Source organism: Halomonas sp. A11-A (assembly GCF_003182195.1).
Lineage (GTDB): Bacteria > Pseudomonadota > Gammaproteobacteria > Pseudomonadales > Halomonadaceae > Halomonas > Halomonas alkalicola.
In genome coordinates, this window is record NZ_QGTM01000023.1 from 1 (window position 1) to 44,314 (window position 44,314).

At 67.5% G+C, this 44,314-nt stretch carries 46 protein-coding genes and 3 tRNA genes; 17 read left to right on the top strand and 32 right to left on the bottom strand.

Translation table 11 applies throughout. From position 1 onward, the window contains the following. Positions 1-61 precede the first annotated feature (61 nt). From DER72_RS12895 to DER72_RS12920, 6 genes are all read right to left on the bottom strand, one after another. The gene (locus tag DER72_RS12895; RefSeq protein WP_110070398.1) at positions 62-982 is read right to left on the bottom strand and encodes a hydroxymethylglutaryl-CoA lyase; all 921 of its coding nucleotides are present in this window, start codon (positions 980-982) and stop codon (positions 62-64) included. Positions 983-986: 4 nt separating this feature from the next. Beyond that, complete coding sequence (locus DER72_RS12900) at positions 987-3,038, bottom strand: acetyl/propionyl/methylcrotonyl-CoA carboxylase subunit alpha (protein WP_110070399.1); 2,052 nt, start codon at positions 3,036-3,038, stop codon at positions 987-989. Further along, a complete protein-coding gene (locus DER72_RS12905) occupies positions 3,035-3,901 on the bottom strand; it encodes an enoyl-CoA hydratase/isomerase family protein (RefSeq protein ID WP_110070400.1) in 867 nt (288 codons plus the stop codon). Before DER72_RS12905 ends, DER72_RS12900 begins: the two co-directional genes overlap by 4 nt. Positions 3,902-3,916: 15 nt before the next feature. Then, positions 3,917-5,524 (bottom strand): carboxyl transferase domain-containing protein, encoded by a 1,608-nt coding sequence (locus tag DER72_RS12910; protein WP_110070401.1) that lies wholly within the window; start codon positions 5,522-5,524, stop codon positions 3,917-3,919. Between the two features lie 142 nt (positions 5,525-5,666). After that, entirely contained in the window at positions 5,667-6,836 is a 1,170-nt protein-coding gene (locus DER72_RS12915) for an isovaleryl-CoA dehydrogenase (protein ID WP_110070402.1), read from the bottom strand. A gap of 252 nt (positions 6,837-7,088) precedes the next feature. Further along, on the bottom strand, positions 7,089-8,030 hold the full coding sequence (locus DER72_RS12920) for a sodium-dependent bicarbonate transport family permease (RefSeq protein ID WP_110070403.1): 942 nt from the start codon (positions 8,028-8,030) through the stop codon (positions 7,089-7,091). A gap of 123 nt (positions 8,031-8,153) precedes the next feature. On the opposite strand from DER72_RS12920, the gene DER72_RS12925 reads away from it, so the two are divergent. Further along, positions 8,154-9,116, top strand: a complete 963-nt coding sequence (locus DER72_RS12925) for a LysR family transcriptional regulator (RefSeq protein ID WP_110070404.1) — start codon at positions 8,154-8,156, stop codon at positions 9,114-9,116. On the opposite strand, the gene DER72_RS12930 is transcribed toward DER72_RS12925, so the two are convergent. The 5 genes from DER72_RS12930 to DER72_RS12945 form a co-directional block, all read right to left on the bottom strand. Further along, positions 9,113-9,931, bottom strand: coding sequence for a substrate-binding domain-containing protein (locus DER72_RS12930; protein WP_110070405.1), 819 nt, complete (start codon positions 9,929-9,931; stop codon positions 9,113-9,115). The genes DER72_RS12925 and DER72_RS12930 overlap by 4 nt on opposite strands. A gap of 13 nt (positions 9,932-9,944) precedes the next feature. Further along, a complete protein-coding gene (locus tag DER72_RS12935; RefSeq protein WP_258306302.1) occupies positions 9,945-10,703 on the bottom strand; it encodes an ATP-binding cassette domain-containing protein in 759 nt (252 codons plus the stop codon). Then, entirely contained in the window at positions 10,700-11,404 is a 705-nt protein-coding gene (locus tag DER72_RS12940) for an ABC transporter permease (protein ID WP_110070406.1), read from the bottom strand. Before DER72_RS12940 ends, DER72_RS12935 begins: the two co-directional genes overlap by 4 nt. A gap of 268 nt (positions 11,405-11,672) precedes the next feature. Then, a complete protein-coding gene (locus DER72_RS16485) occupies positions 11,673-11,798 on the bottom strand; it encodes a hypothetical protein (protein ID WP_258306303.1) in 126 nt (41 codons plus the stop codon). Next, positions 11,795-13,003: an MFS transporter gene (locus DER72_RS12945; RefSeq protein WP_110070407.1), complete on the bottom strand. Its 1,209-nt coding sequence runs from the start codon at positions 13,001-13,003 to the stop codon at positions 11,795-11,797. Before DER72_RS12945 ends, DER72_RS16485 begins: the two co-directional genes overlap by 4 nt. A 182-nt stretch (positions 13,004-13,185) precedes the next feature. On the opposite strand from DER72_RS12945, the gene DER72_RS12950 reads away from it, so the two are divergent. After that, complete coding sequence (locus tag DER72_RS12950) at positions 13,186-13,368, top strand: hypothetical protein (protein WP_110070408.1); 183 nt, start codon at positions 13,186-13,188, stop codon at positions 13,366-13,368. A 193-nt stretch (positions 13,369-13,561) separates the two neighbouring features. Next, the gene (locus DER72_RS12955; protein WP_110070409.1) at positions 13,562-13,834 is read left to right on the top strand and encodes a hypothetical protein; all 273 of its coding nucleotides are present in this window, start codon (positions 13,562-13,564) and stop codon (positions 13,832-13,834) included. Positions 13,835-13,856: 22 nt separating this feature from the next. Here DER72_RS12955 and DER72_RS12960 read toward each other — a convergent pair whose 3' ends face one another. Beyond that, complete coding sequence (locus DER72_RS12960) at positions 13,857-15,842, bottom strand: sigma-54-dependent Fis family transcriptional regulator (RefSeq protein ID WP_110070410.1); 1,986 nt, start codon at positions 15,840-15,842, stop codon at positions 13,857-13,859. 299 nt (positions 15,843-16,141) lie between these two features. Between DER72_RS12960 and DER72_RS12965 the strand changes: the two genes are divergently transcribed. The 7 genes from DER72_RS12965 (at position 16,142) to DER72_RS12995 (ending at position 22,114) form a co-directional block, all read left to right on the top strand. Beyond that, entirely contained in the window at positions 16,142-16,645 is a 504-nt protein-coding gene (locus DER72_RS12965; RefSeq protein WP_110070411.1) for a transcriptional initiation protein Tat, read from the top strand. An 88-nt stretch (positions 16,646-16,733) separates the two neighbouring features. Next, positions 16,734-18,317 carry a GMC family oxidoreductase gene (locus DER72_RS12970; RefSeq protein ID WP_110070412.1) on the top strand — a complete coding sequence of 528 codons (1,584 nt, stop codon included), beginning with the start codon at positions 16,734-16,736 and terminating at the stop codon, positions 18,315-18,317. A 14-nt stretch (positions 18,318-18,331) separates the two neighbouring features. Then, complete coding sequence (locus tag DER72_RS12975) at positions 18,332-19,312, top strand: thiamine pyrophosphate-dependent dehydrogenase E1 component subunit alpha (protein WP_110070413.1); 981 nt, start codon at positions 18,332-18,334, stop codon at positions 19,310-19,312. A gap of 14 nt (positions 19,313-19,326) precedes the next feature. Next, a complete protein-coding gene (locus DER72_RS12980) occupies positions 19,327-20,358 on the top strand; it encodes an alpha-ketoacid dehydrogenase subunit beta (RefSeq protein WP_110070414.1) in 1,032 nt (343 codons plus the stop codon). 11 nt (positions 20,359-20,369) lie between these two features. Next, positions 20,370-20,606, top strand: a complete 237-nt coding sequence (locus DER72_RS12985) for a biotin/lipoyl-containing protein (RefSeq protein WP_110070415.1) — start codon at positions 20,370-20,372, stop codon at positions 20,604-20,606. 11 nt (positions 20,607-20,617) lie between these two features. Then, entirely contained in the window at positions 20,618-21,364 is a 747-nt protein-coding gene (locus tag DER72_RS12990) for a 2-oxo acid dehydrogenase subunit E2 (RefSeq protein WP_110070416.1), read from the top strand. Between the two features lie 15 nt (positions 21,365-21,379). Continuing rightward, a complete protein-coding gene (locus DER72_RS12995) occupies positions 21,380-22,114 on the top strand; it encodes a lipoate--protein ligase family protein (RefSeq protein WP_110070417.1) in 735 nt (244 codons plus the stop codon). Positions 22,115-22,186: 72 nt separating this feature from the next. Here DER72_RS12995 and DER72_RS13000 read toward each other — a convergent pair whose 3' ends face one another. The 4 genes from DER72_RS13000 to DER72_RS16210 form a co-directional block, all read right to left on the bottom strand. Continuing rightward, the gene (locus DER72_RS13000; protein ID WP_110070418.1) at positions 22,187-23,236 is read right to left on the bottom strand and encodes a 2,3-butanediol dehydrogenase; all 1,050 of its coding nucleotides are present in this window, start codon (positions 23,234-23,236) and stop codon (positions 22,187-22,189) included. Positions 23,237-23,426: 190 nt separating this feature from the next. Next, a complete protein-coding gene (locus DER72_RS13005; protein ID WP_110070419.1) occupies positions 23,427-24,026 on the bottom strand; it encodes a VOC family protein in 600 nt (199 codons plus the stop codon). Between the two features lie 253 nt (positions 24,027-24,279). Then, on the bottom strand, positions 24,280-25,386 hold the full coding sequence (locus DER72_RS13010; RefSeq protein WP_110070420.1) for a histidinol-phosphate transaminase: 1,107 nt from the start codon (positions 25,384-25,386) through the stop codon (positions 24,280-24,282). A gap of 33 nt (positions 25,387-25,419) precedes the next feature. Continuing rightward, positions 25,420-25,575: a hypothetical protein gene (locus DER72_RS16210; RefSeq protein ID WP_181395673.1), complete on the bottom strand. Its 156-nt coding sequence runs from the start codon at positions 25,573-25,575 to the stop codon at positions 25,420-25,422. Between the two features lie 270 nt (positions 25,576-25,845). On the opposite strand from DER72_RS16210, the gene DER72_RS13020 reads away from it, so the two are divergent. The 3 genes from DER72_RS13020 to DER72_RS13030 all read left to right on the top strand — a co-directional run bounded on the left by DER72_RS13020 (position 25,846) and on the right by DER72_RS13030 (position 28,985). Beyond that, on the top strand, positions 25,846-26,202 hold the full coding sequence (locus tag DER72_RS13020; protein WP_110070422.1) for a RidA family protein: 357 nt from the start codon (positions 25,846-25,848) through the stop codon (positions 26,200-26,202). A gap of 105 nt (positions 26,203-26,307) precedes the next feature. Then, positions 26,308-27,312: a DUF4105 domain-containing protein gene (locus DER72_RS13025; protein ID WP_110070423.1), complete on the top strand. Its 1,005-nt coding sequence runs from the start codon at positions 26,308-26,310 to the stop codon at positions 27,310-27,312. A 323-nt stretch (positions 27,313-27,635) separates the two neighbouring features. Further along, positions 27,636-28,985: a Na+/H+ antiporter family protein gene (locus DER72_RS13030; RefSeq protein ID WP_110070424.1), complete on the top strand. Its 1,350-nt coding sequence runs from the start codon at positions 27,636-27,638 to the stop codon at positions 28,983-28,985. A 51-nt stretch (positions 28,986-29,036) separates the two neighbouring features. On the opposite strand, the gene DER72_RS13035 is transcribed toward DER72_RS13030, so the two are convergent. The 4 genes from DER72_RS13035 to DER72_RS13050 form a co-directional block, all read right to left on the bottom strand. Then, positions 29,037-29,777 (bottom strand): RNA methyltransferase, encoded by a 741-nt coding sequence (locus tag DER72_RS13035; protein WP_110070425.1) that lies wholly within the window; start codon positions 29,775-29,777, stop codon positions 29,037-29,039. A 218-nt stretch (positions 29,778-29,995) separates the two neighbouring features. After that, positions 29,996-31,636, bottom strand: coding sequence for a chaperonin GroEL (gene groL / locus DER72_RS13040; protein WP_110070426.1), 1,641 nt, complete (start codon positions 31,634-31,636; stop codon positions 29,996-29,998). Positions 31,637-31,692: 56 nt separating this feature from the next. After that, the gene (locus DER72_RS13045; protein ID WP_110070427.1) at positions 31,693-31,986 is read right to left on the bottom strand and encodes a co-chaperone GroES; all 294 of its coding nucleotides are present in this window, start codon (positions 31,984-31,986) and stop codon (positions 31,693-31,695) included. Between the two features lie 199 nt (positions 31,987-32,185). After that, a complete protein-coding gene (locus DER72_RS13050; RefSeq protein ID WP_110070428.1) occupies positions 32,186-32,719 on the bottom strand; it encodes an FxsA family protein in 534 nt (177 codons plus the stop codon). A 229-nt stretch (positions 32,720-32,948) separates the two neighbouring features. Here DER72_RS13050 and DER72_RS13055 point away from each other — a divergent pair, with 229 nt between their 5' ends. Then, a complete protein-coding gene (locus DER72_RS13055) occupies positions 32,949-33,710 on the top strand; it encodes an SDR family oxidoreductase (RefSeq protein WP_110070429.1) in 762 nt (253 codons plus the stop codon). Between the two features lie 94 nt (positions 33,711-33,804). On the opposite strand, the gene DER72_RS13060 is transcribed toward DER72_RS13055, so the two are convergent. Next, positions 33,805-34,086 carry a ComEA family DNA-binding protein gene (locus DER72_RS13060; protein WP_110070430.1) on the bottom strand — a complete coding sequence of 94 codons (282 nt, stop codon included), beginning with the start codon at positions 34,084-34,086 and terminating at the stop codon, positions 33,805-33,807. Between the two features lie 323 nt (positions 34,087-34,409). Between DER72_RS13060 and pyrF the strand changes: the two genes are divergently transcribed. Continuing rightward, positions 34,410-35,111, top strand: a complete 702-nt coding sequence (pyrF, locus tag DER72_RS13065) for an orotidine-5'-phosphate decarboxylase (protein ID WP_146209063.1) — start codon at positions 34,410-34,412, stop codon at positions 35,109-35,111. A 7-nt stretch (positions 35,112-35,118) separates the two neighbouring features. On the opposite strand, the gene lapB is transcribed toward pyrF, so the two are convergent. Genes lapB through DER72_RS13080 form a run of 3 tightly spaced genes read right to left on the bottom strand, consistent with a single transcriptional unit; the run spans position 35,119 to position 36,962 of the window. Continuing rightward, positions 35,119-36,300 carry a lipopolysaccharide assembly protein LapB gene (lapB, locus tag DER72_RS13070; RefSeq protein ID WP_110070432.1) on the bottom strand — a complete coding sequence of 394 codons (1,182 nt, stop codon included), beginning with the start codon at positions 36,298-36,300 and terminating at the stop codon, positions 35,119-35,121. Further along, a complete protein-coding gene (locus DER72_RS13075) occupies positions 36,301-36,606 on the bottom strand; it encodes a lipopolysaccharide assembly protein LapA domain-containing protein (RefSeq protein ID WP_110070433.1) in 306 nt (101 codons plus the stop codon). A 59-nt stretch (positions 36,607-36,665) separates the two neighbouring features. After that, positions 36,666-36,962, bottom strand: coding sequence for an integration host factor subunit beta (locus DER72_RS13080; protein ID WP_110070434.1), 297 nt, complete (start codon positions 36,960-36,962; stop codon positions 36,666-36,668). A 191-nt stretch (positions 36,963-37,153) separates the two neighbouring features. Here DER72_RS13080 and DER72_RS13085 point away from each other — a divergent pair, with 191 nt between their 5' ends. Next, positions 37,154-37,447 (top strand): succinate dehydrogenase assembly factor 2, encoded by a 294-nt coding sequence (locus DER72_RS13085; protein ID WP_110070435.1) that lies wholly within the window; start codon positions 37,154-37,156, stop codon positions 37,445-37,447. 46 nt (positions 37,448-37,493) lie between these two features. After that, positions 37,494-37,805, top strand: a complete 312-nt coding sequence (locus DER72_RS13090; RefSeq protein WP_110070436.1) for a hypothetical protein — start codon at positions 37,494-37,496, stop codon at positions 37,803-37,805. A gap of 11 nt (positions 37,806-37,816) precedes the next feature. On the opposite strand, the gene nadB is transcribed toward DER72_RS13090, so the two are convergent. From nadB to DER72_RS13130, 8 genes are all read right to left on the bottom strand, one after another. Next, the gene (gene nadB / locus DER72_RS13095; RefSeq protein WP_110070437.1) at positions 37,817-39,406 is read right to left on the bottom strand and encodes an L-aspartate oxidase; all 1,590 of its coding nucleotides are present in this window, start codon (positions 39,404-39,406) and stop codon (positions 37,817-37,819) included. Next, on the bottom strand, positions 39,387-40,532 hold the full coding sequence (locus DER72_RS13100) for an FUSC family protein (protein ID WP_110070438.1): 1,146 nt from the start codon (positions 40,530-40,532) through the stop codon (positions 39,387-39,389). The genes nadB and DER72_RS13100 overlap by 20 nt, the downstream gene beginning before the upstream one ends. 59 nt (positions 40,533-40,591) lie before the next feature. Then, positions 40,592-40,678, bottom strand: a tRNA-Leu gene (locus DER72_RS13105). A gap of 31 nt (positions 40,679-40,709) precedes the next feature. After that, positions 40,710-40,783: transfer RNA gene (locus DER72_RS13110), tRNA-Cys, on the bottom strand. Between the two features lie 34 nt (positions 40,784-40,817). Then, a tRNA-Gly gene (locus tag DER72_RS13115) sits at positions 40,818-40,892 on the bottom strand. Positions 40,893-40,951: 59 nt separating this feature from the next. Beyond that, entirely contained in the window at positions 40,952-41,500 is a 549-nt protein-coding gene (pgsA, locus tag DER72_RS13120) for a CDP-diacylglycerol--glycerol-3-phosphate 3-phosphatidyltransferase (protein ID WP_110070439.1), read from the bottom strand. A gap of 67 nt (positions 41,501-41,567) precedes the next feature. Then, positions 41,568-43,382, bottom strand: a complete 1,815-nt coding sequence (gene uvrC / locus DER72_RS13125; protein ID WP_110070440.1) for an excinuclease ABC subunit UvrC — start codon at positions 43,380-43,382, stop codon at positions 41,568-41,570. Between the two features lie 68 nt (positions 43,383-43,450). Next, positions 43,451-44,098, bottom strand: a complete 648-nt coding sequence (locus DER72_RS13130; protein WP_110070441.1) for a response regulator — start codon at positions 44,096-44,098, stop codon at positions 43,451-43,453. Between the last annotated feature and the right edge of the window lie 216 nt (positions 44,099-44,314).

Below are 44,314 nucleotides of genomic sequence, written 5' to 3' on the forward strand. Positions count from 1 at the left end.
CTACCGGCACCGACTGCATCTCGCTTGTAGTGCCAATTTTGAAAACACGTTTTCAGGTTAATCAGTGGCTTACGCTTCTATCTGTCGAACTCGGGAACGCCACCCCTACCTTGGAGCGGTTGGGCCGACCGATGGCCTGGGTGATCCAGGTGCCGGTGGCGGCCAGGGCGTCGAGGTCGATGCCGGTCTTGATGCCGAGGCCGTTGAGCAGGTAGACCACGTCTTCGCTGGCCACGTTGCCCGAGGCGCCCTTGGCGTAGGGGCAGCCGCCGAGGCCGGCGACGGAGCTGTCCACCACCGCGATGCCTTCCTCCAGCACCGCGTAGAGGTTGGCCAGCGCCTGGCCGTAGGTATCGTGGAAGTGGGCGGCGAGCTGGGCCATGGGCACCTCGCGGCTCACCGCCTCGAGCATGCGCTTGGCCTTGAGCGGGGTGCCGACGCCGATGGTGTCGCCCAGCGAGATCTCGTAGCAGCCCATCTCATAGAGCGCCTTGGACACCTCGGCCACCTTGGCGGGGGCGATCTCGCCCTCGTAGGGGCAGCCCAGCACGGTGGAGACATAGCCGCGCACCCGCACGCCGGCCTCGCGCGCGCGCTCCAGCACCGGCTCGAAGCGGGCCAGGGATTCGGCCACGGAGCAGTTGATGTTCTTCTGGGAGAAGGCCTCGGAGGCGGCGCCGAACACCGCCACCTCCTCGACGCCGCACTCCAGCGCCGCCTCCAGCCCCTTGAGGTTGGGGGTCAGCGCCGCATAGGTCACGCCATCCAGCCGGGCGAGGTTCTGCATCACCTCGCGGTGGTCGGCCATCTGCGGCACCCACTTGGGCGAGACGAAGCTGGCCGCCTCGATGTAGGAGAGGCCGGCCGCGCCCAGGCGGTCGATCAGCTCCAGCTTGGTGGCGGTGCTGATCGGCTCGGGCTCGTTCTGCAGGCCGTCGCGGGGGCCGACCTCGACCAGGCGTACCTGTTTCGGGAATGCCATTGGCTTACTCCTCCGCGGCGAATTCGAGCAGCACGTCGCCCTGGCTCACGGTGTCGCCGGCGGCGAAGTGGAAGCTCTCCACGTGGCCATCGGCGGGGGCGACCATGGTGTGTTCCATCTTCATGGCTTCCATGACCATCAGCGGCATGCCTTTCTCCACCTTCTGGCCCGGCTTCACCAGCAGCGCCACCACGGTGCCGTGCATAGGGGCGGTAAGGGTGGATTCCGCCTCGTGCTGGCCGTGGTCGATGGCGTCGATGCGGCGCCAGAACAGGCGGGTCTCGCCGCTCGGGTCAGCCATCACCACCACGCCGTTCTCGCCCAGGCGCGCCTGCAGGCGGCGGCGGTGGCCGTCGAGGGTCACCGCCACGGCGTCGCCTTCCAGATGCTGCAGGCGCGCGGTGAGGGTCTCGTCGCCGATCACCAGCTGCCAGGGGTCGGCATCGGTCTCCCGGGTGCCTTCCACGATCACCACGCCTTCGGCGTCCGGCGCCTGGGCGCGGGTCAGGTCGTGGCCGGTGGCGCACAGAGCCAGGCGGATGGTGTGCGGGGCATTGATACGGAAGCCGTCGTGGCGATCCCAGGGGGAGTCGCTCTCGCACTCGCGGGAGAGCTGCTTGAGGCCGATCAGCGCCGCGGCGGCGTAGGCCTCGGTGGTGAGCTCGCGCGGGGCGAAGAGGCTCTCCTCGTGCTTCTCGATGAAGCGGGTGTCGAGCTCGCAGCCCTTGAAGGCGGGGTGGGTGGCCAGGCGCTGCAGGAAGGCGCGGTTGGTGACCACGCCCTGCACGTCCAGCGCCGCCAGGGCCCGATTGAGGGTGGCCAGCGCCTGGTCGCGGTCGTCACCGTGGACGATCAGCTTGGCGAGCATCGGGTCGTAGTGCATGGAGACGACGTCGCCGCTCTCCACGCCGCTGTCCAGGCGCACCTTGTCGGCATCCAGGCCGGCGCCTTCCAGGTCCAGGGCGAAGCGGGTCAGGGTGCCGGTGGCGGGCAGGAAGTCCTGCTCCGGGTCCTCGGCGTAGAGGCGCGCCTCGAAGCTGTGGCCGGTGATGGTCAGCTCATCCTGGGCCAGCGGCAGCCGCTCGCCCATGGCCACGCGTAGCTGCCACTCGACCAGGTCCTGGCCGGTGATCATCTCGGTGACCGGGTGCTCCACCTGCAGGCGGGTGTTCATCTCCATAAAGTAGAAAGAGCCATCCGCATCGAGGAGAAATTCGACCGTGCCCGCGCCCACATAGCCGATCTCGCGGGCGGCGCGCACGGCGGCCTCGCCCATCTCGCGGCGCAGTTCGGCGCTCATGCCCGGGGCCGGGGCCTCTTCCAGCACCTTTTGGTGGCGGCGCTGCACGGAGCAGTCGCGCTCAAAGAGGTAGACGCCGTTGCCGTGGCGGTCGCAGAACACCTGGACCTCCACGTGGCGCGGCTGGGTCAGGTACTTCTCGATCAGCATGCGCTGGTCGCCGAAGGCGGCCTGGGACTCGCGGCGGCAGCCGTCGAGAGCGGCCTGGAAGCCGTCACCGGACTCCACCACGCGCATGCCCTTGCCGCCGCCGCCGGCGCTGGCCTTGAGCAGCACCGGGTAGCCGATCTTGTCGGCCTCGCTCTTGAGCAGGGCATCATCCTGGTCGTCGCCGTGGTAGCCCGGCACCAGGGGCACGCCGGCGTGGGACATGCGCGCCTTGGCGGCGGACTTGTCGCCCATGGCGGCGATGGCCGAGGCGGGCGGGCCGACGAAGGTGATGCCGGCCTTCTCCAGGGCCTCCACGAAGGGGCCGTTCTCGGAGAGGAAGCCGTAGCCGGGGTGGATGGCGCCGGCGCCGGTGCGTCGCGCCGCTTCGATCACCGCCTCGATGTTGAGGTAGCTCTCGCGGGCGGCGGCGGGGCCGAGGCGCACGGCCTCGTCGGCCTCGCGCACGTGGCGGGCATTGGCGTCGGCGTCGGAGTAGACGGCCACGGTGCGCAGGCCCATGGCGCGCGCGGTGCGCATCACCCGGCAGGCGATCTCGCCGCGGTTGGCGACCAGCAGGGTATCGAATTTCTTCACTTCAAGGGTCATGAGCGGGGCTCCGCGGCATTGTTTTCTGCGACACGGTTCTTGGCGACACCGTTGTCGCTGTCGTTTGCCCAGGCGGGGCGGCGCTTCTCGAAGAAGCTGGCCAGGCCCTCCTGGCCCTCCTGGCTGACGCGCAGCTTGGCGATCACCCGGCAGGTGTGCTCGCGGGTGGCATCAGAGTCGGGAGCCCGGGCGACCTCGGCCAGCAGTGCCTTGGTGGCGCGCTGGGCCTGGGGCGAGCCGGCCAGCAGGATGTCGAGCATGGCTTCCACGGCGGCGTCGAGCTCGTCGTGGGGGGCGAGGCGATGAACGAGGCCGAGCGCCAGGGCGGTGGTGGCGTCCATCACCTCGGCGGTCAGGGCGTAGCGGCGCATCTGGCGCGGGCCCAGGGCACGCTGCACGTAGGGGCTGATCACCGCGGGCGACAGGCCGATCTTCACTTCGGAGAGGCAGAACTTGGCCTTCTCGGAGGCGACGACGACGTCGCAGCAGGCGGCCAGGCCCACGGCACCGCCGAAGGCGGCTCCCTGCACGCGACAGAGGGTGGGGCAGGGCAGGGTGTCGAGCCCGTGCATCAGGGCGGCGAGCTTGCGCGAGTCGGCCAGGTTGCCGTCGAAGTCGTACTCCACCATGCGCTTCATCCAGCCGAGGTCGGCTCCGGCGGAGAAGCTCTTGCCCTCGGAGCCCAGCACCACCACGCGCACCTCGCCGGAGGTGGCGGCGGCATGCAGTCGCTCCAGGTGGCCATTGAGCTCGGCGATCAGGCTGTCGTCGAAGGCGTTATGGACCTCGGGGCGCTCCAGCGTCAGCCAGGCCACGCCGCGGTCGTCGAGCTCCAGTCGGGAGTAGGTCTGTTGCGTTGCCATGGGTGCCATCCTTCCTTACATCCGGAACACGCCGAACTTGGTCTCTTCGATCTCGGCATTCATGGCCGCGGCGAGCGACAGGCCCAGCACGTCGCGGGTCTGGGCCGGGTCGATCACGCCGTCGTCCCACAGGCGGGCGCTGGCGTAGTAGGGGTGGCCCTGGCGCTCGTACTGTTCGCGGGTGGGCTGCTTGAAGGCCTCTTCCTCCTCCTTGCTCCACTCGCGGCCCTCGCGCTCGATCTGCTCGCGCTTGACCTGGGCCAGTACACCGGCGGCTTGTTCACCCCCCATGACGGAAATTCTGGCATTCGGCCACATAAAGAGCAGGTTGGGCTCAAAGGCGCGGCCGCACATGCCGTAGTTGCCGGCGCCGAAGCTGCCGCCGATCAGCACGGTGAATTTGGGCACCTTGGCGCAGGCCACCGCGGTGACGAGCTTGGCGCCGTGCTTGGCGATACCTTCGTGCTCGTACTTGGAGCCGACCATGAAGCCGGTGATGTTCTGCAGGAACACCAGCGGGATCTTGCGCTGGGCGCACAGCTCGATGAAATGGGCACCTTTCACGGCGGATTCGGAGAACAGCACGCCATTGTTGGCGACGATGCCCACCGGGTAGCCGTGAATATGGGCGAAGCCGGTGACCAGGGTGTCGCCGTAGTAGCGCTTGAACTCGTCGAAGTCGGAGTCGTCGACGATGCGGCCGATCACCTCGCGCACGTCGAACGGCTTCTTGAGGTCGGTGCCGACGATGCCGTAGATCTCGCTGGGGTCCAGCCGCGGGGGCTTGGGCGCCTGCATCTTGAGCTGGCCGCACTTCTGCCAGTTCAGCCGCGACACGCAGGCGCGGGCGAGCTGCAGGGCGTGGGCGTCGTTCTCGGCGTAGTGGTCGGCCACGCCGCTCCTCTTGGCGTGCACGTCGGCGCCGCCCAGGTCCTCGGCGCTGATGGTCTCGCCGGTGGCGGCCTTCACCAGCGGCGGGCCGCCGAGGAAGATGGTGCCCTGCTGCTTGACGATGATCGACTCGTCGGCCATGGCCGGTACGTAGGCGCCGCCGGCGGTGCAGGAGCCCATCACCACGGCGATCTGCGGGATGCCTTCGGCGGAGAGGGTGGCCTGGTTGTAGAAGATGCGCCCGAAATGGTCGCGGTCGGGGAAGACCTCGTCCTGGCGGGGCAGGAAGGCGCCGCCGGAGTCGACCAGGTAGATGCACGGCAGGCGATGCTTGCGGGCGATCTCCTGGGCGCGGATGTGCTTCTTCACCGTCAGCGGGTAGTAGGTGCCGCCCTTGACGGTGGCGTCGTTGGCGACGATCACGCACTCCACGCCACTCACACGGCCGATGCCGGTGACCACGCCGGCGGCGGGTACGTCGCTCTCGTAGACCTCATGGGCGGCCAGCGCCGAGAACTCGAGAAAAGGTGAGCCCTCGTCGATCAGGTGATCGATGCGGTCGCGCACGAACAGCTTGCCGCGGCTCTCGTGGCGGGCGCGGGCCTTTTCGCCGCCGCCCTGGCTGATCGCCGCGGTCAGCTCACGCAGCTTCATCACCTCGTGGCGCATGGCCTTGTCGTTGGCCTGGAAGCCCTCGCTGCGCGGGTTGATCTGAGTATTCAGGATGGCCATCTATCGGCTCCTCAATTCTGAAGGGTAAGAATGTGCGAGCGATACTCAGACAAGGCGAAAATCGGCGAAAGCGCGGAGTTTACTTTAGTAAATGAGCAGCTTGAGCCGATTTTCAACGCCGTATGAGTGAGCGCAGCCATTCTTACTTGGACTCGTTGAACAGCTCGCGGCCGATCAGCATGCGGCGGATCTCGCTGGTGCCGGCGCCGATTTCGTAGAGCTTGGCGTCGCGCAGCAGGCGTCCGGTGGGGTACTCGTTGATGTAGCCGTTGCCGCCGAGCAGTTGGATGGCGTCCAGCGCCACCTGGGTGGCCTTTTCCGCGCAGTAGAGGATCACGCCGGCGGCGTCCTTGCGGGAAGTCTGGCCGCGATCGCAGGCCGCCGCCACCGCGTAGAGGTAGGCGCGGCAGGCATTCAGCGTGGTGACCATGTCGGCGATCTTGCCCTGTACCAGTTGGAACTCGCCGATGGACTGGTTGAACTGCTTGCGCTCGTGAACGTAGGGCACGACGACGTCCATGGCCGCCTGCATGATGCCGATGGGGCCGGCGGCGAGCACGGTGCGCTCGTAGTCCAGGCCGCTCATCAGTACGCGCACACCCTTGCCCTCATCGCCCAGCACGTTCTCGGCCGGCACCTCGCAGTCCTGGAACACCAGCTCGCAGGTGTTGGAGCCGCGCATGCCGAGCTTGTCGAGCTTCTGGGCGGTGGAGAAGCCGGGCATGCCCTTCTCGATGATGAAGGCGGTGATGCCCTTGGAGCCCGCCTCGGGGTCGGTCTTGGCGTAGACCACCAGCACGTCGGCATCGGGGCCATTGGTGATCCACATCTTGTTGCCGTTGAGCACGTAGCGGTCGCCGCGCTTCTCGGCGCGCAGCTTCATGGAGACCACGTCGGAACCGGCGCCCGGCTCGGACATGGCCAGTGCCCCGACGTGCTCGCCGCTGATCAGCTTGGGCAGGTACTTGGCCTTCTGCTCGGCGTTGGCGTTGATCTTGAGCTGGTTGACGCAGAGGTTGGAGTGGGCGCCGTAGGAGAGGCCCACGGAGGCGCTGGCCCGGGAGATCTCCTCCATGGCGATGCAGTGCGCCAGGTAGCCCATGCCGGTGCCGCCGTCCTCTTCCGGCACGGTGATGCCGAGCAGGCCCATGTCGCCGAACTTCTGCCACAGGTCGTTGGGGAACTCGTTCTTCTCGTCGATCTCGGCGGCGCGCGGGGCGATCTCGTCGCGGGCGAAGGCGTTGACCTGGTCGCGCAGCATGTTCAGTTCGTCGTCAAGGCCGAAGTCGAGGGGCTTGAAGGGCGTATGCATGAGCGGGGCTCCGTTCTTGTCGGTGGTCGCGGCGCCCTGGCTTCTCGCTGGAATTCGGGCGGGCACGACGGGTCGTGTCGGGTGGTAAAACCGTGATGGCACAAGACTAGGTCAGGTTGACGTTAACGTAAAGTGCAGCTTTTCACGCCTTAGACGAATGTCGGGCGGCGGCTGTGAAATGACGACCGTTTTGAAACGACAAGGCAGCCCGGTGGGCTGCCTTGTCGTTTTTGGTGGCTCGGCTTGGTTCGCTCAGCCGGCCAGCCACTGGATCAGCTGGTGGTAGAGGGGGATGCCGAGGATCACGTTGAGCGGGAAGGTGAAGCCCAGGGCGGCGAGCATCGCCAGGCCGATGTTGGCCTCGGGAATGGCGGTGCGCATGGCGGCCGGGGCGGCGATATAGGAGGCGCTAGCGGCCAGGGCAGTGAGGATCAAGAGCGAGCCGGTGGGCAGGCCCAGCGCCAGGCCCACGGCCAGGCCGGCCAGCGAGAGCAGCGGCGGGGCGACCAGGGCGAAGGTGAGTAGCCGCCAGTGGAACCAGGGGATGGGGCGCAGGGTATCGGCGGCGGTGAGGCCCATCTGCAGCAGGAAGAGGGCGAGCACGGCGTGGAAGGCGTTGGTGAAGAGCTCGGTGACGTTGGCGCCCTCCTGAGGCCCGTACATGGCGCCGATCACCGCGCCGCCGGCCAGCAGGATCACCCCGCGGTTGGTCAGCGTCTCATGCCAGATGCCCTGCATCGCTTCCCCGGCAGCCTTGCCCGCATGGCGACGATAGAGGGCGATGGCGACCATGATCGCCGGCAGCTCCATCATCACCAGATAGAGGGTGACCTCGGCGCCGATGGGCAGGTGGCGCCCCTCGGCGAAGGCCAGGGCCACGGCGAAGGTGCCGGCGCTGACCGAGCCGTAGTGGGCGGCGATGCTGGCGCTGTCGGCAGGAGAGAGCCGAATCAGCCGGCGCAGTATCGGCATCAGGGCCAGCGGTATCAGCGCCCCCAGGGCGGCCACGGCGACCAGTTCCGGCACGAGCGACCAGCCGAGGTTGCCGTAGAGCGCCATGCCCCCCTTGAGGCCGATGGTCAGCATCAGCAGCAGGCTCAGGGTGTCGTAGGCGGCCTTGGGGATGGTCAGGTCGGACTTCACCACCCCGGCGAGCAGGCCGAGCAGGAAGAACATCACCACGATATCAGGCATCAGGGGACTCTCGGTCAGCGGGTTGAATGACGCCGCGCATTGTCAGAAATTCGTTCTATTGATACCAATAAAGTTCTCGACAATGCACTATAGGTGATTATCTATAGGTGTGCGAGGAAGGCCGTGAACATACGACATCTCACCTTCCGGCTGCTGCAGGTGCATGTGGCGGTGGTCGGGGCCGGTTCCATCAGCGAGGCTGCGCGGCGCCTGCATCTCACCCAGCCCACCGTCTCCCAGCAGCTCAAGCGGCTGGCCGAGGCGGTGGGGGAGCCGCTGCTCGAGAACCGCCAGGGGCGGCTTGTGCCCACCGAGGCGGGCCTGGAGCTCTACCGCGCCAGCCGCGAGGTGCTGGGGCGCTTCGCCGACTTCGACGACTACCTGGCCGCCCTGCGCGGCGGCGAACGGGGGCGCTTCTCCATCGCCCTGGTCAACACCGCCCAGTACGTGCTGCCGCGCCTGCTCGGTCCCTACAGCCGCGCCTTTCCCGAAGTGGACGTCACCGTGCACATCGGCAACCGCCGCCAGATGCTGACCCGCTTCGAGCGCCAGGAGGATGACCTCTACGTGTTCAGCCACCCGCCGTCCCTGGCCCACGCCCTGGCCGGGCGCTTCCTGCGCAACCCCCTGGTGGCGGTGGCGCCCCAGGGACATCCCCTGACGGAGCGCGAGCGTATCGCCATGGGGGAGCTGCTCGAGGAGCGCTTCTTGCTGCGCGAGCCGGGCTCGGCCACCCGCATGCTCTTCGAGAGCTGGCTGCAGGAGCAGGGGCTGACCCTGGGGCCGACCCTGCAGATGGCCAGCAACGAGGCGATCCGGGTCGGCGTGGCCGCCGGCATGGGCCTCGCCGTGCTCTCCGAGCACGTGCTGCCGCCGGAGCATCCCGATATCACCATCCTGCCGGTGACGGGCCTGCCCATTGAGAGCCACTGGCAGTTCATCGTGCGCCGCGACCGGCGCCTCTCCCACGCGGCGCTGGGTTTCCTGCGCTTCGCCGAGGGGCACCTGGGCGAATGCGTGGAGCCGCGCTTCCTGAGCAATGAGCTCGAGGGGTTGCTGGGGCGGTTGACGGAGTCAGGCCCTTAAGGGGAGTTGGCATTGGGGAAGAACAGCTGCTGGCCGTCGACGCTGAAGTCGGCGATCGCCTGCTGGCCCTCGTCGGAGAGCAGCCAGGCGTGCCACTGGGCGGCCAGCTCATGCTTGAGGTGGGGGTGGCGCTCGGCGTCGATCACCACGCTGCCGTACTGGTTGAAGAGGCGCTCGTCGCCCTCGAAGAGCAGGGTCAGGTCCTGGGGGTTGGCGAAGGCCACCCAGGTGGCGCGGTCGCTCATCGCGTAGGCGTCCATGCCGGCGGCGGTGTTGAGGGTCGGGCCCATGCCGCTGCCCAGTTCGCGGTACCAGGGGGCGGCCGGGGTGATCTCGGCGGCCTCCCAGAGGCGTTGCTCGGCGCGGTGAGTGCCGCTGTCGTCGCCACGGGAGGCGAAGGGCGCCTCGGCCTCGGCGATTCGCACCAGGGCATCGGTGACGCTCTCGGCCGCCGCGACCCCGGCGGGGTCGGCGCTGGGGCCGATCAGCACGAAGTCGTTATACATCACATCGGCCCGCTCGGTGCCGTAGCCCTCGTCCACGAAGCGAGTTTCGCCTGCGGTGTCGTGCACCAGCAGGGCGTCCGCATCGCCGCGGCGGGCCAGCTCGAAGGCCTGGCCGGTGCCCACGGCGACGACCCGCACCTCGATGCCGGAGGCCTCGGTGAACCGCGGCAGGAGGGCGTCGAAGAGCCCCGAGTTCTCGGTGGAGGTGGTGGAGGCCAGGGTGATATAGGGGGCCTCCTCCTGGGCGAACAGGGCGGAGGAGAGGCCGAGCAGGCCGATACCGGCGAGTGTCGCTGCGATCTTGTTCATGGCGCTTCCTTTCTCAGTGGCCAGGAGGGTGGGCGTTGGCGGGGATGACCACCAGTTCGCCGCGGATAAAGGCCCGGGCCTCGGGAGAGGCCGGTGCCGTGAAGAATCGCTCGGCGGGGGTGTGCTCCAGCAGTCGCCCGCCGCACAGGAAGAGGACGTCGTCGGCCAGGCGCCGGGCCTGGTGCAGGTCGTGGCTGCTCATCACGATGCGCGTGCCGGCAGCGTGGAACTCCAGGACCGCATCCTCCACCGCCTTGATGGCCGCTGGGTCCAGTGCCGAGGTGGGCTCGTCGAGGAACAGCACCTCGGGGCGCGTCAGCCAGGCGCGGGCCAGGGCGAGGCGCTGCTGCTCGCCGCCAGAGAGTACCCGGGCCGGTCGCTTCTCGAGGGCGGCGAGGCCGAAGCGTTCCAGGGCCTCGCGAGCCAGTAGCCGACGCCGGGACCGGGGGGTGTCGTTGACCGCCAGCGCGTAGGTCAGGTTGGCAAGTGCCGAGCGCTTGAGCATCACCGGCCGCTGGAAGACCATCGCCTGGCGGGGCGTTGGCCCTTCCCACCGTAGCCGTCCCGAGCTGCTGGTCAGCAGGCCATGGGCCAGGCGCATGAGCAGGCTCTTGCCGGCACCGTTGGGCCCCATCACCAGGGTGCGGCGACAGCCGCTGAGGCGAAGGTCGAGCGGCTGCAGCAGCGGCTGGCCGCGGTGGTTGACGGTCACCCCCTCGAAGGCCTGCGGGGTGATGCCGGCGGTGGTGGCGTGACGGAGCATGTCGTTCATCCCAGCCGCCTCCGCGCCGTCTCGCCGACCAGGTAGGCGGCGCCGTTGATCAGGGTCACCAGCACCAGCAGCACCAGGCCGAGCCCCAGGGCCAGGGCCAGGTTGCCCTTGCTGGTCTCCAGCACGATGGCGGTGGTCATCACCCGGGTCACGCCATCGATATTGCCGCCGACGATCATCACCGCCCCCACCTCGGCGCTGGCGCGGCCGAAGCCGGCCAGTACCACGGTGATCAGCCCCAGGCGGGCGTCCCATAGCAGGGTGGGAATGCGCCGCAGCCGCGTCAGCCCCAGGGAGGTCAACTGCTCGGCATACTCGCCGTGGAGCTCCTCGATCTGCTGTCGGGTCAGGGCGGCGATGATCGGCAGGATCAGGATCACCTGGGCGATGACCATGGCGGTGGGGGTGAAGAGCAGGCCGAACTGGCCCAGGGGGCCCGCTCGGGAGAGCAGCAGGTAGACGGTGAGCCCGGCCACCACCGGTGGCAGGCCCATCAGCGCATTCAGCGCCACGATCACGGCGCTGCGTCCGGGAAAGCGCCACAGCGCCAGGGCCGCGCCCAGGGGCAGGGCGAGCAGGGCGGCGATCAGCACCGCGCTGATCGAGACCTGCAGCGAGAGCGCGACGATGCCGAGTAGCACCGGGTCCATGCCCAGGATCAGGGCGAGGGCGGTCTGGAAGGCGTTGGCGTCGGTAGGCATCGCGTTCTCCTGTTGCGTCGCCTGCATCATAGCAGCGCCTTCGCCGCCGCGAACGTTGATCCACGATAGGGGGTCGGCCGACCCCGCCCCGCCAGCCAGTCGACGAGATGGGCGCTGAGCTCGCAGGCGTCGTCATCGGCGCCGTGGATGGCCCCCGACTTGCGCCGACGCATGCGCGTGGCCAGGCCGGAGGATGTGGAGGATGTCGAGACGCTGTTCGCGATCCGCTGCTCGGTCGTAGAGAACCACCCGTAGGATCGGGTCCCGATCAGCAGAGCCGGCTGCCCAGCAGCAGCTGGGCGGCGTCGAGGTGGTGCCAGCCCCACCACACCAGGGCGAGGGCCATGGCGGTCAGCAGGGCGGCGGCGATCGGCAGCAGGAGCGAGCGGCTCATGCCTCGGCCTCCGTGGGAGTGGGGCGGCTGACCGGCCGCTCGCTGATGAACCAGTGCAGGGCGGCGGCCACCACCGAGAGCAGGATGGCGATGTTCCACACCACAGCGTAGTCGCCCTGCAGGTCGTAGAAGAAGCCCCCCAGCCAGACGCCCATGAAGGAGCCGAGCTGGTGGAAGAGGAAGACGATGCCGCCCAGCATGGAGAGGTGCTGGACGCCGAACACCGAGGCGACGATGCCGTTGGTCAGCGGCACGGTGGAGAGCCACAGCAGGCCCATGGCGATGCCGAAGAGGTAGGCACTGCCGGGGCTGAGCGGCGCGACCAGGAAGAGGGTGATGACCACGCCGCGGATCAGGTAGAGCCAGGTGAGCAGGCGCGGCTTGGAGTAGTGTCCCCCGAGCCAGCCGGCGGCGTAGGTGCCGAAGATATTGAACAGGCCGACCAGGGCCAGCACGGTGCTGCCCACCTGCACGGCGATGCCGCTGTCGAACAGGTAGCCGGGCAGGTGCACGCCGATGAACACCACCTGGAAGCCGCACACGAAGAAGCCGAGGCAGAGCAGCCAGAAGCCGCGATGGTTGGCGGCCTCGTTGAGCGCCGCGCCCAGGCTGATGTCGCTGGCGGCCTTGGCCGAGGGGCGGTCACGCAACATGGCACCCAGCGGCAGCATCAGCGCGGCGATGGCACCCATTGCCAGCAGCGCCGCCGACCAGCCGAGCCACCCAATCAGGCCCAGGGTGCCGGGCAGCATGGCGAACTGGCCGAAGGAGCCGGCGGCGCTGACGATGCCCATGGCCATGCTGCGCTTCTCCGGGGCCACCGCTCGGCCCACGGCGCCGAGGATCACCGTGAAGGTGGTGCCTGAGAGTCCCAGGCCGATCAGGAGGCCGGCGGAGAGGGTCATGCCCAACGCCGATTCCGAGAGGCCCATGAACAGCAGGCCCAGGGCATAGAGGGCGCCGCCGACGACCACCACGCGGGCCGCGCCGAAGCGGTCGGCCAGGGCCCCGGCGAAGGGCTGGGAGAGCCCCCACAGCAGGTTCTGCAGGGCGAGGGCGAAGGCGAAGACGCCGCGGCCCCAGCCCAACTCGGTGCTCATGGGCTCGAGGAACAGGCCGAAACCATGACGCAGGCCCATGGCCAGGGTGACGACCAGGCTGCCCAGCACGATAAGCAGCAGGGAATGACGGCGCACGCTCTCCATGGGAGGTCCCGTTCGCAGACTAATGATAGGCCTACTATGCGACGAGCGTCGCCGCTTGACCACTGTCTCCGTCTGGCGACGCGCATGTCGCCGATGCGCCACATGGGTGTTTGCCGCGGGTTTGGATAGAATGAGCGCCGATGAAGCTCCCCTGATCCCCTGATAGAGAACAAGGAGGGCGTATGTCACGGCGCCTGTATTTGCCCCTCATGCTGGTGGCGGCCAGCCTGGTCATGGCCGGCTGCAGCTATACCCCTGCTCGCATCAAGTCCGAACCGCTGATCGTCATCGATGACGACCGGGGCGGCCACTCGCGCGGCGGCAGTTTCTGCCCGCCGGGCCAGGCCAAGAAGGGGCGCTGCTGAAGACGCCGCAACCAGGTTGCACGTTTTTTCCCCGCTCCGGCCTGGCGATTGGGCGGCGGTTGGTACAAGGTTATAGAACACTGTTTGCGTATCGCCGGCCCCTAGAGGCCACCGTCATCCGCGATGATGGGTAGCGACACCGAACCGGGAACGAAGGGAGCCCCTTTTCTCGACTGCCTTGCGAGGTAACCCCATGAGGACTCCCGTGCGCTTGCTGATGCTGGCCATGGTGGCATCTACCCTGACCCTGGCGGGCTGCAGCTATACCCCTGCCCGAGTCGAGACGCGTCCGCTGATCGAGGTGGACGGCTACAGCGGCCATCGCCATTACCGCGGGGATGATCGTCGCTACTATCGCGATCGCCACCGGCGGGTGGAGCGGCACTACTACTATGACGACCGTCGCCACGACCGCCGCGGCAGGGGCTTCTGTCCGCCCGGGCTGAGGATGCAGGGGCGCTGCTGAGTGCCCCGGCGTTCTGGCACCGTCAAGCCGTGGTGCTGAGGTGGGGAGGCACAATGCCCAGTCGTTTCATGCGGCGATAGATAGTGGGGCGCGACAGGCCGAGTTCCCGTGCCACGGCGCTGATGTTCCACTGATGGCGGCACAGTGCCCGATAGAGCAGGTCCTGCTCTAGCGGACGCGGTGCTGGTGCGTTGGTGCCATCCGTGACGGCTGCTGTCGGGCGCCTGGCACCGGGGTGGGCGAGCTGTCCGTGGAGGCACTCTTCCGGCAGGTCGCTCACGACAATTTCTTCACCAGTGCAGGTGGCCAGGGCATAGCGCAGGGCGTTGTGCAGCTCACGGATATTGCCGGGCCATGCGTAGGCGAGCAGGGCGCTCATGGCATCGCCGCGCAGCCTGGCCCGACCGTCGCGTTCGCGATTGAGATCGCTGAAAATCCTGCGAATCAAGTAGCCCTTGTCGGTACGCTCGCGCAGCGGAGGCAGGCGTAGGCTTGCGCCGTTGAGGCGGTAAAAGAGGTCTTCGCGGAAGCGCCCTGCGGCGATCAGCTCGCGCAGGTCGCGGTGGGTAGCGGCGACGACCCGCAGGTCGACCTTGATGGGGCGGTTGGCGCCGATGGGCAGCACCTCCTGCTCGGCCAGCACCCGCAGCAGGCGAGTCTGAAGCTGCAGCGGCATGTCGCCGATCTCATCGAGGAAAAGGGTGCCGCCATCGGCTTGGGCGATCAGTCCCTTCATGCCCTGGCTGCGCGCACCGGTAAAGCTGCCGGCCTCGTGGCCGAAGAGTTCGCTCTCGATCAGCGATTCCGGTACCGCGGCGCAGTTGATGGCCACGAAGGGCCTGTCGTGACGTCGGCTCGACTCATGCAGGGCCCGAGCCATGCGCTCCTTCCCGGTGCCCGTCTCTCCTATCACCAGGATATTGATCGGCTCGTTGCGCAGCCTGACGGCTCGGGTCAGGGTGTCGCGCATGCTGGGGTCATCGTCGGCCAGGGCTTCCAGAGGTGCCAGGCTGTTGTCCCGGGTTGCAGCCTGGGCCTCAGGGGTGCGGCGTGGCGGCTCGATCAGAGTGGCGAAGTGGATCTCCCGGTGGCGGCGTGTATGGAAGGCCTGGACCCGGTCGTCGCTATGGCGGGGGATCGCCAGCACCTCGTCCACCTGGGCATCGAGCAGGTCCTGAATATTCCAGGCCTTGAAGGGACGGGCCTCGCCTCCCTCGGGCAGCGGCAGCTCGTGATGGCGCAGCAGCTTGCGCCCGGCGGTGTTGGCCGCCACCAGGCTGCCGTCTTCCTCGATGGCCAGCAGGTAGCGGCGATTGATCTGCACGAATTCCCGGGAGCGGTCCAGGCAGACGATAGGGTGGTCGCCGTAGCGCTGAAGGAAGTAGGCATCCTCGATCATCTTGGCGGTGTATTTCACCAGCTGCAGGGCGAAGGTCTGGGAGTCCTTGGTGGCCGGTGACTGATAGGCGGAGATATCGAGTACCGCCAGCAGTCGACCATGGGGGTCGAAGATCGGCGCCGCCGTGCAGGTCAGGCGGATATGGTGGGCGCTGAAATGATCGCTGTGGTGGCAGGTCAGCGCCGTGCGCTCGTGGATGCAGGTGCCCACCGCGCAGGTGCCGGCATGGGACTCGCTCCAGTCGGCCCCCAGGTAGAGGCCGGTGCGCTGGTGTTCGCGCTGGTCGGCCTTGGCGCCGAGAAATTGCACGGCTATACCACGGGCATCGGTAAGCAGTACCACGTAGCGCAGTGGTGCCACCTGGCGGTATAGCTGTTCGACCCCGGCGCGGGCCACCTGGAGCAGGTCGTCGGCCTGGCCCTGATGCTCGCGCAGGGTGGCGCCGGGCACGTAACGGGCCGGAGTGGGGCGGGCCGGGTCCAGGCCGTAGCGGTCGATGCAGCGTCGCCAGGAGCGCTCGATGATGGCGTCCTCCCCCTGGGCCCCGGGACGATTCAGGGAGTCGAGGATGGTCTCGACATGCTGGCGTTGGCTCGGGCTGGCGTTCATGACGTGCCTCTGGGGTGCCGTTGTTATCTCTTCAAGGTAAAAGGCGGTCACTCTGGTCGAGATACGACCTTGGTCGATGGTCGTTACACCTGTAATGGGCGGCACCGGGACAGTTGTCACGCCCGTTCGCCCTGGCGTTACGCTTTGAACACCCCTTGAAATTGCTGCTCTTCTTATATTTCTGATTATCTATCAGATGGTTACTTCTCGTCTTGGCCGGGTTGGCACGAAAGCTGCGATGGCATGGGCGTGGTCGCCGATGCGGTGGACCTGCCAATAACAAGATGAGGAGTCACGCCATGACCGCTTCTCCCCGGGCGACGCTCAGCCGTCGCCGTTTCCTCTCCCTGACCGGGGCCATGGCCGCTGGCGGCCTGGCGCTGAGTGCCACCGGGCTGTGGCCGCGCTGGGCCCTGGCCGAGCCCGACCTGGCGGGGCGCCTGCTGCGCCTGGGTCGGGATATCTATCCCCATGAGGCGATCGAGGATCGCTACTACCTGGCATCACTGACGCCGCTCCTCGAGAAGCAGCGCGATGAGGTTGCCGCCGGCCTCGATGACCTGGATCGCCGCGCCCGGGCAGCCCATGGCAGCGATTATGCCGGGATCGAGGATGACGCCGAACGTGAAACCTTGTTGCAGGAGATTCAGCACACGCCGTTCTTCGCGCAGGTCAAGGGCAACCTCTTGATGGGGATCTACAACAACCCGGACCTGTGGCCCCTGTTCGGTTATGGAGGCTCCTCCTGGGAACAGGGGGGTTACCGCCATCGCGGCTTTGATACCACGCCGGATTGGCTCTGAGTGGGCGCGGATAACGATGAGTCGCCGTCCATGACTCGATAACGACGCGACGATAGAACGTCGCGATAACAACAGAGGGCACAAGCGTATGAGCAGGCAATTCGATCTGAATGATGACGGCCTCGTGGTGATCATCGGTTCCGGTGCCGGGGGGGGTACCCTCGCCAATGAGCTGGCACAAAAGGGTATTCGCTCGGTGGTTCTGGAAGCTGGCAAGCGCTTCACCATGGAGGATATCGAGAATGACGAGTGGGGGATGTTTAACAAGATCAGCTGGCTAGACCAACGTAATCTAGTGGGGCCTTCTCGTCTGGCCGAGGACTTTCCCAATCTGCCCGCCTGGATCGTCAAGGGCGTCGGTGGTTCCACCATCCACTGGGCTGGAGTCGCCATGCGTTTTCAGGAACACGAATTCAAGATGAAAACGCTCAACGGCGCCATTCCCGGAGCAAATGTGGAGGATTGGCCGCTATCGCTGCAGGATCTCGAGCCCTATTACGCCCTGGCGGAGAAAAAAATGGGCGTGTGTGGTACCGAGGCGACCGGCATGCCTTTTCACGGCAAGAGCACCCACTATCAAGTCATCGAAGCCGGTGCCAACAAAATCGGTGCCCGCTGCGAGCAGGCACACCTGGCCATCAATACCGTGCCATTCGACGGGCGGGCGCCCTGTCAGGTCACCGGCTTTTGCATGCAGGGCTGCCGCTTCGGCGCAAAGTGGTCGACTATGTATACGGAGATTCCCAAGGCCGAAGCCACCGGTAATGTGGAAGTCAGACCCAACTGCATGGCCCTGAGAATCGAGCATGACCGTAACGGGAAGGCGACCGGTGTGCTCTATGTCGATGCCGATGGGGTGGAGCAGTTTCAGAAGGCGCGCATCGTCGCCGTGGCGGCCAATTCCATCGAGTCGCCGCGTCTCCTGCTCAACTCCGCCTCCAGTCTGTTCCCCGATGGGCTGGCCAATTCCTCGGGCCAGGTAGGCAAGAACTACATGACCCATGTCACCGGAGGCTCCTATGCGGAGTTCGATCATCCGGTGCATATGGAGCGCAGCACCGTGGTGCCCGGCATCGTCAAGGAGTGGGAAGACAACGACCCCTCCCGCGGTCATGTTGGTGGCTACGAGCTGGAGGCCCTGCATCTGGGGCTGCCCTTCATGGCGGCGTTCCTGGACCCGGGGGCAGCCAATGGATGGGGGCGGCAGTTTGCCCAGTCCATGGAGAATTACAGCCGGATGGCGGGGTTCTGGATCTGCGGGGAAGACCTCGCCCTGGAGTCCAATCGCATCACTCTGCATCCCACCGAGAAGGACCCGTACGGCTTGCCGGTGCCGGTGGTGCACAAGGCGGATCACGACAATGATACGCGCATGCGCAACCACGCCTACCGGATGTCCAAGGAGCTGTTTACGGCCATCGGTGCGTACCATGTGAATGACCTGCCGCCCTATCCGGCCAGCCACAACATGGGCACCAATCGCATGCATGCCAATGCCCGCGATGGTGTCGTCAATCAGTGGGGCCAGTCCCACGATATCGATAACTTGTTCATTTCCGACGGCAGCCAATTCACCAGCAGTGCCACGGAAAACCCCACCCTGACCATTGTTGCCTTGACGATTCGTCAAGCCGAATACATCGCCGAGCGCATGACGCGCGGCGAGCTCTAAGAGGAGTGATATCCATGCAACCGACAGCCGAACAGCGGCGCTGGATGTACCGGAACATGGTACTGAGCCGCTATCTCGAGGAGCGCATCGAGGCGCTCTATATGGAAGGCAAGACCCCGGTCTTCAACATGGCCAAGGGCCCCATCCCCGGAGAGATGCATCTCTCCAATGGCCAGGAGCCTTGTGCGGTGGGGGTCTGCGCCCACCTGACGGCGGACGACATCGTCACCGCCACCCATCGTCCCCACCATATCGCCGTGGCCAAGGGGGTCGACCTGGACGCCATGGTCGCCGAGATCTTCGGCAAGGCCACCGGGCTTGCCGGCGGACGCGGCGGCCATATGCACCTCTTCGATGGCGACGTGAACTTCTCCTGCTCGGGGATCATCGGTGAGGGCCTGGGCCCGGCGGTGGGGGCGGCGCTCTCCCGCCAGATGCAGGGCAAGCCCGGCGTGGCGGTGGCCTTTATGGGGGAGGGGGCGGCCAACCAGGGCGCCTTCCACGAGGCGATGAACCTGGCCGCGGTGTGGCAGCTGCCAGTGGTCTTCGTCATTGAGGACAACGCCTGGGGAATCTCGGTGGCCAAGCAGGCCTCTACCGCCGTGCCGCGAAATGCTACCCGAGCCGCCGCCTACGGCATGCCGGGCCACCATGTGGCCGACAACGACGTGGAGGGCGTCTATGCCGCGGCGGGCGAGGCCATCGCCCGGGCCCGCGAGGGGCTGGGGCCGAGCCTGATCGAGATAGAGACGGTGCGTCTGGCCGGCCACTTCATGGGCGACGGCGAGGACTACCGACCCAAGGGCGAGAAGGAAGGGCTCGCCGATCCCATTCCCCGCTACCGCGCGGCCCTGCTCGAGGCTGGGGTGCTCGACGAGACAGCCGATGCCGCCCTGGTGGCCGAGGCCCACGAGCGGGTCGAGGCGGCCATCCGCTTCGCCCAGCAGAGCGACTTCCTGCCGCCCGAGGCGGCGCTGGAAACCGTCTTCGTCTAACCGGGAGCACGACCATGACTACTGTAACCAAGAGCGCCAGCCGCAAGCTGACCATGGCCCGGGCCATGGCCGAGGCCACCGCCCAGGAGATGCGCGTGGACCCACGGGTCTTCGTGATGGGAGAGGACGTGGGACCCCTCGGCGGGGTCTTCGGTAATACCCGGGGCCTCTTCGATGAGTTCGGCCCGGAGCGCATCCGGGACACGCCGATCTCCGAGACCGCCTTTATCGGTGCTGCGGTGGGCGCCGCCTCCGACGGCATGCGGCCCATTGTCGAGCTGATGTTCGTCGACTTCTTCGGGGTGTGCATGGACGCCATCTACAACCTGATGGCCAAGAACACCTACTTCTCCGGCGGCAAGATCCCGGTGCCCATGGTGCTGATGACTTCTACCGGTGGTGGTTACTCCGATGCCGGACAGCACTCCCAGTGCCTCTACGGCACCTTCGCCCACCTACCGGGCATGAAGGTGGTGGTGCCGAGCAATGCCTATGACGCCAAGGGCTTGATGACCGCGGCGATCCGCGACGATAACCCGGTGGTCTTCATGTACCACAAGGCGCTGCAGGGCATGGGCTGGCTGGGGACCGAGAAGGGCGCCACCGTGGCGGTGCCGGAGGAGGCCTACACCGTGGAGATCGGCAAGGCCGCGGTGACACGGGAAGGCAGCGACCTGACCCTGGTCAGCCTCGGCGCCGGCGTGCATCACTGCCTGCGCGCCGCCCAGGCGCTCGAGGCCGAGGGCTTCTCCGCCGAGGTAATCGACCTGCGCAGCCTGGTGCCGCTGGATCGCGAGACGGTGCGCGAGTCGGTCGCCAAGACCGGACGCCTGATCGTGGTCGACGAGGACTACCACAGCTATGGGGTCAGCGGCGAGATCATCGCCAGCGTGGCCGAGCACTCGAGTTGTCGCCTGCGCGCCGCTCCCAAGCGGGTGGCCTACCCGGACATTCCCATTCCCTTCGCGCCGACCATGGAGCAGTGGGCCCTGCCCAATGCCGACAAGATCGTCGCCGCCTTCCATCAAATGCTGAGTGAGAGTTGAGGAGAGACCCTATGACGACCGAAATCACCGTACCCGCGGACCTCTGGGAGGGCGAGACCGAAGGCGTGATCACCGCCTGGCTCGTCAATGACGGGGCCGAGGTCGCCCAGGGCGACCTGGTCGCCGAAGTGATGGTGGAGAAGGCCCAGTACGAGATCGAGGCGCCGGTCTCTGGGCGACTCAGCATCGCCAAGGAAGAGGACGAGGTGGTGAGCAAGGGGACCCTGATCGCCACCCTGGAAGCATAAGGAGGCTGGAGATGAGACTGGAGACTCCAGAAACCCAGGTGCCCGCCCCCGAGGGGGCGGATGGCGCCACGGCGCAGATCAAGCTGCGCGGCATGCGCGGCATGATCGCCGCCAAGATGCTGCAGAGCCTGCAGCAGTCGGCCCAGCTGACCCACCACGCCAGCGCCCGCCTGGATGCCCTCCAGGCGCTGCGCGAGCACTGCCGGCGACGCGGGCTCGCCGTGCCCTCGCTGCAGGACCTGATGCTGCGCTTGCTTGTCCAGACCCTGGGCGATTTCCCTGCACTCAATGCCACCCTGGAGGAGAACTGCATCACCCGGCATGCCGCGGTGCACCTGGGGCTGGCGATTCCATTGCCCGACGACCTGCTGGTGGCCCCGGCACTCTTCGATGCCCAGACCCTGCGCCTGGGCGAGCTGCCCGAGGCACGCCGGAAACTCACCGAGCAGGCGCGCAGCGGCAAGCTCGGCGTCAAGGCGCTGACCGGCGCGACCTTTACGGTATCGAACCTGGGGCGCTCCCGGGTGCATCACTTCACGCCGCTGCTCAACCTGCCCCAGGTGGCGATCCTCGGCATCGGAGGTGTGGAAATACGGGCCGTGCCAGACTCGGAGGGTTGGCGCGCCGTGGAGGTGATCGGCCTGTCGCTGACCTTCGACCATCGCGCCGTCAATGGGGCGCCGGCGGCCGCCTTCCTCGATGCCCTATGCGAGCGTATCGAGGGGCTGGCCAGCGATGCCTTCGACCATGAACTGTGACGCGGAGCTCGCGCCATGATGCCTGCCTGTATCCTGCACAGCGACGACATGACCCTGCGCCGGCCCAGCGTGGCGGAGGGGCTGGCCATGGAGGAGGCGCTGCTGGAGTCGATCTGCCACGGTGAGAGCGACGTTGGTCTGGTGGCCTGGTCGCCCTGCGACCGCGCCCTGGTGATGCCGCGTCGCCATGAGCGCCTGGTGGGTTTTCCCGAGGCCCGGGAGGCACTCGAGGCGCGGGGCTGGCCGATCCAGTTTCGCTCCACCGGTGGCACCCCGGTGCCTCAGAGTACGGCGGTGATCAACGTGGCCCTGGCACGGCGTTGCCGAATAGGCAGCTCTGCTGCTCATATGGAGTGGGGCTATCGCCGGCTCGGAGAGCCCTGGTGCGACTGGCTCCGCGAGCTCGGTATCGCGGACTCCAACCTCGGCGAGGCGCCGGGCGCCTACTGCGACGGGCGCTTCAATGTGCGCATTGGCGAGCGCAAGCTGGTGGGGACCGCCCAGCGCTGGCGGCGGGTGCGGGGCTGTCGAGATATGGCAATGCTGGTCCACGGTGCCATGCAGGTGGGGGGAAGCCCCGAGGTCCTGGTGGAGGTGGTCAATGCCTTCCAGGCCGCCATCGGCGACTCTCAGCGCTTTTCGCCGGCGAGCCATGTAGCTCTCGGCCAGTTGCTGCCGGAGGCAAGGGTCGAGGCGGCCCTGCCCGAGCTGCTGGGGCGACTGGCCAAGGCTGTCACGAACGGCTTCTGATTCGACTATCCCAGCCAACGTGAACGGGGCCCATAATGGCCCCGTTGTGGCTTGTTTGCCGAGCCGTTGTCGTCAAGGCTCAACCATGATCTTGATGTGCGATTTGTCGTTGAGCAGAACCTCGAAACCCCGGTCGACTATGTCTTTCAGGGCGATGCGCGCGGTGACCAGATCCTCGGCGCGGAAGTAGCCCTGCTCCATGAGGGCGATCACGGCAGGGTAGATATGCCGGTAGGCAATGATGCCCTTCATGGTGCGCTCCTTGATCACCAGGTCGTTGGGCTGGAAGGCCGCTTCCGTTTCCCAGATGCTGACGATCACCGTCTCTCCGCCAGCGTGGGTGGCGTTGATGGCCTGGTTCAGCACGGCGGGAATGCCGGTGACCTCGAAGGCAAAGTCGGCTCCGCCATGGGTCAGAGCATGCACCTGTTCCACTGCGTCCTGCTCCCGGGGATCCACTACCCAGGCGCCCAGGTCGGCGGCTTTGTGCCGGCGTGCGGCTGAGGGTTCCACAGCCACGATCCTGGACGCGCCGGCGGCCTTGAGGGCCTCGATGATCACCAGCCCGATCGGGCCGGCGCCGAAGACCACGGCGTTGTCGCCGGCCTTCAGAGAGCTCTGGCGCACCGCGTGCAAGCCCACCGCGGCTGGCTCGACCAGGGCGCCCTGTTCATAGGAGAGGGAGTCGGGCAGGGGGTGGACCATGTGCTCACCGACCACGGTGTATTCCGCAAAGCCGCCTCCGCCACCCGAGAGCCCGTGGAAGCCCAGCAGGGGCGTCAGGTTGTAGCGCTCCATGAGGTATTGCCCATCCTTGTTGGGGGAGAGGATAGGTTCGATGGCCACCCTGTCCCCGGGCTTGACCCGGGTGACGCGCTCTCCCACCTCCACGACCTCGCCGGCGAACTCGTGGCCCATGATGATGGGCGCACGCTGCTGACTGAGGGGGTGCGGTTCCTCGACCGGAATGAAGATGGGTCCGGCACTGTACTCGTGCAGGTCGCTGCCGCAGATGCCGCATGCGGCGACCTTCACCTTGACCTGGTGAGGGTCCTTGAGGGTCGGGATCTCGACCGCTTCTACGCGAAGGTCCCTGGCCTTGTACCAGATTGCAGCTTTCATGGTGTTTGTCATCGGTCCACCTCGTCATGTCACTGTGCCGATGAAATCAGGCGCATGCATCGAGCCGTTCTGCCCGTACTGCTCGGCTATCCTGCCTGGGCCTGCTGTCGGCATGCGCCTTGTGATATCGGCATCCTTGTATTGGGGAAGCAGAAGCGGCATCACAGGATGCCGCCGTAGGTGGATAGGTTCAGAAGCGCGGGTCCCAGAGCCGGCTTCCGGTTTCGGCCTCGTAGCCCATGCCGTAGGGTGAACTGACCAGTTCCAGCTGCATGCCCCATGGCGCCATGAAATAGACCCAGCTCAGCCCCTCCATGGGCCCTTCGGTAAAGGTCTTGGGTTCGCCCAGTACCTCCACGTCGTTCTCCTTGAGGTAGGCAACGGCGCTCGCCATGTCGTCCACGTAGAAGGCGATATGGTGGCCGCCGATGTCGCTGTTGCGTGGCTGTTCGGTGCGTTGATCCGGGGCTGTGTACTCGAAGATCTCCAGGTTGGTGCCATTGCCACAGCGCACCAGGTGGGCGGCTGGGATAGTGGCTTCTGCATGAACGTCGAGGTTCACGTCCATCCAATCGTCATCGAAGGGGCCGAAGGGCCCGATAGTGAAGAAGGCCTCGCAGCCGATCACATCGACGAAGAAATCCACCGCTGCCTGGCGGTCGGGAACGGTGAAGCCGAAGTGCTGGGTGCCTCGCATACCGGGGATTTCTGCCTGGGCCAGTTGGCTGGCCATCAGCAGGGCCAGGGAGAGAGGAGCCGCCGCGGGGGCATGCTTTAGCGTAGCGAACATGACATATCTCCTTTGTTGTGCATTGTTGTCAGTGACAGATGCCACCTGAATGCAGGAGCAATGGCCATGCCAGTAGAAGGGTGGGTATAAAAGGTTTCTTAATCAGTGTGTTGTCACGAATGTTTCGGGTTGCCAGGAGCTGGAAGGTGTCAAGGTCGCTACAGTCGTTTAACGGCTGTAACGTGACAGGTGTATATGGGGAACTGGTCTGTGCGCTTGGATTCAGCACCGCCCTCGGGCGGTGCCTGTGTTTTCAGCGCTCGGAAAGTGCCGCCTCCAGGGTGGCGAGCCGCCCCGGCACCAGGGCGTCTTCCACGGCGGTGATGCGCAGCACATGGCCCAGTGCCGGGTCGGCCGGGCGGGCGATCAGCTTGCCCTCGTCGAGCAGGGCGCCGTGCAGCTGGCCGGCCAGCTCGGCGCTGGCCAGGCGGATGCCGACGAAGTTGGTGGCGCTGGGCAGCACCTCGGCTCCCAGCTCGCGCAGGTGGGCCGCCAGCCGCTCGCGGCGCTCCCTCACCGCGGCCACGTGGGCAGTGACCTCGGCGGGGGCGTCCAGCACCACCTCGGCAGCGGCCTGGCTCAGGGTCGACACCGCATAGTGGATGCGCACCTTCATCATCATCGCCAGCGTCTCGGGCTCGGCGATGGCGTAGCCGACCCTGAGCCCGGCCAGGCCATGGGCCTTGGAAAGGGTGCGCAGCCGGATCACCCCGGGCAGCACCCGCCGCCCGAACTCGCCGTCGGCATCCTCGCGAAAGTCGTGATAGGCCTCGTCCAGCAGCAGCCAGCAGTCGTCGGGTAGCGCGTCACGCAGCGCCAGCACGTCGGCATCACGATGCAGGTGGCCGCCGGGGTTGTCGGGATTGGCCAGGTAGACCAGCCGAGCCCCCTGCTCGCGGACGGCCGCGGCCAGGGCGTCGAGATCCGGTGCCAGGCGGCCGGGCCCCTCGTCGTAGGGCACCTCCACCAGCCGGCAGCCATGGCCCCGGGCGAAGTAGGCGAAGGTGGGGTAGGTGCCGGTGGTGCTCACCACCACATCGCCCGCAGCGGTGGCGGCGCGCAGCGACAGCGCGATCAGGCTGTCGGCGCCGGCGTCCACCAGCATCGCCTCCAGGGGAATGCCCTTCTGCTCGGCCAGGCGCCGCCGGATGCCCAGCGCCTCGGCGTCGCCGTAGCTGTAGACGTGGGCCGCCATGGCATCGCCGAAGTGCTCGCGCAGGGCGCGGTGGGGCATGTCGAGCCCCTCGTTGGAGCCGAGCTGGTGGGGGATCTCGCGGCCCAGGCGGCGTTCCAGCACGCGCACCCCGGGGAAGGGGTTGTGGGGGCCGTCACCGGTCAGGTGGTCGGGAAAGCGGGGCATGCAGAACTCCCAGTCAGTCGTCGTGTATGGGTGTCAGGGTTCGAGCTGATAGGTCAGCCAATCGGTGCGGGTGGCGTGACGGTCATAGACGCCGCGGGCACGGTAGTTGTGCTCGCGGGTGATCCAGCGCACGAAGGGCCAGCCCTGGCGGCGAGCCTCCTCGCGCAGCTCGTCCAGCATCTCGTCCACGGCGCCGCTGCCGCGACGCGCCCGACGCCTGGAGCCATCCCCATACGGTATCAAGGATCGTGGCGTCCCTCAGCCGATTCACGTTCATGAACCACAGCATCTGGGCCAGGGTGATCGAGAGCAGCAGGTGATAGCCCAGGGCCAGCCAGGTGCCTTCGGCACTCGCCTGGCGGGGCCGGGAGCGCTACCCTGTCGGCCTTCCCGGTGCCTGCCTGGCCGGGGAGGCCGACCCACTTCCGGGCCCCGCCCGACGAGACGAGAGAGAGCCACATGAGCGTTACCTATCACGACAGCAACACCCGCATGAGCCAGGCCGCCGTCCACAACGGCACCGTCTACCTGGCCGGCCAGGTGCCGGACGACGCCAGCGCCGACATGCGCGGTCAGACCGAGCAGGTGCTGGCCAAGATCGACCGCCTGCTGGCCGCCGCCGGCACTTCCAAGGAGCACCTGATCAGCGCCCAGGTCTGGGTGACCAGCATGGCCGAGTTTGACCAAATGAACGCGGCCTGGGATGCCTGGGTGGTGCCGGGCCGCCCGCCGGTGCGCGCCGCCACCGAGGCCAAGCTGGCCCGTCCGGACTGGAAGGTGGAGATCATGATCACCGCGGCCCTGCCGGACGCCTGATCCCCTCTGCGGCGGCGGCCTGCGCCGCCGCATCCCGGCAGAAGCGTTGAGGCCGCCTCGGGGCGGTCATGCTAGCCTCGCGCCATTCCGCTCTGGAGACTTTCGATGCTGCTGATCGTCGATCTCGGCCTGAGGTTGGTCATGGCGCTGTGTGCCCTGTGGGGTGGGCTGGCGCTCGGGTATCGCCTGCCGCTGGCGCGCCCCGGCCGGCTGCTGGCGGTGGCCCTGTGGCTGCTGGCGAGCGGGCTCTGGCTCTGGCTCTACGGCAAGGACGCGCGGGTAGGACCAATCGCCGGGCTGGCGGTGCAGATGCTGGCGCTGCTGGCCTGGTGGCGCCGCCTCGAGCCGGCGGCGGATCTCGACTGGGCCGATGATGTGGCCCACCTGGCGACCGGCCGCCAGGAAGGCGAGTGGCTGACCCTGGACTGGGTGCGCTGCTTCGATTGGCAGACGCGCGATCGGGCCCGGGTGGCCTGGGAGTCGCGCCGCTATCCGCTGGACCGGCTCGCCTCGCTGGATCTGATCGTCTCCGGCTGGGGACGTCCCGGCATCGCCCATGTGCTGCTGTCGTTCGGCTTCGCGGGTGAAGAGGGCGAGATCGACGACTTCCTGGCCTTCTCGGTGGAGGTGCGTCGCGAGCGCCACGAGACCTTCTCGGAGATCGGCGGCTTCTTCAAGCAGTATGAGCTTGCGATCATCGCCGCCGACGAGCGGGATGCCGTGCGCCTGCGCAGCAACGTGCGCGAGGAGTCTGTCACCCTCTATCGCGTCACGCTGGGCGAACGAGAGCGCCGCGACCTGCTGCTGGCCCTGGTGGAGGAGGCCAATCGCCTGGAGGAAGCGCCGCGCTTCTACCACACCATCACCGCGAACTGCACCACCCTGGTCTTCGCCATGATGCGGCGGATCATCAAGGGGTTGCCGCTGGACCATCGGCTGCTGCTCACCGGCCTGCTGCCCGGCTATGTCCACGACCACGGCGGCCTGGTACCGGGCTATCGGCTCGCCGAGCTCAGAAGGCTTGGCGACATCACCGACCGTGCCCGCAAGGCCCACGACGCCCCCGACTTCTCGCGGCGCATACGCGAGGGCGTGCCGGGCTGGTCGTGACGCCCCGCCTGCGACCCACAAGAACGCCACGGCAGATGCCGTGGCGTGATGCCATGCCTCCCTGGGCACCCTCCCGGTGCCTGACCGGCCCTCGGCCGCTCCTCCTGAGGTGCATCCTGCACCGGCGCATCCCTGCGGGGCGGGGCAGTCTCCCTTGCCGAGCCGTGCTGCATCGACCCATCGATATCCTCGCCCAGGCAGATGACAGATCGATCACGCCGGCATGGCCGGCAGATGACAGATGGGGGTCGGTTGTGCGGGGCGTCTCTGGTAGAATTCGCCGCTTTGTCATCCAACCCCTTTCTCCTGTTCGGATACATGACATGAATGCAGTGATTCTTGCGGTGCTGGTGATGGTGGGCCTGTCGCTGGCGCGGGTCTCGGTGGTCTTTGCCCTGGTGGTCGGGGCCCTGGTCGGCGGCCTGGTGGGCGGGCTCTCCATCGAGGAGACCCTCTCCGCCTTCAACGACGGCGTCGGCGGCGGTGCCCAGGTTGCCCTGGCCTATGCCACCCTGGGGGCCTTCGCGGTGGCGATCTCGCGCTCGGGTCTGCCCGACCTGCTGGCGCGCAAGCTGATCGGCCTGCTGGGCCAGGAGGCCAGCGAGGCGCGCCAGGCTACGGTCAAGGCGTTGCTGCTGACCGCGGTGCTGCTGGTGTCGATCTCCTCCCAGAACCTGATCCCGGTGCATATCGCCTTCATTCCGATCCTGATCCCGCCGCTGCTCAAGGTGATGAACCAGCTGCGCCTGGATCGCCGGGCGGTGGCCTGCGCGCTGACCTTCGGCCTGACCGCCCCCTACATGCTGCTGCCGGTGGGCTTCGGAGCGATCTTCCTCAACGATATCCTGCTGGCCAATATCAACCGCGCCGGCGAGCTGCTGGGGCTCGAGATCACCCGGGGCATGGTGCCCATGGCCATGGCGGTGCCGGTGGGCGGCATGGCGCTGGGGCTCGCGGTGGCGCTCTTTTTCAGCTACCGCCGCCCGCGGGAGTACCAGGCGCTGGAGGTGGCCACCACCAATGTGCCGCACCATCACCCTGAGCCGCGTGAGTCCCATGCCCTGGGGCTGGTGATGTCGGGGCTGGCCATCGTGGCGGCGTTGGGCATCCAGCTGTGGACCGGCTCCATGGTGCTGGGTGGCCTGATGGGCTTTGCGCTGCTCTCCCTGGGGGGTATCGTCAAGTGGCGCGAGGCCGACGATCTCTTCACCAGCGGCATGCGCATGATGGCGCTGATCGGCTTCATCATGATCTCCGCGTCGGGCTTCGCCGCGGTGATGAACGCCACCGGCGAGATCGACAGCCTGGTGCAGTCGAGCTTCGCGATCATCGGCGACAACCGCGGCCTGGCCGCGCTGATCATGCTGCTGGTGGGGCTCTTCATCACCCTGGGGATCGGCTCGTCGTTCTCCACCATCCCGATCATCGCGGTGATCTTCGTGCCCCTGGCGGTGCAGTTCGGCTTCTCGCCCCTGGCCACCGTGGCCCTGGTGGGCACCGCGGCGGCGCTGGGCGATGCTGGCTCCCCGGCCTCGGACTCCACCCTGGGCCCGACCTCGGGCCTCAACGTCGACCGTCAGCACGACCATATCTGGGACAGCGTGGTGCCTACCTTCCTGCACTACAACATCCCGCTGATCGCCTTCGGCTGGGCGGCGGCGATGCTGTTCTGAGCGCGACGGCGTCCGTGAAACTGAACGGCGGCCCCTGTGGCCGCCGTTCTTCTATTCCTTTCTGTCTGGCAGGTGCTGCTCCACCGAGGCAAGCAGCCCCCGCAGCAGCGAGAGTTCCTTCCGGCTGGGCTGGGCCCGGGCGAAGAGCGCCTGCAGCTGGGCCTCGGTCCGGGCGTGGGGCTGGGTGAGAAAGCCGCTCTCCCGCATCACCCGCGACAGATGGTGGTGGAAGTGGCCGAGCTGCTCGCGGCTGGGCGCGCGCTCCTCCTCGGGGCGCTGGGGCAGGTAGCCGCTCTCCGGGCGCCGGCGCCACGCCTTGAATACCTCGTAGGCCAGCACCTGTACCGCCTGGGAGAGGTTGAGGATGCCGTACTCGGGGTTGGCCGGGATGCTCACCTGGTGGCTGCAGAGACGGATCTCGTCGTTGGTGAGGCCAGAGCGCTCGCGGCCGAACACCAGCGCCACCGGGTCCGTGGCGGCGTGCTCCACCAGCGCCCGGGCCATGGCGTCGGGCTCATCGAAATGGGGCAGCGGCAGGCTGCGTAGCCGCGCGCTGGCGCCCACCACCTGCACGCAATCACTCAGCGCCTCGCCGAGCGTACCCACCACCCGGGCGTTCTCCACCAGATCCTCGGCGCCGGCGGCGAGCCGCGTCGCCTCTTGGTCGGGGAACTGGTGCGGGTTGACCAGCACCAGGTCGCTGAGCCCCATGGTCTTCATGGCCCGCGCCGAGGCGCCGATGTTGCCGGGGTGGAAGGTCTGGACGAGAACGACGCGGATATTCGAGAGCATGGGCAGGCGGCCGGCGTAAGGTGATAAGCGGAGGTTGGGTATCTTACCGGGCCTTCGGCCAGCTACAAGCTGCAAGGGGCAAGCTGGAGTCAACTCCTTGCCACCCGTATTACCGGTACCACGCTGCCTTTCTCCTTATGTAAAAAACCCCGCCGGCTTGCGCCGGCGGGGTCTGTCTCAGGCCTTGCGTGATGCAGCGCCTGGGGCAGGGGGCGTGATTACATCATGCCCATGCCACCCATGCCACCCATGCCGCCCATGTCCGGACCGGCGCCCTTCTCTTCCGGATCGTCGGCGATCATGCACTCGGTGGTGATCATCAGGCCAGCCACGGAGCCGGCGGACTGCAGCGCGGTGCGGGTCACCTTGGCCGGGTCCAGCACGCCCATCTCGAACATGTCGCCGAACTCGTCGGTCTGGGCGTTGTAGCCGAAGTTGCCTTCGCCGCTCTTCACCTTATTGAGGATGACGGAGGCTTCCTGACCGGCGTTGGTGACGATCTGGCGCAGCGGGGCCTCCATGGCACGCAGCGCGATGGCGATGCCGTGGGTCTGGTCCTCGTTCTCACCCTTGAGGTCCTTGATCTTGGTCAGCACGCGCACCAGGGCGGTACCGCCGCCGGGCACCACGCCTTCCTCGACCGCGGCGCGGGTGGAGTGCAGGGCGTCCTCGACGCGGGCCTTCTTCTCCTTCATCTCGACCTCGGTGGCGGCACCGACGCGGATGACGGCCACGCCGCCGGCCAGCTTGGCCACGCGCTCCTGGAGCTTCTCGCGATCGTAGTCGGAGGAGGTCTCCTCGATCTGGGCGCGGATCTGGTTGACGCGGGCCTCGATGTCGCCCTCGTTACCGGCGCCGTCGATGATGGTGGTGTTCTCCTTGGACATGGTCACGCGCTTGGCGGTGCCCAGGTGGTCCAGGGTAGCCTGCTCGAGGGTCAGGCCCACTTCCTCGGAGATCACGGTGCCGTTGGTCAGGATGGCGATGTCCTGCAGCATGGCCTTGCGACGGTCGCCGAAGCCCGGGGCCTTGGCGGCCGCGACCTTGACGATACCGCGCATGGTGTTGACCACCAGGGTGGCCAGGGCCTCGCCCTCGATGTCCTCGGCGATGATCACCAGCGGCTTGCCCGCCTTGGCGACGGCTTCCAGCACCGGCAGCAGCTCGCGGATGTTGGAGATCTTCTTGTCGACCAGCAGGATGTAGGGGTCTTCCAGCTCGACCTGCATGGTGTCCTGGTTGGTCACGAAGTAGGGCGACAGGTAGCCGCGGTCGAACTGCATGCCTTCCACGACTTCCAGCTCGTCCTCGAAGCCACGGCCTTCGTCGACGGTGATGACGCCTTCCTTGCCGACCTTCTCCATCGCCTCGGCGATGATCTCGCCGATGCGCTTGTCACCGTTGGCGGAGATGGTGCCGACCTGGGCGATCGCCTTGGTGTCGGTGCAGGGCACGGACAGGGCCTTGATCTCCTTGACGGCGGCGGCCACGGCCTGGTCGATACCGCGCTTGAGGTCCATCGGGTTCATGCCGGCGATGACGCCCTTCAGGCCCTCGTTGACGATGGACTGGGCCAGTACGGTGGCGGTGGTGGTGCCGTCACCGGCGACGTCGGAGGTCTTGGAAGCGACTTCCTTGACCATCTGAGCACCCATGTTCTCGAACTTGTCTTTCAGTTCGATCTCCTTGGCCACGGAGACGCCGTCCTTGGTGACGGTCGGGGCGCCGAAGGACTTCTCGATCACCACGTTGCGACCCTTCGGGCCCAGGGTGGTCTTCACGGCGTTGGCCAGCAGGTCGACACCACGGGCCATGCGCTTGCGGGCGTCGTCGGAGAACTTGACTTGTTTCGCTGCCATTTCGATCTCTCCTATGAAATCGTGAACGTCTGAGGGATAGCGAGGGGGCTGGGCAATCAGCCCTCGACCACGGCCAGGATGTCGGATTCGCTCATGATCAGGACTTCTTCACCGTCGATCTTCTGCTTCTCGACGCCGAAACCATCCTTGAAGATCACGTTGTCGCCGACCTTCACGTCCAGCGGGCGCACATCGCCGTTCTCGAGAATCCGGCCGTTACCGACGGCAAGCACTTCGCCGCGAGTCGGCTTTTCCTGGGCATTGCCCGGAAGCACGATGCCTCCAGCGGTTTTCTGTTCTTCTTCAACGCGACGGATGATGACGCGATCGTGCAAGGGACGGATGTTCATTGCTCACGTTCTCCTGATGGTTCACATGGCCGGGTTCTCCCGGCGGTTCTGGTCATCGCCTCACAGGCTCCGCCTGCGAGGAGGGAGGCGCTGAGCGCCTTCCGTGTCAATGGCGCGTCAGCCGCGCCGAAACCTGTTGCTGAGCGATAAGTGGGGCTTGCCAAGGGGCTTTCAAGGCCTCCGGGAAAATTTTTTTGGCTCAGCGCCGCGCATCGTCGCGGGAGATGAACTCGCCCTCCAGCGGGCCTTCGCCGCTGCTGCCGTCGCTGGCCGATGACGAGGCGCGTGAGTCTGGCCGCGGCTCGCTTGCGGCCTGCTGCCAGTCATCGGCGTGGCCGCGGCGTGGGCCGGACGCGAAGCCGCCGCCCACGTGGATGCCCTGGGCGCGCACCCCGCCCCGGGCCAGCAGCTTGCCGAGCAGGCGGTGCGCGTCGGGAATCAGGCACAGGAACCCCAGCGCGTCGGAGACGAAGCCGGGGGCCATCAGCAGGGCGCCGCCGAAGATCAGCGCGGCACCGGTGAGCAGCTCCCCGGAGGGGAGCTCCCCGCGCTCCAGGCGCTCCCGGGCGCGGGCGAAGGTGGCGGCCCCTTCGCGGCGGATCAGGTGCAGGCCGATGAAGCCGGTGGCCAGCACCATCAGCAGGGTGGTGAGCAGGCCGATCTGACTGCCCACCGAGAAGAGGATGACGAAGTCGAGCAGGGCGAAGAGGGTAAAGGCAAGCAGAAAGGGCATGGGAACTCCGCGAGGGTCAATTGCGCAGTAGATGGGGGGGCTTCGCGAAAACTCAAGCGTTGACGCGCTCGCTCGCCTCGACGCTGCCAGACTGTATAGATTGTCATATCGATAGCGCTATGGTGCGCCGCACAAACTCTGCTACCTTACTTGTATCCCAAAAGAGCGATGTCAAGGACTCTACCGCCAGATCGGCCCTGAATCGCCCCATCCCCCTGGAGGATTGACGATGAATCTCGATAGCTCCGTGATTGCCATTACCGGTGGCGCCCGCGGCCTCGGCCTGGCCATGGCTCAGCTGCTGGGCAGTCGAGGCGCCCGTCTGGCGCTGATCGATACCGATGCCGCCACCCTGGACGATGCCGTCTCCCGGCTGCATCAGGCGGGCATCGAGGCCCATGGCTTCGTGGCCAACGTGGCCGACGAGACGTCGGTGAAGCAGGCCTTCGGGGATATCGCCGCCTCCCTGGGGCCGGTGAGCGGCCTGGTCAACAATGCCGGCATCCTGCGCGATGCGTTGCTGGTCAAGGCCCGGGATGGCAAGGTCGAGAAGACCATGTCCCTGGAGCAGTGGCAGGCGGTCGTCGATGTGAACCTGACCGGGGTCTTCCTGTGCGGGCGCGAGGCGGCCAGCCAGATGATCGAGGCGGGTAACGAGGGGGTGATCGTCAATATCTCCAGCATCTCCCGGGCCGGCAACATGGGGCAGAGCAATTACGCGGCCTGCAAGGCGGGCGTGGTGGCGCTCACCACCACCTGGGCCAGGGAGCTGGCGCGCTATGACATCCGCGTCGGTGCGGTGGCCCCGGGTTTCATCGAGACCGACATGACCGCCTCCATGCGCCAGGACATGTTGGAGAAGCTGATCTCCGGTGTGCCCCTGCGCCGCCTGGGCCAGCCGGAGGACATCGCCCAGAGCGTGGCCTTCATCTTCGAGAACGCCTACTTCACCGGGCGGGTGATCGAGTGCGACGGCGGCCTGCGCCTCTAACCCCCCCCCTTGCAACGACTCTTACAACGACTGCTCTCATGAGATCGAGCGGCCGCCGGGGACCTTCCCGGCGGCCGCTTCGCTTGGGGCCTCCTCAGAAGCTGACCTGATCCTCCAGGTTGGCGACGGTGCCGGGCCCGATGCCGCTGACCCGCGTTAGGTCCTCGGCACTCTCGAAGGGCCCGTTGGCCTCGCGCTCCTCGATGATGGCGGCCGCCTTGGCCGGCCCGATCCCCGGCAGCTCGGTGAGCAGCTCCGCGTCGGCGGTGTTGACGTTGATCGGCGCCATCTCCTGCGCCACGGCACCGAGCGGTGCCAGGCCGAGCAGCAGGGCGAGCAGTGCCCCGGCCAGTGCGTTGCGTGTCACTCCCTTCATGATCGTCTCCTCATGTTCTCACTGTTCTGGGTGATGCCTATTGCTGGTTGTCGCCGTCGACGGTGTCTTCTTCCTGGACCTTGGGTCGTGCCGCTCACCCGGAGCCCTCTGCGTCGGGGCACTCTTCAAGCTAGCGGGCGCCCGGGGCCTCTATCGTCAGCGGGTGCCGCCAGCCGACGTAGGCCAGGGCCGGCAGCGAGGGGTAGCCACGCGCTTCGCTGGAGGGCTCCCGGGGAGACGCACCGCGGGGCGATCTCCTACGCGAGTTGGTGGTTCGGGCTGATATAATGTCGCTCATCTGTCCCTTGCCTGGAGCCCGGCCCGTGTCTACCGATTCGCCTCTGATCATCGCCCTCGACTATGCCTCCCTGGATGCCGCCCTGTGCATGGCCGATCGCCTCGATCCGGCCCGCTGCCGCCTGAAGGTGGGTAAGGAGCTGTTCACCCGCAGCGGTCCCGACGTGGTGGAGGCGCTGCATGGTCGCGGCTTCGAGGTGTTCCTGGATCTCAAGTTTCACGACATTCCCAACACCGTGGCCGGCGCCGTTCAGGCGGCGGCGGAGCAGGGCGTGTGGATGGTCAACGTCCACGCCGGCGGCGGTCGTCGCATGATGGAGGCGGCCAGGGAGCGGCTTCAGCGCCACGGCCTCTCCACCCACCTGATCGCGGTGACAGTGCTGACCAGCATGGAGGCTGAGGACCTGGCCGAGGTGGGGGGCGACGTCACGCCCGCCGAGCAGGTGGAGCGCCTGGCGCGGCTGGCCAGCCAGAGCGGCATGGACGGGGTGGTCTGTTCGGCCCAGGAGGCCGCGCGGCTGCGCGAGCTGTGTGGCGAGTCATTCCTCAAGGTCACCCCGGGCATCCGCCCGAGCTTCGCGGTGGCCGGTGACCAGCGCCGCGTTATGACCCCGCGTGACGCCATGGCGGAGGGCAGCACCCATCTGGTGGTGGGGCGCCCGGTGACCCAGGCCGATGACCCCATGGCGGCGCTGGCGGCCATCGAGGCCGAGCTGGTCGCCGGCTGAGGTCCTGCTACTCGCCCTCGATGCCGGTGATCGGCTTGGTGGTGCCCCAGCTGCGGCAGCGCGGGCACTGCCAGTGGAGCTGCTCGCCGGCGTGACCGCAGCGCCGGCAGCGGTGGCGGGGCAGGGCCTCCAGCAGCGTGTGGGTGTGACGCTGCAGCAACTGGAGCTGCGCTAGGGGCTCGCCCACGCTGTGCTGGCGGTAGAGGTCGATCAGGTAGTCCAGCGCGCCCAGGCTGGGTTCGCGGTTGAGCTGTTCGCTGACCAAATCGATGGCGGCCTGCAGGCCATCCCGGTGGCGCACCGTCTCGGCCAGCAGGATGATCACGCTGGTGTAGGGCGTGCGCTCTACCAGCTTCTCCAGGTGACGAACCAGCCCGTCCTCGTCGTCGAGGAGGCGATAGGCGGCGGCCAGGGGAGGCAGCAGGGTAGGGGTGAAGGCGGCATCCTGGTCGGGGATGCGGTCGAGTAGGCGAATCTCCTGGCGGTAGTGGCCGGTGTCGTGCTCCATGGCGGCCAGCAGCAGGTTGGCGCGCACGCAGCGGGAGTCGATGGCTAGCGCCTGGCGCAGGTGCTTGCGGGCGAGCCCGGGGCTGGCCTCTAAGCGCTCCTGCTCGGCCAGCTGGCAGAGCCAGTGGGCGGCGGCGCGGCGGATCTCATCGCTCTGGCGTATCAGCTGGGGCTGGGCCACTTCGAGTGCCGCCTGCCACTCTCCCTCGCGCTCCAGCAGGTCCGTCAGCAGGCGCTTGGCCGACAGGCGCCGCTCCTCGTCCTGGGAGTCGCGCACCAGGGTGTGCAGCAGCCGCTCGGCGCGGTCCAGCAGCCCCAGGGCCAGAAAGTCGCGCGCCAGCTCCAGCTGCACACGCTCGCCCTGGGCGCCGGAGAGGGTCGGGCGGGCGAGCAGGTTCTGGTGGATCTTCACCGCCCGGTCCGCCTCGCCGCGGGCGCGAAACAGGTTGCCCAGGGTGATATGGGTGTCGATGGTCTCGCTGTTGACCTCGAGGGCCGCCACGAAGGTCTCGATGGCGCGGTCCTGCTGGTCGTTGAGCAGGTAGTTGAGCCCCACGAAATAATCCCGCGCCAGCCCGGATGATGGCGCGGGATCGGAGGGTTTGCTGCGTTCGCGGCGGCCGAGCCACCAGCCGATGGCGACCGCTGCCAACAACAGTGTTAGCAGCAGGGCGTCGGGCATTTAGGGGAGTTCCTTGAGCTCCTGAACGCGCAGTCGATCGAGCTCCTTGCGCTGCTGCTGGTTGTGGCGCTGGGCGCGGGTCAGCAAGGTACGCAGGCGCAGATAGACGCCGCTCATGGCCAGCATGCCAAGCAGCACCCCGACCGCCAGGGAAGCGAGCAGCCAGACGGACAGCGAGGCCGCGGGGAGCTCGATCCAGATCAGGTTGAGCGGTAGGGCCTGCTGGTTGTTCACGGCGAAGAGAATGCCGACCAGCAGGACGACCAGCAGAATGACGGCCAGGATCAGGCCTTTTAGCCAACGCATGCGCTTGTGTCCCCTGTAATGGTGGTGCCGGTGGTCATGGTATGAGTGATCGGAGCCGATCAGTAGCCCAGGGCGCGGCTGGCGTCTACCTGCTCGCGCAGCTCCTTGCCTGGCTTGAAGTGTGGCACGAACTTGCCGTCCAGCGCGACCGGTTCGCCGGTCTTGGGATTGCGGCCCACCCGGGGTTCCCGGTAGTGCAGCGAGAAGCTGCCGAAGCCGCGAATCTCGACGCGACCGCCCGCGGCCAGGGTGTCGGTGATGTCATCGAGGATGAGGCGCACGGCAGCCTCGACTTCCTTGATCGACAGCTCCGGCTGCCGTGCGGCGATCTGCTCGATCAACTCGGACTTGGTCATCGACGTTCTCCCTCTGCGGTGGGCGCAAGAGCCGGCCCGCCTAGTGCTGTTGTTTCACCAAAGCATACTCGGCAAATTGTGATAAAACAACGCACTACGACCATTGGTAGATGGCGCGGCTGGCGGCTGCCGTTCACGGGGGGGTCGGGTATACTGTGGTGACACATCCCACCGGACAGGCGAGGTCGACGTTGAACGAGCAATCACCCCAGGAAGCGGCACTGCGTAAGCGGCTCTATTGGCACTCCCGCCGCGGTATGTGGGAGCTGGATCTGCTGCTGGTGCCCTTCCTCGAGCAGTGCTACGACAGCCTCGACGAGGCGGATCAGCGGGCCTTTCGGCAGCTGATCAACGAGGAGGACCAGGACCTGTTCATGTGGCTGATGCGCCGCGACTGGCCGGAGGACCCGGACCGCCGCCGCATCGTGCAGCTGATTGTCGAGCATGCCGAAAGCGCCGACAGCATTGGGCATCGTCCCGTCTAGGCTCTCTTTTCTCCTTCACGCCCTGCTGGCCGCTGCGGTGGTTGGCATGGCGTTTCTGCATGCCCCGTCCTGGCTGGCGGCCCTGGTCGCTATCGCGATGCCGGGCGTCGTCCTCGACGCCGCCCGGCGGCGTGTGCGTGGCGAGCTGCGCGCCCTGATGACCGCCGATGGCGGCCTGCGCTGGGAGTGGCGCCAGAGCGGCGAGGCGCCCTGGCACCCGGCTTCCCTCGAGTGCGACTACCTCGGCCCCTGGCTGATCGGCCTGCACCTCAACGGGCGACGGCTATGGCTGTGGCCGGACAGCAGTGACGCCGCCTCGCTATGGCGGCTGCGTCGCCTGCTGGTCCTGCAGCGCTAGCCAGAAGGCCGTCAGTCGAGGTCCGCGAGATGGACCCGCGAGGGCTGCGCGGTTCCCGGGGCGTGGCCGGGGCAGTCCGGGTTGTAGTGCAGACCGCGGGATTCACGGCGGGCGCGGGCGCTGGCCACGGTCAGCCGCGCCAGGCGCAAGGCCTGCCACAGGCTGGCCAGGGCGACCGTGGGGGCGCAGGCGGTCACCAGCGGGGCGAGCTCGCGCTGCAGTGCCTCCAGGGTCTCGGCGGCCTCGTCCAGCCCGGCATCATGGCGCACGATCGCCACCCGCGCGCTCATCATCTGGCGCATCCGCTCGCGGATGCTGGACAGCACCTGGGGATCGGCCAGCCTGTCGCCGCTGTCCGGGAGCGGCACCAGGGGCGCGGCCTGAGCCGACGCGCCAGGGGGTGCGTCCCGAAGCAGTGCGGCGCCACAGCTGCGGGCGAACACCAGGCACTCCAGCAGCGAGTTGCTGGCCATGCGGTTGGCGCCGTGCAGCCCGGTGCAGGCCACCTCGCCGATGGCGTGGAGGTTCGGCACCGTGGTGGCCCCGGCCAGGTCGGTGGCCAGTCCCCCGCAGCTGTAGTGCGCGGCGGGGACCACCGGGATCGGCTCCCGGGCGATGTCCAGGCCGCGGCTGGCGCAGTGGGCATGGATGGTGGGGAAGTGGTGGCGGATCGCCGCCTCGCCCAGGTGGCGGATATCGAGCAGCACGTGGTCGCTGCCGGTGCGCTGCATCTCGGCATCGATGGCCCGGGCGACGATATCGCGCGGCGCCAGTTCGGCGCGCGGGTCCAGGCCGGGCATGAAGCGCTCGCCGTTGACGTTCAGCAGCCGTCCACCTTCGCCGCGCACCGCCTCGCTGATCAGGAAGGGGCTGCCGTCGGGATCATAGAGGCAGGTCGGGTGGAACTGCTGGAACTCCAGGTTCATCAGTTCCGCCCCCAGCTCTGCCGCCATCAGCATGCCTTCGCCGCTGGCCGGGTGGGGGCTGGTGGTATGGCGGTATAGCCCGCTGGCGCCGCCGGTGGCCAGCACCGTGTCCGCGGCCAGCAGTTCGTGCAGCCGGCCCTGGCCATCCAGGCAGCGCGCCCCGCGGCAGGCCCCGGCGGTGTCGCCGATCAGGCCGATGGCGGTGAGGTCGTCCAGCACCTGGATGGCAGGATGTGCGGTCACATGGGCCTTGAGGGTCTCCATCACCGCCAGACCTGTGGCATCGGCGGCGTGGATGATGCGCCGGGCGCCGTGGCCGCCCTCCCGGGTCAGGTGGTAGGGGTAGGTGGCCTCGGGGCTGGGGTCCGGGGTGAAGGGCACGCCGAGGGCCAGCAGTCGCGCGATGGCGGCAGGCCCCTGCTCGACGGTGAAGCGCACGGCGGCCTCGTCGCAGAGGCCGTCGCCGGCCACCAGGGTGTCGGCCACGTGGGCATCGAAGTCATCGCTTGGCGAGAGCACCGCGGCGATCCCGCCCTGGGCCCAGCGGCTGGCCCCCTGGTCGTCGCTGGCCGGGCGCAGCAGGGTGACCCGCCGCCGCTCGGCGACCTCCAGGGCCAGCACCAGGCCGGCAACGCCGCCACCGATGATCAGCACATCATGATTGCCGTGGGTCATCTTGCGTTCCTTTGTCGGTGGCGGCGGTGTCGCGGGGTGCCCACTTGCGCCCGGAGGCGCGATGCAGGCGGCGGCTGGGAAGCCGGGTCAGGCCGCCGAGGCAGGCGACCAGGTCGCCGGTGACGCGGGCCAGCTCGCGATTTAGCCACAGATAGCCGCTGGGGCTGAAGAGGGTGCGTCCCTCATCGCTCACCGCGGTGGTGGCCAGCTCGGCGTGTCGCTGCAGGTTGAAGGGGCTCACCGTGACCGCGATGGGCTGGCCAGTGCGTACCTGGAAGGCGAGGGTGCCGAGCTCCCGGGCCAGCCGGTGTTGCTCCTCGCGCAGTCCCGTCATGGCCTCGATGCGGTCGTGGCCCTCCCGGGTGGTCCAGTGGGTCTCCAGCAGCAGCTCGATGGTGGAGAGCATTCGGCGCTGCAGGGAGATGACGTCGTCGAGTTCGTCGCGGGTGAGCCGGCGCTCGCGATGGATGGCATCGACCAGGCCGCGCTGCTTGACCAGGGCGGAGCTGGTGGCCTTGAGCAGGGCGCGGGTATCCACGTCCAGGGCGGCCGCGGCGGTGGTGTGAGCATGGAACAGGCGCGCCATGCGGTCGAGGTTCTCGGCCAGCATGAAGCGCATCATGTCGGTGGCCTTCTGGGGCAGCACGAGTACGGTGACGGTGATGCCCACCAGGGTCCCGAGCAGCACGTCGAAGGCGCGCCACAGGCCGATGCCCAGGTCGTGGCTGCCGTCGCCGACCACCAGCAGCAGGCTGATGGCAAACATCAGGCCGCTGTAGCCGTGGCGATTGCCGAAGGTGAGCCAGGTGGCGACGCCGATGGCGACCAGGCTGCCGGCGGGAATCAGCAGGGGAGCGGCGGGCGGAAAGAGGATCAGCGCGAGCCCGCTGGCCGCGCCGAGCACGGTACCCAGCAGTCGCTGGCGGCCCTTGTCGAGCACGCCGCCGATATGCGGCAGGTTGCCCATCACCATCACGGTGCTGACCAGCGCCCAGCTGGAGTGGGGGATCTCGAACAGGCGGATGATGACGAAGGTGATCGTCAGGGCCAACAGAACGCGCACCACATGCAGGCGGCGGCGAAAACGATAGGTGAAGAAGGGGTCGCGCAGGGGCGGCAGGTTCATGAGGCAAGGCCCCGCTGGTGCGCCGCTTGGGTGTCGGTCCAGGCGAAGGACGGAGAGACTGGTGCCCGGAGCCGGGCTCGAACCGGCACGGTGTCGCCACCGAGGGATTTTAAGTCCCTTGCGTCTACCAATTTCGCCATCCGGGCGGCACGGTGTCGAGCAGAAAAAAGGGGGAAATGGAGGCTGGAGTCGGAATCGAACCGGCGTACACGGAGTTGCAGTCCGCTGCATGACCACTCTGCCATCCAGCCTCACTGAGTCAGATGTTCATCTCCCGAGGGGAGATGGAGCGGGAAACGAGATTCGAACTCGCGACCCCAACCTTGGCAAGGTTGTGCTCTACCACTGAGCTATTCCCGCCTGACTCGAGAGCGAATTATACGGATAAGTCGGTGACTGTCAAACGCTTTTGCACTCCCTCACATGGAATCGCTGAGGTGCGGCCAGGCGGCGCGCAGGTAGAGCACCATGGACCACAGGGTCAGCACGGCCGCCACGTAGAGGGTGGCCACGGCGAGATGGGCGATGGGAGTGCCCGGGGCGAAGGCCAGCAGCAGGAAGATGGCGACCATCTGCAGGGTGGTCTTCACCTTGCCGATCCAGGAGACCGCGACCTTGCCGCGCTTGCCCATCTCCGCCATCCACTCGCGCAGCGCCGAGATGACGATTTCGCGGCCGATGATCACCAGCGCCGGCAGGGTGAGCCAGACCGCCTCGTAGCGTTCGATCATCAGCGCCAGGGCCACGGCCACCATCAGCTTGTCGGCCACCGGGTCGAGGAAGGCGCCGAAGGGGGTGGCCTGGTCCCAGCGCCGGGCCAGGTAGCCGTCGAGCCAGTCGGTGATCGAGGCCAGGGCAAACAGGCCGGCGGCCAGGGGCATGCTCCACGAAAAGGGCAGGTAGAAGAACACCACCAGCAGCGGAATGAAGCCGATACGGGCGAGGGTGAGGAGATTCGGGATGTTCATTGCGTGACGCTGTCCTTGCCGGTGGGTGGTGCCGAGCGCCCGCTCATTCTATCCCCCTTGGCGGACTTCATCCATGCAGGGCGCGATGAATCGCCTCGGCCAGGGTGGCGCTGATGCCTGGCGCCCGCGCCAGCTCCTCGCGGCTGGCCTGCTTGACCCCCTGCAGCCCGCCGAAGAAGCGCAGCAGCTCGCGGCGGCGCTTGGGCCCGACGCCGGGGATGCCTTCCAGGGTGGAGGTGCGGCGCGCCTTGTCGCGGCGTGTGCGATGGCCGGTGATGGCGAAACGGTGCGCCTCGTCGCGCACGTGCTGGATCAGGTGCAGGGCCGGCGAGGCCGGATCCATGTCCAGGCTCCGATCTGCGGTCTCGAGGAACAGGGTCTCCAGGCCCGCCTTGCGGGTGGTGCCCTTGGCGACGCCGACCAGGGCGATGCCGCTGACCCCGAGCTCGGCAAAGACCTCCCGGGCCAGGTTGAGCTGGCCCTTGCCGCCGTCCACCAGCAGCACGTCGGGGCGCTCCCCCTCGCCGTCCGTGAGTCGGCGGAAGCGTCGGGTCAGCGCCTGGCGCATGGCGGCGTAGTCGTCGCCGGCGGCCACTCCCTCGATATTGAAGCGGCGATAGTCGGACTTGCGCGGGCCGTTCTGGTCGAACACCACGCAGGAGGCCACGGTGGCCTCGCCGTGGCTGTGGCTGATGTCGAAGCACTCCAGGCGAGCAGGGGTCTCGGCCAGGCCCAGCACCTCGCGCAGCGACGCGAACCGCCGCGTGAGCTGGGCCTGGCTGGCCAGCTGGCTGGCGAGCTGCTGCTCGGCGTTGGTCACGGCCAGGGACTGCCACTGCGCGCGGTGGCCGCGCACCCGATCGGTGAGCCGCACGCGCCGGCCGGCGCGCTCGCCGAGCGCCGCCTCGATCAGCGCACGATCCGCCAGGGGGTGGCTGGTGATCAGCTCGCGGGGAATCTCGTTGTCCTGGCCCAGGTAGTACTGGCTGAGAAATTCCGCGAGCAGCTCCTCGGCGGGCAGGTCGAGCCCGTTGGCGGGGGCATGGTGGCGCGCCCCCAGCAGCCGCCCGTGACGCACGCTGAGCACCGAGATGCACAGCGCGCCGGGGCGGGTGGCCAGGGCGAAGATGTCGGCATCGCCGTCGCCGGTATCGACGAACTGGCGCTGCTGGAGCTGGCGCAGCTGCTGGATCTGGTCGCGCAGCCGAGCGGCCTCCTCGAAGGCCAGCGCCTGGCTGGCCGCCTCCATGGCCGCGGTGAGCTCGCCGGTCACCTGCTCGCTTCTGCCCTCGAGGCACTGCACGGCGTGCTCCAGGTCGCGCCGGTACTCCGCCTCGCCGATCAGGCCCACGCAGGGGCCGCTGCAGCGCTCGATCTGATACTGCAGGCAGGGCCTCGTGCGGTGGGCGAAGACGCTGTCCTCGCAGTTGCGGATGCGGAAGATCTTCTGCATCAGCGAGAGGCTCTCGCGTACCGCCAGGCTGCTGGGGTAGGGGCCCAGGTAGCGGCCGTCGTCGCGGCGCGCCCGGGCACGCCTGTACTCCAGCGCCGGGAAGGGGTGGCGGTCGGTGACGAAGACGAAGGGGTAGGACTTGTCGTCGCGCAGCAGGATGTTGTAGGGCGGGCGCAGCTCCTTGATCAGGGTCTGCTCCAGCAGCAGCGCCTCGGTTTCGCTGTTGGTCACCGTGACCTGGATGTCGGCGATGCGCGAGACCAGGGCCTGGGTCTTGGCGTTCAGGGCGCCACGGAAATAGCTGGCCAGGCGCGCCTTGAGGCGTCGGGCCTTGCCGACATACAGGGTCTCGCCCCGGGCATCCAGCATGCGGTAGACGCCCGGGGATTCGCTGACGGTGCCGAGGAAGTGGCGATGATCGAAGCTCATGAAGGCGGTGCGGTCGCGGACGGGAGTGCCATCCTAGCAGATCAGGCCGGACGGCAGGTCGGGGCGGCTCACTCCACGCTGGCGAAGCCTTCCACCAGGCCATGGCGCAGCCCCAGGTGGGTGAGTTCGACGTCGGTCTGCACGCCCAGTTTGTCGAAGATGCGGTAGCGGTAGGTGTTCACCGTCTTGGGGCTGAGGAAGAGCCGGTCGGAGATGTCGGCCACCTTCTGGCAGTTGACGATCATCATCGCCACCTGCATCTCGCGCTGGGAGAGCTGGTCGAAGGGGTTGTCCGTGGCATCGATGCGCGACAGCACCAGCCGCTGGGCGACCTCCGGGCTGACGTAGCGCTGGCCGTGGAAGACGCCGCGGATGGCCGCCACCATCTCCTCGTGCTGGCAGTCCTTGCTCAGGAAGCCGAAGGCGCCGGCGTCCAGCAGTCGCTGGGCGAAGGCCTCCTCGAGCCAGGCGGTCAGTACCAGTACGCGGGTGTCGGGCTGGGTGCGGTGGATCTTGCGGGTGGCCTCCAGGCCGCCGATCCCCGGCATGCGGATATCCATCAGCACCACGTCGGGGGAGAGGCGGCGGGTCTCGGCGATGGCGGTCTCGCCGTCGGAGGCCTCGCCGACCACGCTGAGGTCCTCCTCGGCGTTCAGCAGGTGGGCGATGCTCGTCCTCACCAGATGATGGTCATCGGCAATCAGTACCCGGATCAAGGCGGCGGCTCCTGAGCGAATGGGCTGGTAGGGAAAAAGGGGTGGGAGACGAGGGGTCTCATGATAAAGAGTGGCACAACTTCGATGCAGGTGGAAAGCATCCTTCGGAGGAGGCATGGAGCTAGCGTCTCCCCACTTTTCCACAGGCGGTGCTGTAACTGCCTGAATAGCGTTGAAAATTTCAGTGCTATCAACGAGATCGGGGCTTTCCCGCCG

What these genes read in the sequence shown, in the direction of transcription:
- DER72_RS12915 (WP_110070402.1), bottom strand. Translation starts at nt 6,836, where the DNA reads ATGCATACGCCCTTCAAGCCCCTCGACTTCGGCCTTGACGACGAACTG.
- DER72_RS12920 (WP_110070403.1), bottom strand. Translation starts at nt 8,030, where the DNA reads ATGCCTGATATCGTGGTGATGTTCTTCCTGCTCGGCCTGCTCGCCGGG.
- DER72_RS13020 (WP_110070422.1), top strand. Translation starts at nt 25,846, where the DNA reads ATGAGCGTTACCTATCACGACAGCAACACCCGCATGAGCCAGGCCGCC.
- DER72_RS12975 (WP_110070413.1), top strand. Translation starts at nt 18,332, where the DNA reads ATGCAACCGACAGCCGAACAGCGGCGCTGGATGTACCGGAACATGGTA.
- uvrC (WP_110070440.1), bottom strand. Translation starts at nt 43,382, where the DNA reads ATGAGCTTCGATCATCGCCACTTCCTCGGCACCGTCAGCGAATCCCCG.
- DER72_RS13025 (WP_110070423.1), top strand. Translation starts at nt 26,308, where the DNA reads ATGCTGCTGATCGTCGATCTCGGCCTGAGGTTGGTCATGGCGCTGTGT.
- DER72_RS13090 (WP_110070436.1), top strand. Translation starts at nt 37,494, where the DNA reads ATGGCGTTTCTGCATGCCCCGTCCTGGCTGGCGGCCCTGGTCGCTATC.
- DER72_RS13050 (WP_110070428.1), bottom strand. Translation starts at nt 32,719, where the DNA reads ATGCCCTTTCTGCTTGCCTTTACCCTCTTCGCCCTGCTCGACTTCGTC.
- DER72_RS12960 (WP_110070410.1), bottom strand. Translation starts at nt 15,842, where the DNA reads ATGAACGCCAGCCCGAGCCAACGCCAGCATGTCGAGACCATCCTCGAC.
- pgsA (WP_110070439.1), bottom strand. Translation starts at nt 41,500, where the DNA reads ATGAACATCCCGAATCTCCTCACCCTCGCCCGTATCGGCTTCATTCCG.
- lapB (WP_110070432.1), bottom strand. Translation starts at nt 36,300, where the DNA reads ATGCCCGACGCCCTGCTGCTAACACTGTTGTTGGCAGCGGTCGCCATC.
- DER72_RS13060 (WP_110070430.1), bottom strand. Translation starts at nt 34,086, where the DNA reads ATGAAGGGAGTGACACGCAACGCACTGGCCGGGGCACTGCTCGCCCTG.
- DER72_RS12945 (WP_110070407.1), bottom strand. Translation starts at nt 13,003, where the DNA reads ATGGAGAGCGTGCGCCGTCATTCCCTGCTGCTTATCGTGCTGGGCAGC.
- DER72_RS13030 (WP_110070424.1), top strand. Translation starts at nt 27,636, where the DNA reads ATGAATGCAGTGATTCTTGCGGTGCTGGTGATGGTGGGCCTGTCGCTG.
- DER72_RS12930 (WP_110070405.1), bottom strand. Translation starts at nt 9,931, where the DNA reads ATGAACAAGATCGCAGCGACACTCGCCGGTATCGGCCTGCTCGGCCTC.
- DER72_RS12935 (WP_258306302.1), bottom strand. Translation starts at nt 10,703, where the DNA reads ATGAACGACATGCTCCGTCACGCCACCACCGCCGGCATCACCCCGCAG.
- DER72_RS12985 (WP_110070415.1), top strand. Translation starts at nt 20,370, where the DNA reads ATGACGACCGAAATCACCGTACCCGCGGACCTCTGGGAGGGCGAGACC.
- DER72_RS13035 (WP_110070425.1), bottom strand. Translation starts at nt 29,777, where the DNA reads ATGCTCTCGAATATCCGCGTCGTTCTCGTCCAGACCTTCCACCCCGGC.
- DER72_RS13000 (WP_110070418.1), bottom strand. Translation starts at nt 23,236, where the DNA reads ATGAAAGCTGCAATCTGGTACAAGGCCAGGGACCTTCGCGTAGAAGCG.
- DER72_RS12910 (WP_110070401.1), bottom strand. Translation starts at nt 5,524, where the DNA reads ATGGCCATCCTGAATACTCAGATCAACCCGCGCAGCGAGGGCTTCCAG.
- DER72_RS12970 (WP_110070412.1), top strand. Translation starts at nt 16,734, where the DNA reads ATGAGCAGGCAATTCGATCTGAATGATGACGGCCTCGTGGTGATCATC.
- DER72_RS13005 (WP_110070419.1), bottom strand. Translation starts at nt 24,026, where the DNA reads ATGTTCGCTACGCTAAAGCATGCCCCCGCGGCGGCTCCTCTCTCCCTG.
- DER72_RS12995 (WP_110070417.1), top strand. Translation starts at nt 21,380, where the DNA reads ATGATGCCTGCCTGTATCCTGCACAGCGACGACATGACCCTGCGCCGG.
- DER72_RS12965 (WP_110070411.1), top strand. Translation starts at nt 16,142, where the DNA reads ATGACCGCTTCTCCCCGGGCGACGCTCAGCCGTCGCCGTTTCCTCTCC.
- DER72_RS12900 (WP_110070399.1), bottom strand. Translation starts at nt 3,038, where the DNA reads ATGACCCTTGAAGTGAAGAAATTCGATACCCTGCTGGTCGCCAACCGC.
- DER72_RS13080 (WP_110070434.1), bottom strand. Translation starts at nt 36,962, where the DNA reads ATGACCAAGTCCGAGTTGATCGAGCAGATCGCCGCACGGCAGCCGGAG.
- DER72_RS13075 (WP_110070433.1), bottom strand. Translation starts at nt 36,606, where the DNA reads ATGCGTTGGCTAAAAGGCCTGATCCTGGCCGTCATTCTGCTGGTCGTC.
- DER72_RS12980 (WP_110070414.1), top strand. Translation starts at nt 19,327, where the DNA reads ATGACTACTGTAACCAAGAGCGCCAGCCGCAAGCTGACCATGGCCCGG.
- DER72_RS12905 (WP_110070400.1), bottom strand. Translation starts at nt 3,901, where the DNA reads ATGGCAACGCAACAGACCTACTCCCGACTGGAGCTCGACGACCGCGGC.
- DER72_RS12950 (WP_110070408.1), top strand. Translation starts at nt 13,186, where the DNA reads ATGTCACGGCGCCTGTATTTGCCCCTCATGCTGGTGGCGGCCAGCCTG.
- nadB (WP_110070437.1), bottom strand. Translation starts at nt 39,406, where the DNA reads ATGACCCACGGCAATCATGATGTGCTGATCATCGGTGGCGGCGTTGCC.
- DER72_RS13055 (WP_110070429.1), top strand. Translation starts at nt 32,949, where the DNA reads ATGAATCTCGATAGCTCCGTGATTGCCATTACCGGTGGCGCCCGCGGC.
- groL (WP_110070426.1), bottom strand. Translation starts at nt 31,636, where the DNA reads ATGGCAGCGAAACAAGTCAAGTTCTCCGACGACGCCCGCAAGCGCATG.
- DER72_RS12895 (WP_110070398.1), bottom strand. Translation starts at nt 982, where the DNA reads ATGGCATTCCCGAAACAGGTACGCCTGGTCGAGGTCGGCCCCCGCGAC.
- DER72_RS12955 (WP_110070409.1), top strand. Translation starts at nt 13,562, where the DNA reads ATGAGGACTCCCGTGCGCTTGCTGATGCTGGCCATGGTGGCATCTACC.
- DER72_RS12990 (WP_110070416.1), top strand. Translation starts at nt 20,618, where the DNA reads ATGAGACTGGAGACTCCAGAAACCCAGGTGCCCGCCCCCGAGGGGGCG.
- DER72_RS13100 (WP_110070438.1), bottom strand. Translation starts at nt 40,532, where the DNA reads ATGAACCTGCCGCCCCTGCGCGACCCCTTCTTCACCTATCGTTTTCGC.
- DER72_RS13045 (WP_110070427.1), bottom strand. Translation starts at nt 31,986, where the DNA reads ATGAACATCCGTCCCTTGCACGATCGCGTCATCATCCGTCGCGTTGAA.
- DER72_RS12940 (WP_110070406.1), bottom strand. Translation starts at nt 11,404, where the DNA reads ATGCCTACCGACGCCAACGCCTTCCAGACCGCCCTCGCCCTGATCCTG.
- DER72_RS16485 (WP_258306303.1), bottom strand. Translation starts at nt 11,798, where the DNA reads ATGAGCCGCTCGCTCCTGCTGCCGATCGCCGCCGCCCTGCTGACCGCC.
- DER72_RS13010 (WP_110070420.1), bottom strand. Translation starts at nt 25,386, where the DNA reads ATGCCCCGCTTTCCCGACCACCTGACCGGTGACGGCCCCCACAACCCC.